The following is a 54,935-nucleotide window of genomic DNA, read 5'->3' on the forward strand; positions in this document are numbered from 1 at the left end:
TCATGTGTTGTCCCCTTTAATTCCCGCTTATTTAAAGATCTGATGCAATTTTACGTTCAACAGCTGGTGAGGTGGTTCCGGTTCCTGGATTAACGCCTTTGGGTTGATAGGCTTCGTTAAAGACGCATAGGACATTTTTTCCCTGTCTTAGGGTGAAGCGTGCGCTAATGGCATGGACAATCACCATGTTGCCTCTTGTGGTTTTGGGAACCAGCGATTCTGTACCGTCATTGTTGACAATATAAATGGCAGGGATTTCTTGGTTGTCGGGAAAAGAAAATGTTGTTGTTTTGCCGTTGTCATAAACAGAGGAGGGTTCAAGAGTGATAGAGCCTTGAGCGGTGTAAGCCCAATTGCGTGGTCCATAGGTTTCAGAAGCGTTGAAGATACCATCAATCTGTTGGGATTGTTTTTTTTCTTGTCGCATAAGGGCTGCAAGTCTTCTTTGTTCTGCTTCCTCTTGTGGGTAGCGGAATTTCACAAGGAAATATGTTTCTTGTCCAGAGGAAATTTCTCCATCTTTAATGATGAGTTCAAATTGATAAGAGCGCTTTGAGCCATCAAGCTTTGTGGTGACGACTTGGAGATTGGTAATGGGTTGGACTTCTCTTGCCTTTAGAAAAAGAATATTCCCTGCTGGTGCAACTTCCCATGCAACGCTGTTGCCAATCGCTACATGAGCAATTTCTTCATTGGCAGAAAATTCTATTTGTACGGATGAGCGTATGGAGCCAATAATTTTTGTGACATTATAAGCATCATAATTAATAAAGCGAATGCGGCTATCGCTTGGCGCGCGGGTGGGAAAAACGCTGGCATGGCTTATATTCATCAAAGAAAAGGCAACAGCCATGTTGAGAATGAGAAAAAGAAATTTTTTTTTCATGATCAGTTGACCACTTCCGGATCGGTTCTATATTCATTAACAATAAACCCTAGAGGATTTATTAAACGGTTTTGGACAGAGATAGGGGCATTGATATATTCAAAGGTAAGTGTTGAGACCCAGTGTGTGATAAATTCTTTGTTGTTCTCGTTATCACGGACGGTTTTGTAATAGCGTACCTGTGCGACATCATCATTGATAAAGGAGATTGATTTTATTGTTATTGTAACGGCGGCATGTTTATAGAGAATTTGAGGGCTTTGGGGGTTTCTTGCTCCATACCAGCTGGCGAATCTTTGCTGTTCTTCAGAAGAAGAGAGAAGAGAGACGGTTTGGAAATTATGCTGTGTTTCTTCTGTGGTGAAACCTTCACGGCAGCGGACGTATTTTGCGGCGAAGTAGCGTGTGATGGCTTCGTCGACGTTTGTGGGACCTTCTTTTAAGGCTTCTACGACTTCAACAATGCCGGTTGAATTGTCGACGCGAATGACAAAGGGTTCCACGGTTTTAAGGGGCGTGAGGGTGATGACCGCGAGAGAAGACATTATTGCAACAGCAACCGCGATGCCGGCAATGGTAAGGGAGACGCGGGTGGTGCGGCGTGAGGCGAGCATGCGGTCTTGATCAAACGAGCGCGCTTCGGCAATGTATTGTTCTACTTCTTTTTCTTTCATGCCTTTTTTCCGCAATCTTTGTAGGATTTTATTTCTTCATCCGTTAATTTTTGTGTGAGCAGCATTTCCAATTTGCCCTCTTTCATGGGGGAGGGTGTGTTGTTACTGATGATGATGGGCGTGGGCGTGGGGTTTTTCCCTTCCCAATTCCACATCGATCTGTTGAGTGGACGTTTAGAATATCCATCACATTTTGGGAGTGACTTCAGTGTGTTTGGTGAAGACATACAGCCACTGAGAAAGAGAAATGGTAAGATAATCCCAATTTTTTTAAATTCCCGCATTTTCATTTTAGCCCTTTTTTAATAGTGATGCTAATTTTTTTACACCCTTCATTATCGTGTTGGCTGCAAATTTAGCAGCGCGAAAAGCTTCTTTCCCAGCGCGTTGCGTTCCCGTTATTGCACTTGTGAGAGAAGCGCCCCCAGAGGCTAAAGCTGATGCTATATCAGGTAATTTTATGAAAAGGTAACAACCACAAAAGCTAACAGCTGAGAAATTAATTAAGGAAAGCATCATATCTTTAAGGCTTTCTGAGAAGATTTGCTTTGCAATATTGACATACATACCGCCAAGCAATACGACTAATACCTGCAAAATGATGAAGTTTGCTGTTTGACCTAACCATGCTTCTGTAAAACGCCTTGTTGGAGAAAACAGACCAAGGCTTATAAAAAGTGGTCCTATTGATAGGACAAGAAATAAACCAAGTTTAGCGAACATTGAGACGATAAAACCAATTGCAGAAACTATAATACCATCCACTAAACAGCAAAAACCAGCAAGCCATGTCACAAGAAACTTACCCGTTTCAGTCCATCCTGTGTACTGATCTGATGCGTCAAAAACGTGTGCACCAGCTTGTCTTAACATGTTATCCCATACATTTTGATCCGAGTGTGCTGCACCTTGTGTGACATTTGCAATGGCATTCGGCAGATCATTGAAAAATATATCCCTGACCCACGCATTATAAAGAGCAGTGTTTGTGGCAAGTGTAACAATGATGCCAAGTTTGAAAGCTGTCGTTATAAATTCCCATAAGGGTGTGGAAGAACGCCCATAGATGATATTGTACCCCATAAATATAATGTAAATTGTACAAGATGCTTTAAGCGGGGCACTTAAACCCAATGAAAGATTACTAATAGTTTTATCCATTACATCTTCAAGAGACTGCGTTACAAAATTATTCATATCAGTAAATATGGTTACATTTTCAAATGCCATTGCATATCCATTCTATCAAATTTTTGAAAATATGATTATTTCTGATTTAATTATTATCTTGTTTTTGTTCAGCTCGTTCTTTTGCTTCTTGTTCGGCTTTAGCTCGTTTTTTAGCTTCAAATTCAGCTTTCCATTTATTATACTCAGCTTTTTGTTTCGCCAGAAGCGCATCCATACCTTTCTTACGCTCTTCTGCCGCTTCACGAGCTCTTTCTTCAGCTTGTGCCTGACGTTCTTTCTCAAGCTCTAAAAATGCTAACCGCATGTTTTCACAATTTTTTGAAGTCCCTGCGAATCCACATTTAGCATCCCACTCTAAGCGTAAATTTTTATCTTTTTTAAATTCTGCTACACTGTGGGTTTTTTCACATCCAGCAGTGATGAGCCCTGTGCAAAGTAGCAATGTTGTTATGAGAACTTTATTCATAGATATTTCCCCTTCTTTCTTTCAGTTTTTAAAGTTTGAGCACAATCTTTAAATTATGCTTGTGTTATCGGTTGTTTTACAACCAGTGATGATAAATCTAGGGCACTGACATATTGTTGCCATAAATATAAGCCTAAAATACACAAGGTTTTTTAAGTTGAGCAGCTAAAGCGCATAAGAGATTCAAGGGTGAATCGCTGTCTATACGAGGATATTTGCTTTTTATTGCCATTGAGATGCTCCGCTCTTCATTATGTCTTAATGGTTATTTTGTTGTTCTTCTGCAGCGCGCTCTTTTGCTTTTTGTTCAGCAAGGAATCTTTGATTCTCTTCTCTCATTTTTTTAATTCTGGCTCTCATTTCAGCTATATCTTTTTCATCTCTTTTGCGATTGTTCTCTTCCGCTTGACGCGCTCTTTCTTCTGCTTGTGCCTGACGTTCCTTATCAAGTTCTAAAAATGCTAACCGCATGTTTTCACAATTTTTTGAAGTTCCTGCAAATCCACATCTAGCATCCCACTCTAAGCGTAATTTTTCATCTTTTTTAAATTCTGCGACGCTGTAGGTTTTTTCACATCCAGCGGTGATGAGCCCTGTGCAAAGTAGCAATGTTGTTATGAGAACTTTATTCATGATTAATGACTGTCCTGTTGTTGTTTTGCTTTAGCGCGCTCTTCTGCTTCTCGTTCGGCTTTTTCTTCAGCTTCAGATAATTTACGGAGATTCTCGTCTATTTCTCGCTGTAGTTTTTCAAGATAAGCGCGTCCTTTAGCTTCATTTTCAGCTCTCCGTTTTTCATATTCAGCTGCCCGTTTTCCAGCTTCGGCTTCCCATTTTTCACGTTCAGCTTTTCTTTTAGCTTCTTCTTCTTTTTGCTTTTTTTCCCATTCTTCTCTACGTTTACGGTTTTCTTCTTCAGCCTTTTTCCTGCGTTCTGCCGCAAGTTCGTGATCGGCTACTCTTACATTTTCACAATTTTTTGAAGTTCCTGACCATCCACATCTCACAGCCCATTCTTCAAATAATTTTTTATCTTTTTTAAATTCTGCGACGCTGTAGGTTTTTTCACATCCAGCGGTGATGAGCCCTGTGCAAAGCAGTAATGTTGTTATGAGAATTTTATTCATGATTAATGACTGTCCTGTTGTTGTTTTGCTTTAGCGCGCTCTTCTGCTTCTCGTTCGGCTTGTTCTCTTGCTTTTTTTTCAGCTTCCCATTCTTCTTCAGCCTTTTTCCTGCGTTCTGCCGCAAGTTCGTGATCGGCTACTCTTACATTTTCACAATTTTTTGAAGTTCCTGACCATCCACATCTCACAGCCCATTCTTCAAATAATTTTTTATCTTTTTTAAATTCTTCTACGCTGTAGGTTTTTTCACATCCAGCCGTGATGAGCCCTGTGCAAAGTAGCAATGTTGTTATGATGATCTTGTTCATATTCAAATCCCTCTTTTTTCTCGTTTATTGACCACGCAGTGTTTTGGCTAAAGCTTTGTATCGTGCTTTAAATTCTTCCATTTCACGTTGTTTTGCAGCTTTTTCTTCTGCTTGTTGAATCATCATGGCGGCTTGCATTTGGAGTATTTTTGCTTGCAGGTCTGCTTGTACCGCTGCTAATTTTGCTTGAATGCCTTGAATTTTACCCGCATCTTTAGTACTTCCAAGTTCATCAAGGAGCTTGTTAATGTTTTTTTGTGTTTCACTGGCTTCTTCGTAGACATCTTGGCCTTTTGCCGCTTGTCCTATCGTGTTCTGTTGCGCTTTTTTCACTTCCTGTGCGTAAAAAGCATCAACTGCCTCTTTTGATCCAGCGCCCCCTGAGGGCTCTTTGTATAAGAGTTCTTCTTGCCACTTTTGCGTGTTTTTGCTGCCACCACCGCCGCCGCCACCGCCACCGCTGCTGCCGCCCATCGATTGTTGAAAGTGGTTAAAGTCAGAAGGGAGGGCGCCACTGTTCCCTTGCTTGTTAAACATGTCTTTTAATCCAGAGATGTCAGGCTTGACATTTAAGGATTTAGCGAGATCTTGCAATTGTTTAAGCTGACCTTTCAATTGATTAAGCTGTTCAAGCCCTTGTTTAAAAGATTGAAGATCGAATGTAGCCAATTGTGCAAATGAATTGGTTGTTAAACCAAAAGAAATTGCGCAAAGGGCTGTTGCCAATAAAAGTTTTTTCATTGTTTTGACCTTTCTTGGAAAAGAGGAAGCCATTTTTCTGGAGATTGTCCAACTTCATCTATAATGGTCTCTAAAAGTTCAATGTTCTTGGTGGTGCCACTTAAAATGGCTATTTCATCATCAAAGCCCCGTAAGTTCAGTTCTGCGACAACTGAACTTTGTCCTTGCTTGATGAGAAAACGCCGTGACTCACGGCTTAATTCTGCTTGTATCAGGTTAAATTCTCTGTCCGATAATTTAAAACCTTCTACATAATCCCCATGGTTCCCCTTCTGGTTGGGAAAATAAATCTGTGTTGGACATTGCTCTATAATGGTGTGTGCAATGGTTGAATTAATCGCATCTTTGGGAGATTGTGTTGCAAACAACATCAAACCATTTTGTTTACGAATAGTCTTCAGCCTGTCTTGCGCAAAGGCTTTAAAGGAATCATCCTCTAGCGCTTTCCAAAACTCATCAATGACAATGATAATACGACGCCCATCAATCAAAGACAAAATCCTATGAAAAAGATACATCATCAAGGGTGGACGAATTTCATTATTGTCTAAAAAATCCGTCATGTCATAACCAATAAATTTTGCATCAATGCCAATGTCATCATCAGGATTGTCAAAAACCCACCCTAAAGCATTGCCTTTACACCATCTCTCTAAACGACCCGCTATCCCCTCTCTATGCGTGGTGTCAAAAAACATTTGTAAGGCCGATATTGTCCGTTGTTCTTTGGGTAGTAAGGCAAGTTGGTCAACAGCAGCAGAAATATCTTGTCTTTCTGATTCACTGATCTTTTGATCTTCAGAAGAAACAAGCTTGATAATCCATTGCCGTAAAAAAACTCTATCTGCTGGATTGTTATAATCTAAACCCTTAAGCGGCGCTATGCCCGTTGGTTTACCATTCTTCAAAGGCATATAAGTGCCACCACCAGCCCTCACAAAAAGTTCTGCTCCGCGATCTTTATCAAAAAAGACCATATTGGGATCATGCTTTTGAAGTTGCGCTAAAAGAAAATTAACAATAACCGTTTTCCCAGAACCAGAGGGACCACAAACAAACGTATTGCCTAAATCTCCAAAGTGAAAGTTAAAATAAAATGGTGAACCAGCAGAGGTCTTCATTAGTGCGACCGCTGGTCCCCATACATTGCCATCTATTTTCCCAACCGGAAAGGAATGAAATGGAGAAAGCGCTGCATAATTGCGGCTTGTTATCGCACCAGAACGCGTGCGATAAGCATAATTGCCAGGCAATTGTGCCCACCAAGCCGCCGCTAACCCTAAATCTTCCCGCGCAATGACAGCCCCACCATCTGTAAGACGAGAACGCGCTTTGGCAAGATTATCCGCTAACTCTTGCGGCGTATCAGCAAAAACTGCCAATGATAAATGATGCTCCCCTAAAACAAAACGATTGGATTCAAGATCATCAAGCGCATCATCCAGTTCCATAATTTGTGAACCTGCTCGATCTCCCGCATTGACCATTTGATTCTGTTTGCGCCCCATAATCTGTTTGGCAGCATTTTTGCTCTTGAAAACAAAAGATTGGGTGAAAATAAATTCAAAGGGAAGGGTGAGCAAACCATCCGCCATGCCTACCCTGGTTTTTGCTGGATATTCTTTCCAGCCAAACATGCCCGCAAATCTCTGTCCTGACTCAGTGCGTATTTCTATGATCTCTTTCCCGAAAATAAGACGGTCTGAGTAAACAGTCGAAGCTATCGTTCCCCATGTGAGAGGGATACGTTCACGACGACCTCCCACCAATTGGTGGATAAACTCACTTTGCTGCGAATAAATATTGCCTTCATGTTCATAAAGACTCAATCTTCTTGCACCATAGCGCTCTAAATTTTGAATAAGATCTGTGGTAATATCTTCAAGTTTGCGAACGGACTCTGCATCAACTTCTGTCTTTTCTTGCTTGGCTTTGCCTAAACGTTTGAAAAACTCCACTAATTTATCCGTTTGATCAACGTGTGGATTCCACAAAATCGAAAGATAAAGATCATTGCGATAAAGCTCCTGAGAAACCATCCTCTCGCGATATTTATCATCTAATTGCTTGGCAAATGCTGATCTAAAAGTACCATCCGGATAAATCGTTTCACGCTTTCTGATAATATGGCTATAAAGCGCTATCCGTTCATCCGCAATGTTTTTAAACAGATTGTTGAGCTGTTCGTGAAGCACATTCAGATCAATAATATCCGCTGTCTCAAAGTTAATCCCTTCAAGTTTAATAACGCTCATGAGAGCGCGTGAATCCAGCGCAATGATATGCTTGTTAACATGGCGCACGTAAGGGATAATCGCCTCTGGCTGCTTTTCACGCTTGCGCTCTGTTGTTTTCATTATAATTCCTCATAATTACGAATTAATCGTAATGGAGAAATACTTCCCCCACCCCATAGACTAGAGTTTCTGGCAAAAATACTTGTCTTTTGCCATGTCAGAAGAATACGAAATTTGTTATGGTCATGCTTTAGGATTTCCTTGAATATGAAATGCAGCATCACACCAAAGGTTAGAAGAAAAATATTGCCTGCCATAATGAACAATATCATCGTTCCTATCCCATTTAATCCCATAGCTTCCACCGTCACGCCTGCAATCATGGCAGGGCGTGTGCAAGCAAGAAATAGCGTATCTTCTGTTAGCTTTTCGTGCTCTTTCATGGCTTTGAAAGGCAAAGTTTAACTGGACAACATTGATACGATTTGCGATGCACCCATAACAATGCCGATGCCAACACAAACAAAAAAAGCTTTACGCATTTCAACATAACCAGCAATCCAGGCAAGCCCAATACCAGCAACCGCAATGGTGGCAATTGATGTTGCAATTTTTCCTGTTAAAGCTTTAATTATTTTATCAAGAGCGCCTTCAATTTTTCCGAAGTCACCAGCGGCAAATGCTGGTTCACTCAGTACAATGAAGGCAATAAACAACATCAATGCTGTTGTTAACCATTTCTTTTGTGTATTGGATAAAAGACCTTTTTCTAAGGTTTGTTCACGACTGAACGAATAATTCATGTTTTTCATGAAAATTCCCCCGCTTTATGTTTAAGTTAATCATAAAATTAATAACTAAAATATTAATCGGGAATCATATAAATGAAAAAAATAAATTTTTCTATCTATAAATTAACAATATTTAATCTTTTCTCAGTTAATGAACAATAAAATATAGTAATATTCAAAATGATACTTTTAAAATGTTTTCGATTAGTGCTTAAATATCTTATCTTAACGTCTATTATTATTTTTGCTGTAATCTTTTATTTGAATCAGCATACTGAAAAATTTATGCAATCTTCTTTTTTTAAAGGACCAGAAAAAACAATAGAAACCACTGTTCAAAATCCAAAGTTAAAATTGACCGATTACAAAAACCAACACGATGTAAACCAACAAGATGCGGCTTTGCACCCAGAACCATTCGCATCACAATTTTATGAAGAAAATGTACCAGTCTATTCAGGTGCTATACAGGTAACGAGTGGTGTTACCTTTAAAATGATCACGCTCGTAGATGAGGGATGGAGAAAAAAGATCGTCCGCAATATTCGACTATATGGTGTGGAATCCTGTGAAACACGACAGTTTGCCTTACGCAATGGAATTAAGTGGCCATGTGGTGCTTTCGTCACCGCGTGGCTTGTCTCAAAAACAATTGATAAAAATGTTACGTGTCGCCAAGCACGTGTCATTCAACAGGTTCATTATGCACAATGTTTTGTGGATGGGGTTGATCTTGCACGGTTGGGGCTGACAGAAGGCTTAATGGTTTTGACAAAAGATCAGCATAATTTCCCATCACCCGCAGACTATAAAAACTTACAATCTGCTGCTCAAAAAGCAAAAAGAGGCTTGTGGTCAAGCAAATTTGAAACACCTGAAGATTGGCGAAGAGATCACGGAAGCTATAATCCCATTGACCATTATTGATAAAGCGTCCTCTTAAGCGCTATTTAATTTTAATGAAGACAATATTCTACTGCGAATCTTAACAGGTAAAAGTTGATCACAATCCATATAGATCTTGATGGACAACGCTCGTTATGGAAAATTGTTGGGTTTAAAGCTTGCTTTTTGCGTATAGGTTGTTTACTACAGCGCTATGTGGGAGTGCGTTTCCTCGGCTTATGTCATTTCGTTTTGCTTTTTAAATGAAAAGCTTTTTGCCTCTCAAACTCTTAATAATCGCCCCCCAAAATCATGACATCAGATCCGCATTTAATGAAAGGGAATTACCAAGCTTTTGGAGGGAGAGACAAGGGCACCCTGTAAAAGCACACCATTAGGCGCACGTGCTCTTAACCAATAACCAAAAGGCTTTTCTTGTCCTTCTCACGCAACTTTGAAATCATGATTAAAGAGAAAGCTTATAGGGGGTATAAATAGCACTTTATAGGTATCATAGGTGTTAATCGAAAAAACTAGAAAGAAAATTGCAAACCCTAGTTTTATCGTGTTGAATATTTTTGTATTGCTTTTACCTTGACATGCTTTTTTCAAAGCTACGAGTTGTTTCCAAGAGAGGGAGACACAATGGCAAAAAAATAAAAAACCAACTGCGTTAACAGAAGGGGTTCTAAAATACTTATACGGTGAATTAAATTCTTCGTACTTCCTAATTTAATTTATCCTATTATGCCGTAAATACCGTTGTGTAAAGCGATGATAGAAGGCATGAAAAGCTTTATATATTGAATGTTTTTAGATATCGTGATCAGTATTTAGGGCAGGGTTTGTCTGACGCGCTTATGGAGTAACAAGCCTACACCATCACCCGCTTTGCCTGCTCATGGGTGTTGCGACAGACCTTGGCACTAGAGAGGGTTCATAAGAGCTATGTTTAGTCCTTTCTTATACAAATTTTATCCACACACTCATCCCGCTTGTAACGTGCAAGCGAATAGTTTTGATTGATTTAAGATAAACAGGTTTGAAATGAAAGAAGCTTACGATATTCGGGGCTCTTATTCAATATACAAAACAGTTAATTATCATTATAAATCAATATATTGCATGCTTATGAAGTAAATCGCATGTGTGATCAGCTGGAGAAACACGCCCGTGAGAAACTGGACTGTTGACAGCCCGATGGCTGGTAGGACTCCCCATCCTTTGAGGTGTGGGGAGGAAAAGGTCAACGGATGTAATCTGCAAGAGAGATTTTGTGGAAAAGGGATGTCTTTTACATTTTTTTGCCTCCAGTAGAGAGGTTTTAAGCAAAAAAACATTAAAAACAACCTATGTGTATGTCACGGGTGACATACACATAGAACATAAAATCCTTAAACATAGCTGTAGTTGTAACAAAATAAATGTTCAGATTATTTTGAACACACTCAAATTTTAAACGTGATTTCCAGTTACAATAAAAAAGCTTATGAAAAAAAAGAGACGAGCAAAATATCAATCGAAATAACATTTGCTTCAAAAGGGTGTACATTGCTTCAAATTAAGCCGGAACTGTTCGCTAAGGCATTGCCAAATATCACCCATATTTCTCAAATAGGCGCTTCAATCTGAAAATAATTTAATTGGGGCTATGGGCTTTTTACCTAAAATGACCGGAATGTTCCCTCGCGTTGTAGAAGAGAAAAAAACGATGGGGCTTTCAAAAAGCCACTTACGCTATTGGAATTATTGTCGAAAAATATTACCGGCAACGCATCCAATTACTAAGGCAGATATCTGTATCAACATATTGGCTTATAATGATAATTTAGCATTGTTCAACTTGAATTAGAACCCCAAATAACATGAGGATTTTCTCATTTAAAATCTATTCTATGTTAAATCAATTAAAATTACTTGGTTTGCACGTCACAAGTGGGTAGGTCATGTGGGTAAAAACTATACAAGAAAAAACTCAAAATGCCTCGGATGAATTGTTTTAAGTGCTAAGAGCTGTCTGCCAACACCCACGAGCTGGAAAAGTGGGTGGGGGGCTGGCTTTGCGTCGTGGCATGATTGCTAAAAAATCGCGGGGAATTATATCTGGAAAGATTATTTTTTGTTTTGATGAATGTGGAGGGAACTCATGATATAAGGGCCAAAGAAAATATAATCCACCTATTGAGAGGTGATTAATGAGGCTCTCATGATGTATACACTGAAATATATGCAGATCTTCTTTAATTTTTAAGGGAAGAAAGAGGTTATTAGGAATCCCTGAGGGCATATACCACCTCTTTTTCCGAAAGAAAAATATATGACGACTTATTGTTTGTGAAGAGAATACTTAAAATCTTTCACTTAACTTATTAAGCGATTTATTAGAATATACGATTCCTTTAAAGTTCATATCACCAATTTTATTAAAGGCTGAGTAACTTTAAGCGTAGAAAAGTTTAATATCGGATGGTTGATATGAATTTATTTTTAAAAAAGAGTCCGTTATCTCTTTTTTTTTCCCTCTTTATTTCTAAAGTTGGCGATTATGCTTATGAAGTTGTTTTTATTTTACTTGTCTTAGAATTAACAGATAACTTCTTTTTTACAGGTCTTGTGTATTTTTTTCGATTTATCCCTTTTCTCTTTTTTGGACCTATAGGCGGTTGGTTAGCGGATAATTTTTCTTTGAAGAAAAATATGATCTTAAGTGAACTGGTGAGATTATTCGCCTCATTATTCGTTCTTATAACCACTATAACAGGGACCGCACATATTATTGTACTTATTTTGGCAGCAATATGTACAACAATAGGAAGAAGTATTTTCCAACCAAGTTTTCAAGCGGCTATCCCGAAAATGTTTCCAATCAATGATCTGACAAAGGCAAATAGCATTGCACAAATTATAGACGAAACGGCATCTGTAATCGGCCCTTTAGTTTGTTCCCTATTGCTTCTTTTCGCCAATAAATCGGCAGTTCTCATTTTTGATTTTTTTACCTATCTTATATCTATTATCGTGTTATTTAATCTCGTGAATTTAGATTCAAGCGAAAATAAACCATTCAATTTTATAAAAATTTATCGAGAAACCGCTTCCTATCTTCAATATATTTCTACTGAAAATAAACATTTATTCATTACGCTTGTTGGTTCAGCGGTTGCTATTCTCTTTACGGGTGCAATTTTAAGATTTTTAATTCCAGCTTTTATTCTTTCTGTAGGTGGAGAGGAAAGATTTGTGAGTTATATTTTTTCTCTCATGGCTGTTGGAACGATTATCGGTGGATTGTTCTATAGTAAAATTATATTAAATGTTACATCGTTGAAGCTCATGATATTTTGGCTTCTTTATGGGATTATTCTGTTTGTTATGCCTTTCGTTGTAATGCTTTCTTTAAAACTAATTTTAGGACTAGCCTTTATTTTAGGATTTACTGGTGCATTTGTAGACATTAGTTTAGTCTCAGCTATTCAATTATATTCTCGTCGTGAAGATTTTGGTAAGAGTTTTGGAACCTTTTCAACGTTAGCAAACTCTGCTGAAGCGGTTTCTGGGTTTATTGCTGGACTTTTTGCACTCGTGGGAGTTGTGAGTTCTTTTTTAGCGATGTCTGCATTCGTTATTTCCACTGGAATGATTGGTGTTATAAAAATTAAGATAAATAAAGATTATAATACGCCGACCGTAGATGATGATCATTGATATATCTCTATGCTGTTTCTTTTTTCTAAGATGGTTTATTCATTATATTTGAAACAAAAGTATTTATATTTATAACTGCTTTTTGATGCGTTTACGTAAAGTGGTGTTAATTTGCCAGATTTTACAACAGTTGCTTTGTCTCTAAAAGAAGAGGTTAAAACAATAATGATTAATACAATATCTGGAAGGAGGATAGAGACATAGAATATAGAAAATGAGCAAAAAGCGCTTAAATTGGTTCTGTAAGTCGTGGGCAATTGATTGGATTAGTTAATCAATGAGAATGCGTTTATTTTATCCTATTATGCCGTAAAACACTGTTGTGTAAAGCGGTGATAGAAGGCATGAAAAGCTTTGCATATTAAGTATTTTTAGATATCGTGATCAGTATTTAGGGCAGGGTTTGCCTGACGCGCTTATGGAGTAACAAGCCGACATCATCACCCGCTTTGCCTGCTCGTGGGTGTTGCGACAGACCTTGGCACTAGAGAGGGTTCATAAGAGCTATGTTTAGTCCTTTCTTATACAAATTTTATCCACACACTCATCCCGCTTGTAACGTGCAAGCGAATAGTTTTGATTGATTCAAGATAAATAGGTTTGAAATGAAAGAATCTTACGATATTCGGGGCTCTCATTCAATATACAAAACAGTTCATTATCATTATAAATCAAAACCTTGCACGCTTATGAAGTAAATCGCATGTGTGATCAGCTGGTCGAACTTGCTCCGTGAGAAACTGGACTGTTGACAGCCCGATGGCTGGTAGGATCCCCCATCCTTTGAGGTGTGGGGAGGAGGTCAATTCCAAAAAACAACAAGTTGCTTCAACTTATTAAATGAGAACTTTTAACGCAAGCTTTGCTTAACGTTGCGATGTTCATGAAACATGGGGTGCAATCTGAAAGGGATTTAATCAAATCTATGGAATTTTTAGCTACAATGAAGGGAATTCTCCCTCATGTTATCGAAAAAACTAAAAAGACTATAAGAAAGAGTGCTTTCTTTTTTATATAAGAAAGCACTCTTGGGGGGGGGATTAAGGGGCAGCTTTACATATTTTAATTTGAAAAGCTGTCCTTTTTATCTTTTTTCCACAGGAAATAAGTTGCAAGTCCGAGAATGGGAACACTCAATTTGGCAAAAGGGAGATGTTGACTGAGAGCTGCAAGGCTGGAAACAGTCGCATCTGTCATCAGTTTGTGGCGTTGTTCTTCTGTCTTTTTTTGTTGGTCATAGCGTTGATAAGCCTTGAGTACACGGCTCATAATAAGACCTAATCCTGCAAGAGAAAGACAAATTAAAAACATGATACTAGCGGCAGCAAGAGGCTTCATAACAGAACATAACGCAATAAAACCGATGGTACATAAAAAAAGCAAAGACATGAAGAATGAAATGCCAATAAACCCATAGAAAATTGCTTGAAGGCGTACTTGCTTGACTGTGCTTTTAAGCCCTCCACCGACAAGATGGTTTAAAAGAGGAGCGATAAACTTGTGCATTGCTTAACGACGCAGTAATTGAGAAAGAATAAAACCAACGCCTGCTGCAAAAAGAACGCTTTTGCCAGGATTTTTGCGAACGCATTGGTTCAGAGTTTGTTCAAGATCACTGATTTTGTCTTTTGCTTGAGACATCATGTCTTCACCACTTTCTTTCGCTGAGTGATATAGTTTTTCTGCTTTGTCTTTGGCGGCGTTGAATTTGTTTGTCCCCAGATCTGTCAGGGTTGAGGTAATCCCTGAAATTTCATTGCGTAATTTTTCTAACTGTCCTTGTAGATCTTTTTCTGAAGCTGTTTTATTGTGCGGCGTTGTTTTATTCATGGCCATGATATTTTTTCCCTCTCTTGATTCATTATATTTGTATTGGTGTGTTCATAGTGATCATTTGCATTGGAGTGAAAATTTTCACTGCTGGGGTAACGCAAAAAGTTTTTTTTGGTTCCTTTCATTTTGTCGAATTTAAAATTGTTTTTGATAAAATAAATCTCGTCTATAAAATATGCTTTGTCCGTAAAGGGGCTCGTCTGTTGAAAACTGTCTTATATGCTTTTGCAGGAATTTAGCACCATTCTTCAGTTTCTCGTGGCGCAGTTTTTTTATAAAAGTTTTTTAAAAAAAGCAATGTATTGATTTATAATGATAATTTAGCGTAATTCATATTGAATTGAGACGCTCAAATAACGTAAAATTCTCTCATTTCAAATCTGTTTATCTTGCATCAATCAAAACCACTCATTTGCACATAACAAGTGGGATGAGTGGTGTGGATCAAATTTGTATAAGAAAGGATTAAATATGGCTCTTATGAACCGTTTTAAGTGCCAAGGTTTGTCGCAAACATCCACGAGCTGGCAAAGTGTGTGATGGTGCCAGCTTGCTCCTTCATAAGCGTAAAGATGGAGGTGCTCAATAGATTTACCGTTATACCATTCACGGGCGTCGTCGCGAAATGGGATTGGGTGCTCTTTGAGAGATGTTTCTTTAAAAGGCGCAGTAAGACTTGTTTTTTTACTTGGGACAGGAAAAATACATGGTGGTTGCGATTTTGCGGCAGAAGTAATGTCATTTTTATGCTTTTGAAGCAAAGAATATTGCGGCTTTTTGCTCTCTGTGTATTTGGGGGCAACACGCGTTCCCCATGATACTTTTTGTCAGTTTAAGATATTGCGATAGTTCTTTTTTTAAAACGTAAGGTATATTTTTATTTTAGGATAGGAGAGGGATTTCAGTGCACGGGTTGTTAGAGATGTGCATACCCTTTTCTTCAAGAGTTTTATGATATTTTTGCTGCTTGTTTCATGGAAGCAAATATTTTGTTGGCTTTAAAAGAGTTGCTGAAATGAGAGAAGCTTTGCGATATGAGAGATTTATTTAACAGGAATGATGATGAATTGTTTTTATAAATTAAAATATTATATGCGATACTTCTTGTAAGTTTATCATTTTGCCTAATTTATGCAATAAATTGATTGGGTAAGATAAACTTGTTGAATTGTTAGAGAAAAATTTCTTTAGAATTAAGAGGGAGCTTGTGGAATAAAACTATACTTGATTTATCAAGTTTTCTTTCTTAAGAGGAATACATAAGTGACGTTAAAAGGGTAGTGGCATTGTGGAACAGTGATGCTATGCGGGGTGACGATCCAGCTCATAAATAAAGATAAGAGCACAAGAATGTGAGATAAAAATGGAATCTGAAACAGTCCCTTTAGATAAAACAGTCCCTTTAGATAATACGTCTGCTGTATTGACAGTGCATGATTTTTCTCCTTTTTCTATGTTTATGGCTGCTGATTGGGTGGTGAAAGCTGTTATCATTATTTTGTTACTTGCTTCTCTTATGTCGTGGACAATTGCTTTTGTGAAAATTATTGAGATCACTTTGGCAAAACGAAGAGTTCGTCATGAACTCCAATTGGTTCTTAACGCTCAGACTCTTACACGTTTGGCAGCGAGTTTGAAAGAAAGCAAAGGTGCAGGCGTGTTTTTTCTCAAAGAAGTCCTTAAAGAGGTGTATCTTTCTACACAACAGGTTCATTTTTCTGCTCCTGAAGGGATAAATGAAAGCTCTGGTGAGAGAACTAGTTCAAAGGAAAGTGCACAAACGATTGAAGATATTCTCTTTTATGAGAAGAGCGGTCAATATGAAAATGTTTCCCGCGATATTAATGCGCGTGATGTTCATGAAGGTTTAAAAGAAAGGGTTCACTCGCTTTTGTCGCGTTGCTTGCTGGCTGCTACACGCCGTGTGGCATGTGGAAGCACCGTTCTTGCAACCATTGGTGCAATTGCTCCCTTTGTTGGTCTCTTTGCAACTGTTTGGGGAATTATGAATTCTTTTATTGGAATTGCTCAGTCTCAAACAACGCGATTGGATGTGGTGGCTCCTGGAATTGCCGAAGCTTTATTTGCAACAGCTATTGGGCTTTTTGTAGCTATTCCCGCCGTTGTTATGTATAATAGCCTTATGCGTGCTTTGAATGGTTATCGTAGTGATTTAGGCGATATCGCGGCTGCTCTTGAAAGGCTCTTGAGCCGTGAACTTGATAGACAAAGACAACAGAAAAGTCATAAAAAATGAAAGCAAGCCTTAATAATGATTGGGATATAGACGAGAGTGGGTTGCAAAGCGAAATCAATGTGACCCCTTTTATTGATGTTGTATTGGTGTTGCTTATTGTTTTTATGGTTGCAGCGCCTTTGGCAACGTCTGTCATTTCCGTTCAGCTTCCTTCTATCACTCAAGCGCCTTCAGTAGAGCAACCTGATGAGCCTGTTTATGTTACTTTACAAAAAGATCGTTCTCTTTACATTGGTGATCGTCTTGTAGAACAAGGAGCCTTGAGGGAAGCTTTGTTGGGGGAAACTAAGCAAAATTTAGAGACAAAAATTTTAATTAAAGCGGATAGCGAAATTGATTATGGTTTTGTCGTCGATTTACTCAATCAAATACGCATGGCTGGATATCGCAAAATCGGTCTTGTAGGATTGCAAAATTCTCCTCATCTTTCCTCAAGTGGTGTGGTAAATAATAAAAAAACAGGAGTGACAGACAGTGCTGTAGATGGAGAGGGTGGCCATGGGGTGGATCATATGGATGCTCCAATAACAAGTCCTGCGGTAAACGCTAACATTTCTACGATAGAAACTGTTACTGCCCCATGATAACAAAACTGTACAGCTTCTGTTGAAGGAAACAAAGTATTTTCATCAAAGGTGGAGAGCCGATATAGAGTGAAATTGATTGTGGTTTTGTCGTCGATTTACGCAATCAAATACGCATGGCTGGATATCGTAAAATCGGTCTTGTAGGATTGCAAAATTCTTCTCATCTTTCCTCAAGTGATGCGGTAAATAATAAAAACAGGAGTGATTATTGCTTGTAGATGATTTAGGTTGGTGCCATCATACTCTTTGCATCTTTATCGCCCCTTTAATTTCGATGCAACTTTTTGATTTATAATAATAATTCATTGTTTGTATGTTGAGTGAGAGTTGCGATTATCGTAGGATTCTCTTATTCCGAACCTGTTTCATGTTGAATCAATCAAAACCATATCTGTTGCTTTACAAGCGGGGAGAGCCCGTGTGGAGTGAAACTGTATAAGACAAGGACTAAAAATGGCTTTTATGAATTGTCTCAAGTGCCAAGGGCTGTCGCAAATATCCACGAGCTGGCAAATGTAATGATGGTGCCGGTTTGCTTCTTCATAAGTAACAAGTTTCGTACGCTGTGTTCATAAGAAGCATTTTTAATCTTTTCTTTCGTTTTTCCCACTCCATTAGCTGTGCTTGTAATTTGCAACAGATATGGTTTTGATTGATTCAATATAAATAGATTTGGAATGAGAGAAACTTGTCGTATTTGGATTTTTCATTAAAGGTGTAAAAAATAAATTTTCCACTTATGCCATAAAAACATCGTTGTTTAGAGCGGTGATATAAGGCATGAAAAGCTTTAGATATTTAAGTGTTTTTAGATATCGTGATCAAGTATTCAGGGCAGGGTTTATCTCTCGCGCCTTATGAAGTGAACCGCGTAAATGGTCAGCAGATGAAGCTTGCCAAGAGAGGCTGGACTGTTGATTGTCCGGTGACTGGTAGGAATCTTCCTCCTTTGAGGTGTAGGGAGGAGGTCAATCTGATAAATCACTGTGATGTGGAGATTGTATCCATTATAAGCGGTGTGTGAGCTCGAGTTAATGCCAATGTTTTTGTTATGAGAGCGGATGGAAGCATATCAGGTGATAATAAAGTTTTGTATAATGCAAGGAACAACGGTATGGTGGAGAGAGGCTGTTTGTGTGTGATGAGAGGCCAAACAATGGCGCAGACATTGACTTGAATGACCGGTGAGATGACTGTTTGCGCCAGGCGCATTCCCCGTTTTATGCAAGAAGTTTTCTTGGCTACAATTGATGAGAAGACCTTTGACTTTGCCGCGGTCATTACTGTCAATTGTTTTAGGGGGCATGTGATGCACTGTTTTAAAGTTCAAGTCAGAGCGTGGAGGGATGCGTGGCTTTAAAAGCCCAAGGGGTCAATGAAAGAAGGGATCAATGAAAGATGAGATCTGTTGGAATAAGGGCATGCTCTTCAGGTGTAAGAGTGAGCGTTTCTTCTTTTCCAATGGCGGCGTGTAGATTGCGGCGCGTAGATTAAGGCTAGCAGAACCAGTTGTTGTATAATGAGAAAGTTTCCTTGTCTCAACTGCAAGACGCTGAACGGATAACATCATGGGGTATGAAGGCTGAGAAGAGACAAAAGAGAAGAAAGCATGCTTGTTTAGAAGCGCATTTCATGAAAAAGTCTTGGGAGTAAATATATGCTTTCTTGGGCTTTTAAAGCCCAAGGTAATCTAGATGCAGACTGTACGGTGTGTTGCTTTAAGAGAAGTGGTTTTTAAGCTTCTTAAGTGTGCCCCGTTGAACCAAAACCTCCTGTTCCACGGCTTTCCATATGGCTTTGAGGACTGTCTTTTTGTTCTGGTTCAATGGCGCAAACATTGACTTGAATAACCGGTGAGATGACTGTTTGCGCAATGCGCATTCCCCGTTGGATAGAAAAGTCTTCTTGGCCCAAATTGATAAGAAGAACTTTGACTTCACCACGGTAGTCACTATCAATCGTTCCTGGAGTGTTGAGGCATGTGATGCCGTGTTTTAAGGCTAAGCCAGAGCGTGGACGTATTTGTGCTTCAAACCCAAGGGATAAATGAAAAATGAGACCTGTTGGAATAAGAGCACGCTGCCCAGGTGCAAGAGTGAGCGTTTCTTCTTCTCCAATGGCGGCGCGTAGATCAAGGCCAGCAGAACCCGCTGTCGCATAATGAGGAAGTTCTAAATCTTGTCCATGTGCAAGACGTTCAACGAATAAAGTTACAGGGTGTGAAGGTTGAGAAGAAACAGGATTTTCTTGGTTGTTGAGAGGTGCGTTGGTTTTAGTGTGCGGCATGATCAAGGCATTTCCAAAATATGAGGTCTAGAAGAAAATGATACTTTAACAAAAGATACCCATAAAACAAGTCGATGAAGGTTTGTTTATGGAGGTTGTCCCCAGAGCTTGGTTATCATCTCTTGCTAATCCAGAATACTCTACAGCATTATCCAAAAATACTATCAATAGAATTCCCAAGAATGCTAATATATTGATTAATAATGATAATTCACTATTTTTGTATGTTGAATGAGAGTCCCTAATGGTATAAATTTTTCTCTTTTTTGAAGCAATCAGAACCATGTCGCTTGCGCGTTACACGCCGAGAGAGCCTGTGTGGAGTGAATTTATATGAGATAAGGACTAAAAGTGCTTCTCATGAATCGTCTCAAGGGTCAAAAGCTTTTGTCCGTAATATTCAGGGTTAGCAAAGTGTGTGATGGTGCTGGTATATCTCTTCAACCTATTGCTGGAAAGTTTTGCGTTTTATGGCGTTGTTTGCCTAAAAGAACGCGTGCTTTTGTTGTTGCCTGTAAATCAACATCCAACTCTAAGACAGCCGTATGTTTGAGACAAAGATTAAGAGTTATATAAATCAATGTGTTGTTACTAAAAGGAACGATACGTTAGAGATCTAAATCATGGGTTGTGGATAAGGTTTCTTAGATACTGCCAATAAGAATACCCGTGGCAAAAACCAAGGCACCTCCAATGATGACCTGTAAAGAAGCGCGCCAAAAGGGAGTTGACATGAATTTGTTCTGAATCCAGACGATGGCGCCTAGTTCGAAAAAAACAATGATAAAAGCAATAATTGTCGCTACATAAAAAGAGTTGATTAAATAGGGAAGCGTATGGCCTAATCCTCCTAATGTGGTCATAATGCCGCTGGCAAGGCCTCTTTTTAATGGCGAACCACGTCCTGATAATTTGCCGTCATCATGGGCTGCTTCTGTGAAACCCATCGAAAGTCCTGCACCAATTGAAGCTGAGAGTCCTATCAAAAAAGTTTGATGCGTGTCTCCCGTGGCAAAAGCTGCGGCAAAAATGGGGGCAAGGGTGGAAACAGAGCCATCCATTAACCCTGCTAGACCTGGTTGAATCCAAGTCAAAAGTGTTTGTCTTTGCGTTTTCGAAGGTTTTTTTATGGTGTGATTTGCCGCTGTTGTTTTTTGGGAGGGATGGCGGCTCTTGTCTTTCACAAGAGAAGTTCGGCCACATAATGAACCGATAGTGTTTGCACGATTATGGCAAGAAAGGCACAAAAGTTGCTTATAATTTTTAAGCTCTTGAAGCCCCATGGCGGTAAAAACCGCGGCTTCCCTAGAGGAATAAGGTTCTAGAGCTTTTGCATATTTTAAATAGAGCGCCGCATGTTGCTCTTTTATTTTGAGTGCGCGAAGCATCATTGTTTGTGCTGAACGAAAGGACAGAGCTTTACGTTGTACAAATGAAAAAAACGATCTCAACATTTTCTGTTCCTCTGCACTTTAGAATAATTCTAAAACATAAGAAAAATAAACCGAAAGTCAATCTAAAAGTTCAAAACTGAAAAATTGCAAAAAGGTTGCAGTAAAAAAATGCTGGGGTGCTATGAAAGTAAAGCTGGCAAATAAATTCAAGTACAGGAAGATTTATTAAGTGGGAGATTTATTAAGTGGGGTCGAGAGGGGGGCGTGAAAGCATTGAGAGAAAATATGCTTTATTATGCTAAAGGGACGTTTTCAATGGAGCATTCTAATGTATTTTGAATATATGGAAATAAGCGGGCACGATCATTCATTTGACGGGTTCAAAAGACGATAATAATCTTTGGAATTTGAAATAATTCTTTAAAAGAGACTTTTTTCAAGGGACAAATGCCTATTTCATGAGGGCGTCCGTGAAGAGTATAAAAGAGTAAAACAGTAAAGCCTTCATACAATAATATACACTAAATAATATAAACTCCATTGAGTCTTTCCATCTTTACGCTGCATAAAAGATATTGATTTATAATGATAATCTAGCGTTATTCATATTGAATTAGCCTCCCGAATAACGTGGGATTCTCTCATTTCAAATCTGTTTATCTTGAATCAATCAAAATCACTTGCTTGCACACTACAAGCGGGGTTGGTGTGTGGGTAAAAACTATAGAAGAAAGAACTAAAAATGGCTCTTATGAACCGTCTTAAGAGCCAAGGGCTGTCACAACATTGGGGGCTGGCAAATAGATAGTGCTGGCTTGTTACTTCATAAAGAGCAAGCCGGCATCATCATACACCTTAGCCCCCAATGTTGCGACAGCTTTTAGCTCGGTTCATTATAGGCATGGCATTTTATTGTACAGTTTTACGCCAATCATCCCGCTTGTGGAGGTGTAAGTCAGTATTCTTATGATATTTACGCGCATTGAGCGTTGTTACAGCTTTTGCATTTAGAGGTGGATTTGATGTAACGAATTATCTTTTGTGCTGTAATTGCAGGGGCAGGTAAAGGTGGGAGTGCATAAATGAAAGAGATATTATCATATCCAATTGTTTGATCACGCATGAAAATTGATACTTTATGAAGGGGCATTTATCGCCTTGTAACTGGCCTGATATTTTGCATGAAAGCCCAAAATTCAGTAGGATTCCTCTCACTTTAAAACTTCTTATCTTAAATCAATTCAAATCATTTGCTTGTGTATCACAAGGAAGGGTGTGGTTGTGAGGCACTTAAAAAGTGTGGTAAGTTGCAGTGTGAGGGGAGTATAATCTCTGTGTAGTGAAGGAGATTGCTCTTAGCGTTTTGAAAAATATGTTAAGTTGTGCAGAACAAGGCGGGGAATATATGGAAATTGATGAAAGTTTAGAATGGCTTTTACGTTCTCAAAAACTAACAATACTGCAGGCAGCGTTATTGATAGCGGGCTTGAATCCACTTATATGTGAATTTACCAACGAACACAGACCTGAAGACAGTGGTATTTACGAAGGAGGGAATCAAGTACCGCTCGCTAAAATTGCTTTGTTCCGAGCTGTTTATAGTGAGATAGTAAGAGAAGCAAAAGAGGGAAAATTAAGGGTAGAAGGGTACTATCATCGTGATTTTTGGGGGGGGCGTTGGGACGAGAATCCTATTTTTCAAGATTCTTCTGTTGTTTCCTTAGATAATTTAAAAGAATGGCTTTTATTGTGTGGTAAGAGACCTAAAGTTTTTTTCCCTGAGGATGATTCTCGTGACGTTAAGGATCAAAAATATTATACGTTTCAAGATCCAACGCATCCACGCTATGCCCCAAAGCTTGCTGCTATTGTTGCGGCTTGGGAAGCGGTGAGTGAGGCTGAGGGTGGTAAAACTGTTAAAGGAACGCTTATAAAGTGGCTGCAACAGAATGCTGATCAATATGATTTACGCAATAAGAAAAATGGTAAGTTAAAAGAGGATGTTATTGAGCAGCTTGCAAGTATTGCCAATTGGGAACCTACCGGAGGGGCGCCTAAGACACCTGCCAATTAATTTTATCAAAAGAAAAAAAATAAAAAGATCACTAAAATTGTGCTGTTTTTTTTGATAATTTTGAAGATAATCTACTTTTCTGGGAGAAGTTTTTACCTTTCTTCCCCTAGATTATAAGTAGTTGTTTTTTAATGAAAATAATTTTTATAGTGTTCCTCTGACTGTTCAGGCGGGGAAAAATAGACATTTTGGGGCAGTAAAATTTACCCTGTAGTTTTCGTAACTTACCTCTCTATTTTTGTTTGATTTTTTTGGGCACTTTTAAAATCCAAATCAACTGAAATGGATTTAAATATGAAAAAAAGAAAGTCTTTTTTTACGGTGCGTGGAAGTGCAAAAAATTCTCAAGTCAATGCACCGATATTGGAGCAGCCTGTTGCTGATGAGGTGGTGCGTAAATCGTTTAGAATAGGTCTATTATCGCATTGGTTAAAGTTTGAATTTACCCTTGTTATGGAAAAGGTCAAAGCTGAGCGTCATGTGCGCTCTCCATAAAGAAATCTTGCTATCTATAGACCTAGTGAGAGTTTTTCTTAAGAAATTTGCACAATAGTAAAACTAGTTAGCAAAACCTGTTCTTTGGCACAACAAAAAGGATGTCATAAATGATTATCTCATCATAAATATGCTCTAAGAATAACCCTTGCGTGGCGAAAGTCTATGGCGTAGTCGCTATAGATTTTTGCTCCGTGTGTGATGATCAATGCTCTTGTTTATCTCTTGTCAATGCAAGTGCCAATGAAAGTGATGGGTGTAGTTTGACACTAGGCTTTATACTCAGTGGGATTAGATGGTAATTTGTTGTTTTTATGTATAAAATTTAGCATTCAATGCGCGTTTTGTCAAAATAGATTTTGACATTTAAAATTGTAAAAAAGAGCTAAAAAGAGTGAAAATCAGAAAAAAGTGCATTTTCATGCTAAAAATGAGAGAAGGCTTTGAGAGGTCTTTGACCCCCCTTTGAGAGCCTTTTAAAAACTCTTTGAAAAAAAATTAATTGGTACAAAACCTAGTGTCAAAATATACAAAACTTGATGACAAGCTACAATGGATGTCTATTGTTCCATTGTGATGCTTGGTTGTTCATGTTTAGAAACGACAAGTGTATTAAATGCGATAGGGCTGATAGAAAGGAGAACGTATCCTGTAAAAAATAGGTATGTCTTTAAAATAAAGCTGATAAACGAAATTATTTTTTTATCTACCTTTTATATGGTGAGAAAAAAGGCTTTAAAAGCGCAAGCATACGCAATTTAGCAGTAAATCCCAAAATAGCTTAACATAGATCGTTTCTCGGAAAAGGGGAAGAAAATCTATCTGCAAAAGCTATGTTAGGTCATGTGACCGGTGAAATAATGTGGTTAGGGCGACAAACAATTATTATTGGTGAAGAGATAGAAATCGATTGGGGGTTGATTTCTAGTTTATTAGAGAATTTTCTTTGTTCTCTCGTAAAATACGATCGTTTGAGGTGTGGTCATATAAAGCGAAGCTTTTTTCAATCTTGGAAAGATATTCCCATTGCGGTAAATCATATAAAGTTTAAGAAACGCCAGCACGATTTTTTGTGCAATGAAATGATAAGTATGTACAACATCTCGGTAATCTCCATGGGAAACTTTACCGGATCAACAGTACGGATATTGTCTTCTGCTTATCCCCAAATCGCAAATATTTCAAAACAACAACGGTGGAGAATGAATGTGGATATGTTTTAGGGAAGGTTGCAAAAAATGGCTAAAAAGTTCTCAAAAAAAATACCAAAAATGACGAAAGGAGCGGTTTCCCACTCCTTCGTTCCTATCTCCCCTTGCGGGGAAGCGGCCACCATTACTGATGCCGTGTATGGCGGTATATGTACGCTTATTTTTTTCAAAAGTCAATAGTGTAAATGCGGTAAATATTTGAGCATTAGAGCTACAACTTTATGAAAATCTTCGCAGGATAATCTTGGAACGGTACGTGAGCAACTTAAACGACTTACAGAAACTGTTGTGACATAATTGCAGATAATCCATGCTTTTTTATTCTCTATGGGAGATTGTATTGGATACGCAGCGGGATTATTGGGTTGTGATTTCGTTGAAAAAGGCAAAACTGTCACATTTCCATATAATTTTGCATTCTTAGAAAGCACTAAAACAGGCCGCTTTTTCCAAAATTCAGGGAGTATCGAATCATGAGGAAAATCGCACCAAAAAACTTGCCTGATGCGTGGTGCCGATTTGATTCGTGGTTTTATATGAGGTGGTTTTTCGTAAGGAGCATTTAAATCCCTGTCTTTTATATGCTCACGCCATGCATTATGATCATGTTCCATCATAACACATGGTTCTTCAAGTTTGGTTATATCTAAGGAAATAGGTGACAGGGTAGAAGGCGCTGTGTTCTTATCTTCAGCCATAGCAGACCATTTATATTTATTGGTCCCCTCACTTATTATTTTACGGCTTTTCTATCACGAGTTTTTATCAAAATGTTGCCCATAAGTACAGAGAGGTGAAACCATAAAATGGATGTCTCTGCTTATTTTTGTCTTTTGAGTACAACGCTAGAGGAGGGATGTTGGTGACTCGTTGGTGTTGGTGGGTTGGTTTGGGTGGGGATTGGTGACTGGAGGGTTGTTGGTTAGGGGGGAGAAGTGATTGGAGAGAACGAGTGCACGCGGTTTCGTTTCTATTTTATGGTTAGAGTTTTTTATGGACTGAAAGAATTCCTTTTGAAGCGATATAGAGGCTTATAAGGGAGAAAAATAGGCTTGAGACGACATTCCAACCGGCAAATGAGAGAAAAAGAAAGCGTACGGATGCTTCAGAACAAGAAGGAGGATGAATGTTGTTTAATTGGTTAAGAAGCTGGTTAACGTTTGAGGTTTTTCTGACTGCGCTTAAACCACAGCTGAGGGGAGCTTCCCAAAAGCCATATTCAACACCCGCATGATAAACGGCTAAAACAAGGCTGATGCACATTAAGACAAAAACACACAAAAATAAAAGTTGTATCCAAGCCGTTGTGCGAAAAAAACATGCCCCAAAACCTGCTAAGAGCAAAAATGGTATGGCACCATAATAGGGAAAACGCTCTATGAGACATAAATCGCAAGGAAGATAGCCGCCAAGATATTCAAAACTAAGGGCGAGACCTATTATGGTGGACAAGCAAAGAGTGAGAAAAAAAGCCCAGAAACATTGTTCTTTTCTGCTGGGTTCAACATGAAGGTGCTTGTGTAAAAGTGGGTGAGAAGACAAAACGCATGCCATTGAGTCTATTCCTTATAAAATCTGCTTGTTTAAAAAAGCGATGAAAACCCCATAAATTAAAAGGAGACTAACAAAACCAATGAGAATAATCCATTTGAAATGCTGTGCTAAAAAATTCATTGCTTTTTGTCCAAAATGTTTCATAAGCCACGCGAGAAGATAAAATCGAGCGCCTCTGGAAAAAATACAAATAAGAATGAAAAATTCAAGACGCACACTCATAACACCAGCCAAAATTGTGACAATCTTGATGGGGGGAAGATGTAAAAAACCTGATGTTATCAGTAAAATGATGAGAAATTGTAGGGTTGCGTTGTTTTTTAGAGATTCAAAACTTTCAACTTTACCGTAAAATTCTAAAATAGGTTTGGCAAGGGTGTCATAGGCAAAATGTCCTATAAACCAACCGGCAATTCCTCCTAAAACAGAACAGATCGTCGCAAGAAAAGCATAGCGATAAACCCGCTTGGGATGGATAAGCAGCATCGGAATATATAAAACATCTATGGGAATTGGAAAAACAGAACTTTCAATAAAAGCAATGAAACCAAGCCAGTGTGGTGCTGTACGCCGATTTGCTAAAGAAATCGTCCAAAGCTTTAATTTGTTTAATATCATGTGTTTTTTATAAAATTAAGAGGTAAAGACTTTACAAATGAGGTTTCTATAAATCCGGTAGAGACAATATTTCATAAAACAAATAAAAAATGATATGAATTCTAAAAAATGAGAAGTCTTCTGTTGACGAATCTGTTCTTCTTCATATAGTGCAAAAGGGTAATCGACAAGTCTGTCTTTTATAGTAATGTGCGGGTGTGGTGGAACTGGTAGACGCGCCAGACTCAAAATCTGGTTCCGAAAGGAGTGTCGGTTCGAGTCCGACCACCCGCACCACTTATAGATTTTCTACACTATCACTTGATATCGTTGTTTATCTTATTTTATTTAAGTTGTCTTTTATGGACGACCTTGATATCTGATGAATCTGTCACAAGCGTAATTCAAAAGGTGGTTTAAAAAGTGATTAGGAAAACAAGAATACGTAATAGATTTGCTGCTTTCTCTGTAAAAAAATTTGCCTAAAGGTAAATATGCGGATGGAGCTGGACTGTGTGGCTTATCTCGACCGCATGAATACTTTCCTTTATCTGTTATGACATTTGAAATTGTATGAGAGTAACCTCATCTTTGGATTTGTTTTTTTTCGCTCTAAAGGATGAAAATTCTAAAACCTACGTTTGTTTTTAAATGATATAGCTCTTTTCAGTGGGGCACATCTGCTGGACGTTGCAGGTGTAGAGACTCTATGGTACTTATATCATCAAATGACGGTATTCTATTATGCTGTAAAACAGCGTTGTTGAGAGCATTGATATAAGGCATGAAAATTTTTCCATATTGTAAGTGTTTTTAAATATCGTGATCCGTATTCAGGGCAGGGCTTGTTTGTTGCACTTATGAAGTGGACCGCATGAGGGGTCAGCAGGTGGAACCTACCCGTGAGAAGCTGGATTGTTGACAGACCAGTGGCTGGTAGGAATCTTCCTCCTTTGAGGTGTGGGGAAGAGGGTAAGATGTAAAACGATAAGGTTATTTTTAAAATAATTATATATGAATCTGCTTGGTGCTATCGATGAGTGAGAACTTTTAATAGAACTACAGCTTATGGGAAAATGGAATAGAGCTGTTTGTTCTTGAAGGATGCTTTGCTGGTTGCTGTTGTCATTTCTATGATTGTTTACAATGATGTTTGTGTTATTCTTTTGATGCGCTGCATAAAGACACTTCATTTGAAGTATTATAATACAACCTCCTTAAAACGTTAAAGCGTTTTTTTAAGAGGCGTTGGATATTTCGGGAAAGGGTTTGCTCATAGCGCTTGATGCATGTTCATCACATGAATAGCAAGCCAAGAGAAACTAGACTCTATTAAGAATACGATCTGTTTACAGATTGGTGTGGGTTTTGGATTTTTTATCCTTTGAAGAGGGAGGCAAGTGAATTCTCATGACCCTATATAAAGTGAATCCTATAAGCAGAAAGTTGATGAATTTACACCGAAAAAATCGGATTATTTATAGGTTAGTGAGGGAAGCTTTCAGATGTGAAGAGGAGATTAGGTCCCTTATTTGTGCTATTCAAAGGACTGTCATCTTTTTTTTACTGAGTGGTTGTCTTTGACAACAGAGTTTTTTCTTACAAGAGTGTACAAATTGCAAAGTGTGAAGATATAAGTGGAAAGCGGATTGGATAAAATCTCCAAGGATAGATTTGTTATCTTGTTTGGTTATCTTATGAAGTCAAGTGCGAGAAGTGGTTAGGGACGTTACTTTTCAGAAAAAACTGGATTGTTTATGGATTAATGAGGGAAGCTTTCTTTTAGATGTGAAGAGGAAGTTGAAAAATTAACTGATGATTTTCTATTTTATGCTGTTGTCATGTTATCATCATATGAAGTTGTCATTGAAGCGCGGTATCCGTATTTATTTTAAAGAAATATCTCTTAATAAGTGCTCTTATTAATTTTACGATGGCACCCAATCGTATGATGTCAAAATGCTTGTGAAGTGTATAAAAGCTTTATGAATAAGCAAACCGGCGCTATTACACAATTTGCTAATTCTCAATGTTGCTAAAGCCCTTGGTATTTGATAAAATTCATAAGAAGCATTTTTGGTCCTTGTCTTATACAATTTACCCACATTCCAGCCCCGCTTGTGACGTACAAGCGAATGGTTTTTATTGATTCAACATGAACAGATTTGAAATGAGAGAATCTTATGTTATTCGGAACTCTCATTCAAACTGAATAAAACTAAATTATCTTTATAAGTCAATATGTTGTAGTTATTATATTCCAAACGTATACCATGAAATGATCAAAGGATAGGACCTTGCTTTAAGAAAAGCTGGATTGTTTCGTAACCATTTGTTTAAAGTTTAGCACTGGTTTCGAGAATCTTCGTCTTTCTAAGGGAAAGGGAGCTATAAAAAAACCCTGTTTTTAACAGGGTTTTTTAACAGTTCAATTTTTACAAGATATTAGAATTTATAAGCAATGCCGAGGCGAAAATCATGCGTTTTTGAGGCGATTTTAAGTTTATCGTCGGCAAATTTCTGTTTAAAAAAATCTGAATAGCGATATTCTGTACGCATGACGATGTTATCTGTCATTGCAAGATCAAAACCACCACCAATAGTGTAACCAACCATGATTTTTGTCTCATCTAATACATTGCCAGAAGCAAATACTGTCGAATCTTCTTGCGATTTTGTTAACAGTGACATGATATATTGCATCTGTGTGTAGGCGATACCCCCTGCAATATAAGGCATAAGACGATGGGAAGCAAAACCAATACGCGCGCGTGCGGCGCCAGCCCATTTTTCTTTCAACGTTACACTGCTTACAACAATGTCACCATAGTTGGGTATCGTTTCATCTTGGGCTGCAGGTTTTATAATAGGAATCCCAGCCTCTTTAAAAGCTGCGTTAATTGTGTCTAATTCATCTAGAATTTTCTTTCCATTGTCTGTTTGGGTGTTTTTTCTCCCAGACCAGACCATGTCCGTATCAAAACTGAAAATAAGGTTATCTCCCAGATCAATATTAGCGCCTGCATACAAACCTGCTCTCAATCCTGATGGTTTGGGAGATAAGCCTCTATCAACCCAAGCCCATTTCCCCTCTCTGGCTTCTTGTGCGTAATTTAGAGTGTTTTGACTGGAAAAATATCCAGTTTGTCCTCCAAAATAAAAACCAGACCAAGAAAAAGGCGCAGAGACAGTAACCGGTGAGATACGTGGCGATAAAATGTTTGGCGATGAAACATTCAGTTGTGGTTGCTTAAAGATTACTGTATCTGCTGCTTGCGCTGTTGAAGCAGTAATGAAAGTGAAAATAGATAGTGTAATTAAACATTTTGTGTTCATAAAACGTCCCCAATTTATTTTAAATACATAATATATTGTATATGAATTGGTTAAAAAAATCTATAGTTAATATCATTATGAAAAAATAAAATCCTCTAAAAATTTATGCTTACGTAACTTTGAAAGTTTTTTTAACTTGTTTTTCATGCGGTTTTCATTATGGAAACGTTGATTTGCAAGCTTTTTAATATAGTCCTTCACTGTACTCTGTGTTTAGAAAACATTATGCTATAAGAAAATAAGCTTTTAGTTTATTAAAAAACCATTATCTTATATATAAAATACTTTTTATTATTTATTCTATAGATGCAATATTCATTATGGGTGATATCAAATTGATATTTAAAAATGCATGTTAGCACTGTTATATTCTTTGCCAGTTTCCAATATTGCGATAGCTCTTGGTGTTTGAGAAATGCGTGACGTTATTTTTTTCAATCGTTTTTTATTTATATGACGCTCTCGCTTATGATGCTCAAGTGAATAATTTTGGCGAATAATTTTGATTGATTCAATACAATAGGAAGAACAAGTAAGGGGCAATACCAAGAATAAAAAGGGGAGAAGTGCGAGAATCTCAAGTTTCATGAAGTTTCTTATGCACCATGTAAAACGATAAATTATCTTCCTTCTTGTTCGCTTAAGTCAGAATGTAGATCAGAGCCTAAAACCGAATGTCATTGGCAATTTTAAAGAGATTAGCGTACATCCATTCAGACTTTTGTGGAAATGCGAGGGCTCCCATGAGGCGTGAGGGATTCCATGAGGAGCAGGGGGCTTTAAATTTATTGCGAGTAGTCTTAAAGGAGACCTCCGAGAGTAGGCGGATTGTTTCGGCAAAGGCAATGTCGAAACCGTTTGGTGCATTAAGTACTGTTCAAAGAGCTGTTCTTCTTTTGGCAATATCCTGATTTATCAATGATAATTTAGTGCTCTTCAACGTGAATGAAACCCTTAAACACCCTAGGGTTTTCTCGTTTCAAGTTTGTTGCTTGTTGGATCAAACAAAATCATGTTTTTTTGTGCGTTACAAGCGGGGAGAGCCCTGTGTGGAGTGAAACTGTATAAAAGACAAATGCTCCTCATGCATTGTTCCAAGTGTCAAGGGGCGTCACGCAATAAGGGATTTCACGCAATCGTGGGCAAGAGTCGCAAACGGCGATGAGAGTCTAATGAGACCCTAAAATGAATGTTGTGGAGTCATCATAATCGGGGTGTTTGCCTCCCGATTTTTTAACAGAGAGGCTTAAGAAGTTTTCATCTTCTTTATAGGGGGCTTTGGGGGAGAATGGACTGATTTATAAGTGGATAATTGAGTGCTCTTCAACGTGAATGGGACCCTTAAACACCCTAAGTTTTCTCGTTTCAAGTTTGTTGCTTGTTGTATCAAACAAAATCCATGTCTCTTGCACGTTACAAGCGGGGAGAGCCCTGTGTGGAGTGAAACTGTATAAGATAAGGACAAAATCCCCTCATGACTCCAATACTAAGGGATGTCACGCAATCGTGGACGTTGGTAGAAGTTGTGTTGATGGTGCTGGTTTGCTCTAAGCGTAAAGATGGGGGCGTTCAATGGTGTTTAGGTTATATCATTTACGGACACTGTTGCGAAATGGGTTTGAGAACATAGAGATATGTTTCTTTAAAAAACGTGTAAATTAGCTACGCAAGTATATTTGATTTGGGGTGTTCTATTTTACATGAAGGACGTGATTCCATTAAAGAACGTGAAAAATAAAAGCGTGAGGCAATGCGTTCTCTCTATTCGTTAAAAGATATTGCTCTTGACGTTTTTGAAAGTTGTAAGGCTAAATTAAAGGATGCAAAGCTGGAGATTGATTTTACTTTACGGCTTTATATTCTCTGTAAATGAGGCTGTATTTCCATTATAGAGACGATCCAAACAGAGATATGCAATACCCTCATCCTCTTTGGCATATAAACTGCAACAGCAGAGAAAGCCCTCAAACCACTTTAATCTTTGTTTCAAAGCTGCATAAAGGATGCAAGATTGGAGATTGTGGTTTTACTTTACGGCTTTATATTCTCTGCAAATGAGGCTGTATTTCCATTATAGAGACGATCCAAACAGGGATATGCAATACACTCATCCTCTTTGGTATATAAGCTGCAACAGCAGAGAAAGCCCTTAAACCACTTTAATCTTTGTTTCAAAGCTGCATAAAGGATGCAAGATTGGAGATTGTGGTTTTACTTTACGGCTTTATATTCTCTGCAAATGAGGCTGTATTTCCATTATAGAGACGATCCAAACAGGGATATGCAATACACTCATCCTCTTTGGTATATAAGCTGCAACAGCAGAGAAAGCCTTCAAACCACTTTAATCTTGCTGCTGCAGTAAGTTTGGATGTTGATTGACAAGCAATAACAAAAGCATGTGCCCTCTTTATTGGGGCGCAATCATTTTTTTGGGATCAACCAGCCGATCATAGTCATCGCCAGAAACCCCGGCTTTTAGTGCTTCTGTGCGCAAAGTTGTATCATTTTTATGCGCTGCTTTGGCAATCTCAGCAGCTTTTTCATAGCCAATTTCTGGTGCAAGAGCTGTGACTAACATGAGAGAGCGCTCCATGAGAGAGTGAATATGAATGCGATTGGCCCGTAGTCCTTGAATGCAATGCAGATCAAAAGAGCGCATGCAATCACCAAGAAGTGTAATCGATTGTAAAACGTTATAGCCAATGACAGGTTTATAGACGTTGAGTTCAAAATGTCCTTGGCTGGCGGCAAATGTTACGCTGGTATGGTTCCCGAAGACCTGGCAAGAAACCATTGTCATGGCTTCACACTGAGTGGGGTTGACTTTGCCGGGCATAATAGAAGAGCCAGGTTCATTTTCAGGCAAGTTTAGTTCGCCTAAGCCAGAACGTGGACCAGAGCCTAAAAAACGAATGTCATTGGCAATTTTAAAGAGATCTGCGGCTAATGCATTCAGGCTTCCATGGAAATGGGCAAGCGCCCCATGATGGGCGAGAGCTTCAAACTTATTGCGTGCTGTCTTAAAGGAGATCCCTGTGAGGGAGCTAATTGTTTCAGCAAAGGCGACGTCGAAACCTTTCGGGGCATTGAGCCCTGTTCCGACAGCCGTCCCTCCTTGGGCGAGCATTTGAACATCGGTAAGGGCGGTTTCAATACGCTGAAGATTGGCTTCTAGTGCTACGCGATAGCCTGAAAATTCTTGTGCAAGTGTTAAGGGGGTTGCATCTTGCGTATGGGTTCGTCCGATTTTGATGATATCGGCAAATTCTTCTTCTTTTTTTCTTAAAGTGGTAATGAGAGCTTCAAGAATGGGAAAAAGATGTTGGCGCGTTTGCAGCGTGGTGGCAATGTGAAGCGCTGTGGGAAAGGAATCATTCGATGATTGACTCATATTGACATGGTCATTGGGATGAACAGGCTTTTTGCTTCCCAGTTTGCCACCCAAAAGCATGCTGGCATGGTTGGCGATAACTTCGTTAACATTCATATTGCTTTGTGTCCCTGAGCCTGTTTGCCAAACAGAAAGAGGAAAATGCGTGTCGAATGCGCCAGAGAGAACTTCATCTGCGGCAGTGACAATGGCTTTTCCAATCTTTGGGGAAAGTTTGCCTTTGTCCATATTTACAAGTGCAGCGGCTTTTTTTACAAGGCTTAAGGCGTAAATAATGGTAAGAGGCTGCTTTTCACTGCCAATATTAAAATTATGCAGAGAACGTTCAGTTTGTGCGCCCCAATAACGATCTTGACGTACCGAAATCGTTCCAAAGCTATCCGTTTCCTGACGTGTTTCAACCATGATAAGATCCTTTTTTGTTCACGGGTTCTTAAAGGAGCTAAATAACGCGAAAGTGGAATAAGAGGCAAGACTTTGAATCTGCTTTAGAGAAATTTTTTATGACTATTTTTTTATGGTTATTCTTGACATTGAGAAATACCGATTTTATATTTCAGATAGTGTTAGCACTCACATGAAGAGAGTGCTAGCAAGAATTTTAAGATTAATCCAATTATGTTCAGTTTTAAGGATTTAAAACATGGCTAATATACAATTCCGCCCACTTCACGACCGTGTCGTTGTCCGTCGGGTTGAATCTGAAAATAAAACGGCTGGTGGGATCATCATCCCTGATACAGCGAAAGAAAAACCCCAAGAAGGCGAAGTGATTGCTGTTGGCAATGGCGCTCTGGATGATAACGGAAAGCGTGTGCCTTTGGAAGTAAAAACAGGAGACCGTATTTTATTTGGAAAATGGTCTGGAACTGAAGTCAAGATTAATGGGGAAGACCTCCTCATCATGAAAGAATCTGACATTATGGGAATTATGGGCTAATTGAAGCACTTAATTTTTCATTGTGTACTATTTTGAAAAAAACTCCAAGGAGAAATTAAATGGCTGCTAAAGAAGTCAAATTTGGCCGTGATGCGCGTGAGCGTTTGTTGCGCGGTGTCGACATTCTTGCTAATGCTGTGAAGGTGACACTCGGCCCTAAAGGTCGCAATGTGGTGATTGATAAATCATTCGGTGCGCCTCGCATCACAAAAGATGGTGTATCCGTTGCAAAAGAAATCGAACTGGAAGATAAGTTCGAGAATATGGGTGCACAAATGTTGCGCGAAGTTGCTTCTAAAACCAATGATGTTGCGGGTGATGGAACAACAACAGCAACTGTTTTGGGACAAGCTATTGTGCAAGAAGGTGTTAAAGCTGTTGCTGCCGGCATGAACCCAATGGATTTGAAGCGTGGAATTGATGCTGCTGTTGAAGAAGTGGTGGCAAACCTCTTCAAAAAAGCTAAAAAAATCCAAACGTCAGCAGAAATTGCACAAGTGGGAACAATTTCCGCTAATGGTGCTGCTGAAATCGGTAAAATGATCGCTGATGCTATGGAAAAAGTTGGCAATGAAGGCGTCATTACCGTGGAAGAAGCTAAAACTGCTGAAACGGAATTAGAAGTCGTGGAAGGAATGCAATTTGACCGTGGGTATCTTTCCCCTTATTTTGTCACAAATGCTGAGAAAATGGTCGCTGATCTCGATGATCCTTACATTCTCATTCACGAAAAGAAATTGTCTAATTTGCAGTCTCTTCTTCCTGTGCTTGAAGCTGTTGTTCAGTCTGGAAAACCCCTTCTTATCATTGCTGAAGATGTGGAAGGTGAAGCTTTGGCAACGCTCGTGGTCAACAAGCTGCGTGGTGGTTTGAAAATTGCTGCTGTAAAAGCACCTGGATTTGGTGACCGTCGTAAAGCAATGCTTGAAGATATCGCAATCTTGACATCCGGACAGGTTATTTCTGAAGATGTGGGCATTAAACTTGAAAATGTCACTTTGGATATGCTTGGACGTGCAAAGAAAGTGAATATTTCTAAGGAAAATACCACTATTATTGATGGTGCTGGACAAAAGAGCGAAATTACTGCTCGCGTTAATCAAATCAAGGCTCAGATCGAAGAAACAACTTCTGACTATGATCGCGAAAAATTGCAAGAAAGACTTGCTAAACTCGCTGGTGGTGTTGCTGTTATCCGTGTGGGTGGTGCAACAGAAGTTGAAGTGAAAGAAAAGAAAGACCGCGTTGATGATGCTTTGAATGCAACACGTGCTGCTGTTGAAGAAGGTATTGTTGCTGGTGGTGGTACCGCATTGTTGCGTGCAGCAAGTGCGTTGACCATTAAGGGAAGTAATCCTGACCAAGAAGCAGGTATTAATATTGTTCGTCGTGCACTACAGGCACCAGCGCGCCAAATCGCAACCAATGCCGGTGAAGAAGCCGCTATTATTGTGGGCAAAGTGCTGGAAAACAATGCGGATACTTATGGTTACAATACCGCAACCGGTGAATTTGGTGATTTGATTGCTTTGGGAATTGTTGATCCTGTGAAAGTTGTGCGTTCTGCTCTTCAGAATGCGGCTTCAATTGCTAGCCTTCTTATCACAACAGAAGCAATGGTTGCTGAAGTTCCAAAGAAAGATACTCCAATGCCTCCAATGCCTGGTGGTGGAATGGGTGGAATGGGCGGAATGGATTTCTAAGCCCTTTTATAGAAGTTATAAAGAAACGGGCCTTCTGGCCCGTTTTTTATATATTTCATATGAGTTTTTGCTTTTTTGACAGTTTCTTTATCTTAGAGGATTATTCTCTTTTCCACGGTTTGATTTATCGTGTGTCTGAATAGATTTCACGCTTGGTTCTTGGCTCTTTTCTCGCATTTATGAAATATTTTTATCGTGGAGGGATTGGCTTTGAAGATATTTTGCGGATAAAAATACAATGCTTTGATTGATAATAACTTTCTTCTCATACGGTTTTCTTTTTTCATTTCAAGCTTACGCATTTACCATTAAAAAATTCTGTGTTTGTGCTTCATAAGGGGGAGGTCACTATGGTTTTTATCAACCAGCGTAATCATTTAAGAGTCAGTCCCCATGGAGCGTTGGAAAGAGAGCGTTGGAAAAAGCATGGTCGGGCTTGTTGTTTTTTTATGAATAAGATGCTGGTATTTCAAGCTTTTGCATGAAAACAAAATTTAAGTGTTTGCTCTGTTAAATGTTTTTTGCACCCTGAAATATGTGTCTTTTTGTTTGGGTAATACTTTGATTTATAATAATATAGTGTTATTCAACTTGAATGAGAGATCCGAATATCGTAAAATTCTCTCATTTCAAATCTTATTCCATGTTGAATCAATCAAAATCATATCTCTTGCACGTTAAAAGCGGGATGAGTAAGGGAATAAGGTTTGTATAAGAAAGGAAAAATGGCTCTTATGAACCGTCTTAAGTGGCAAGGGCGATCGCAACATTAGGTAATCTCTTAAAATAGGGAGATGGTTTCATTTGAGAAGCTTAAAGAGAAAAATCCATGCTGACAGATATCAAACTTGTTTGTTACATATATTGTGGAATGTAATTTTCCAGCCAAGGGAACAACGACAGGTAGCCGAAAAAAGAAATTATTACGAACAAGAAGATATATTATTACACGAAAACTAATAAAACCAATAGTTTGAGTGCAACTGTTTGATATAAATCCACACTTTTATACGTGATTCATTTGACCACTTTTATATAAGATTGCCCTCTATGAATAGACCATAAAAAGCAAATCATAAAGAATTTTAAGAAGCAAAAACAACTTCAAAATGTCCTTCAAGCGTTTTAACTTCTTTCGGATTAACAATAATCTTGATATCGTTTCCCAATTTTGCCAAACACTCAAGCATTTTCATTTTACTCATTCCTCGAAATTCTCCATTTAAAAGTTTAGACAGTTTTGGTTGAGTCATTTTCAAAAGTTGACGAGCTTGTTTTTGTGTTAAGTTTTTTTCTTTCAGAATTTGACTAATCTTATGAGCAAGTTGTGCTTTGATAAGCATCTCTCTGGAATCTGAAACACCAAGATCCGCATAAACATTGGAACTACCCTGAGAAACATTGATCATTTTCATTCCCTTCTAATTGTTCTGCTAACTTGAGACGTTCTTTAATCAGATTAATGTCTGGTTTTGGTGTTGCAATGCCATGGGTCGATTTTTTCTGAAAACAATGCAACACATAAAGAGATTTTTATATTGTACCGTATAAACAGCGCGATAAGTTCTTTTGATATCGTGTTCAATAATTTCTAGGATATTGGCAGATCCACCCCCCTTGAGTTCTCCCTTATCTCCTCCCTGAGCAAGATACAGAGCATAACCAATCCTTTGTTGAATAAGATCAGGAAGACTTTTTATATCTTTGAGTGAAGAACCAAGCCATATGATACGTTTTATTTTACTCATGATGATTAATATACCAAATAATTTCAAGTGGTTATTTTAATTTTGTGATTTTATTAATAACTATTATTAATAAAATTGGGCACAAAGGATTGGACACTATCAAGGCGAAGCAAACGCAGAGCCAATTGTGTTATGATTGTTGTTTTACAGCATGCCCATCTCAGTCTTTTTTGTTATGTTAAAAAGTCAACGCATCTCTCTCATCCATAGTTGTTATATTTTTAATTTGATGGCGTTGTTTTTCTAAGAGCATGTGTGCTTTTTCTGCTGCTTGTCAATCAACATCAAATTCTAATGCAACAGAATGTTTGAGAAAAAATTGAGAGGGGGAAGAGCCCTACGAACATTTCCAGCTGTCGTACACTCGATGGGAGAGAGCGTCTTGCTTCTTTCTGTTTGGGCAATTTCTGAAATAGGAAGACAGTTTCATTGAGAAAGAATGTAAAGGTGTAAATTACTCGCCATCATCTTTCTGCTTTATACCTTTCGAAAGGATCTATGGTAATATTTTTTAAATAATGAAAATTATACATTGCTTTATGCTTTTATTTTTTGCGTTCTTTCATGAGAGGATGCTCCTTATGTACAACAAAATACTTCCAATAGACTGGTCTTGCATATTTACGTGTTTTTTAAGAGTCATCTCGCTTTCACAGGGCTTTTCGTAATGGCGTTTGTAAATAGCATAAAGGTAAAGTTCCTATGAATCATATAAAACTATAGGGCACCATCATCTTTTACGCTTGCGAAAAAGCACGCTGGCATTATCACACTTTTCCAGCCTACAATGTTGTGATAACCCTATTTATAAACACCTTAACTATTTGAGAATATTCATAAAAAACATTTTTGTTTTCTTTCTTATACAGTTTTTGACTCTGTTCTCTCTCTACTTGTAATGTGCAAGCAACATGGGTTTGGTTCTTTCAACATGGAATAGGTTTGGAAATAAGAGAATCCTACGGTATTCAGGGGTCTAATTCAAGTTGAATAACGCTCCATTATCATCACAAATCAATGTAATATGGCTTTTCAAAAGCATTCATTCTTGCAGATAATAACAACAATCGGTGCTGCTTCACATTTTTTAATGGAGAAACGCTTTTTTAGAATAATCGTTCATTGTTTTGTACATTAAATAAAAAGCCTCATAGCAGAGGATTTTTTCATTTTAAATCTCTCTCTCATGTTGAAACAAACACAATCATTTTCTTTGTATCTTACAAGTAGAGAGAGTCAGAGTAAAATCCTTAAAGAAAACAAAAATGCTTTTTATGAATATTCTCAAATAGTTAAGGTGTTTATAAATAGGGTTATCACAACATTGTAGGCTGGAAAAGTGTGATAATGCCAGCGTGCTTTTTCGCAAGCGTAAAAGATGATGGTGCCCTATAGTTTTATATGATTCATAGGGGGGCTTTACCTTTATGCTATTTACAAACGCCATTACGAAAAGCCCTGTGAGAGCGAGACGACTCTTTTCTAAGGCTTATTGCTAATATTGGGCGGTAAATGTGTAATGGTGCCAGCTTGCTTCTTTACGAGTCTAAAAATGGGGCTTTATAGTAGACAATACCATTCCGTTGCTTACTTATGCGCTTATTAAAAAAATCTTTTTAATGCACTTAAATTCATTTCGTAATGGTGTTTGTGAAGAGTATGAAAATTTTTCGTGAGACGTGAAAATCATCAATAAAAGCTCTCTGTTTAAAAAAAATTATGAACCGATGGCTTTTTATAGTAAGAGTTAGCACGTCTCACCTTTCATTTTTTATTTTAGAGCTGAATATTCGATTTTTGTGTAAAAATACTTGTCAATGCATCTATGATACGTGAAAAATCAAGCGCTAATAAAAAAATGATGAAGATAATCCACTTCGTATAGCGTGACATCATTTTTATACTTTTGTAAGTCATGATGATTTCTTGTAGCATTTCTTTTTCCTTGTCCGTAAGTTCCATTTGCTTTTCTGTTTTTTTTCTAGCCATGTTTCCACCCACACAAGCCTTCCCCTTGTTTGTTATGCTTTAAAATATCTCTTGCCAGATTTGAGCTGATGATATTGAGGTCTTTTTTGTCTAAATAAATGGGCATCCAACCAACACAAGGAGAAGGCTCATTGATTGTTTTTATCGCGCAACCAGTGAGTAAGAGCAGCGCGTACATCAGGATCACTTTTTTGATTAATTTCATTTTCTACCTCTAGCCGTGTTGTTGATGACTTTAGCGTTTTTTCTGTTTGCTTTTGCTGTTCAATTTTCTTTCCAAGAGTGAAAATTTTTGCGAAAGCGATAAAAAAAGCGGTCAGAGCCGCTCCTGTTATCATCAGATTTTTTTTCATCCACCACATCATAAACGTTGCTCCCGAAACCGTTTTGCTACAAAGAAAATGCCAACACAGGCGGCTAAAACCATAATGGTTGCCAATGCCCATTGGATGGGTCCATTGCCTGCCAATAAACCTCCAAGTCCAGAAAAAGAACCAATAATCGGTGTAAGCGCTTCTGCTTTGAAAAATCCCATTGGTTCTTTCGTTTCCACGGTTTGGTAGTTGGGAGAAACATAAGCTCCTTTTGCCCATAAGCCTGCTTCGGCTGCACGACGGTGCACTAAACCGTGAAGACGTTTTCCGCCTGCTTTGGTCCATTTTTGTAATTCAGCAGGGATGGCTTCATATTCGCCGTTATTGAGCTTTTTTAGAAGGGTCGAATTGCAAAAAGCAGCTGTTCCTACATTATAGCAAAACGATACGAGCGCGGCGAATTGTTCATTCGTTAAGGAAACCGTCACATTTTTTTCAACGGTATTTTCAAATTGTCTTAAGTCTTGGCAAAGAAGTTCTTCTGCTTGTTTTTCAGTGATGGTCATGCCCTTGTGAACAAACGGTTTACCAGAAGTGCTGGTATGTCCATAGCCTATTGTCCATACGCCTATGGAATCTTTATAGGCATTTAAACGCAATCCTTCCCATTGTTTAATAAGTGCAAGCCCTGCGGATGATATTTTTCTCATTTGCTTCTCCATAAAATAAAGCCTCATTTTGATGTGAGGCTGGTTGATATAGTAAAAATGGTTTTTTTGCTCTTCAAAAAGAGAATAGACGAAAAAACCAATGAAATCAAAATGTTATTTGTAGAATCCTAGGGTGGGGCATGGTTGGATGTGGTCATATTTTCCGTTGGGAGAGCGTTGTTGTTGGTTTTAAGACCCATTCCCATGGGGTGGTTTGTTGATGACGTCTTATTGGTGTGGGCGCGGTGTTGGTGTGATGCACACGGGGGCATTGCCATTGTGTTCGTGGGGGTGTTGGCTGTGGCGTTGGTGGGGGTGTTCGTGTTGGCGTGGTGGGGCAAGGATGATGCCTCCGGTTCAGCTGGTGGTGAGGGAGGGTGTTATAAAAATTTCCCTGTGTATTCCAGTTCCATACTTCTTTTCCCTTTCTTGAGAAAGGTTTTTTGCACGAGGAAAGGGTTTGTTTGTGGGGTTGGAGAGGTTGGTTTTGAGACCCATTCCCATGGGGGGGTGATAGCCTTTTGTTGGTGCGGGGCGGTGTTGATGTGGTGCACACGGGGGCATTGCCATTGTGTTCGTGGGGGTGTTGGCTGTGGCGTTGGTGGGGGTGTTCGTGTTGGCGTGGCGGGGCAAGGATGATGCCTCCGGTTCAGCTGGTGGTGAGGGAGGGTGTTATAAAAATTTCCCTGTGTATTCCAGTTCTATACTTCTTTTCCCCTTCTTGAGAAAGGGTTTTTGCACGAGGAAAGGGTTTGTTTGTGGGGGTGGAGAGGTTGGTTTTGAGACCCATTCCCATGGGGGTGATAGCCTTTTGTTGGTGCGGGGCGGTGTTGGTGTGGCGCACGCGAGATCACTGCCATTGTGTTCGTGGTGGTGTTGGCACTGGTTTGAGAGCATGGTATTGATGTGGAGGCGCTTTGAGAGAACTCTTAGAAAAATTCTATAGGAGGAGACCTATGCTTTCACTTAAATCTCTAAAACCATAAAATATTTCACGTATCCAGCATTCTGTCTCTTCAAGGAGGGATTATAGCTTAAGAAGAGCTTTGGATTTTTGATTATAGTTTTAAGAGGACCTCCTTCTTTATGAATATGGAATGTCTTTATGGCTATGGAATGTGGCGATGAAAAAAGTCTCAATTACATCATTATAGATTTGTATTCATGAATCCTTTTTTTATGTTGTGAAACAGAAACAGCTTTTCCATCTGCTGTCTCTAAATTTTTTTCAAATCTCTCGGTTAAAGTTTCACCTTTTTTGTTGACTTTTTCATGTTCAGCATCTGGATTAGATTTTATATATTGTTCAAGACGTCTTCTCCCTTGTGCATGTTTATAAAAAGAGGTTGGAAGATATGTATCCAACTTTTCAGGAGATAAAGATGCGTTGGGTTCACATAAGACACCCTTAACGTTATCCTTGTGCAGTCTTTCTAATTTTTCAGATTCAAGATGAAGCTTTTTGGCAAGGTTTAAGCTGAACATCCCACATTCAGAAAAGCTTCGCTGAATATCCATTTCAGCCATGGTAAAAGAATAGGGAGGCAGTTGAAGACATTCAAGAGTTTGATTGATTTTTATCCCTAGTTTGCAAGCAGCGATATTTTGAAATGTTGTCGGTTCAAGCATAATCAAAGAGATTTTCTCATCAACTTTTTGATAATCAAGGACGGCAAAGTGGATTTTGCTTCCAGAATTGACTATAAATTGGGCAGATTTTGCGTCGCTTTCAACGATTTCTTTTAGTGCGTGAGAAAACTCTTCTGCTGTAAGAGCTAATTTGAGATTCATACCTGGATATTTGCTGTTTGCTTTTTCTACGAGAGATGGCATCAATCTAATATCTGTGTCTTCATAATAAGAGTTAATCCAACGGCCGGTGACGAGATCATCTTCTAAGCCTGTAATAATATCTTTTAATTCTTCAGAATTCGGTGCAACATGTTCTTCTTCTGTTTGGACCGAACTTTGCATTAAACGTGCAATAAGATCTTCTAAGGATTCATCCGCGCTGGCTCCTTTGGCTGTGCTTGCTCCTTCTTGTGTTGGTGATGAACGTGAGGGGATGTCTTTTGAATCTTGTGGTTTCATAAATACTAGCCTCCATATTGATAATCGATAAATGTTTATTTTCTTCAATTGTGGCTAAATAATGTTTTGAAAGAGAGAAAAGCAAAAGGGCTGAGAGCCTATTCTGGGGCTTAAACAATTACATAAAAAACGGGGCGGACCCATCTCTGAGATGCAACAAAGTCCGAGAGTGTTTTCTATCTTCAAGGTTTTAAAATACGAGCTGTAAGTATGTTCCTTTTGATAGAATATACCGTTTTGACTGTTATCTTTAAGAGTTTCCGTTACTTGCGGTCTGCATCTTTCTCTCTTTCGAAGGGAAAAGCCTACAAAGTCCATTCCTCACCGTAAAGCCGCATCGCTTCATTCTTTATGGATATGGAATAGGGCTAAAATCTTCATTATATCATCAGAGATTTGTATTCTGTTGCTCTTTTTCTATGTTGTGAAACTGAGACCGTTTTTCCCTCTGCTTCTTTTAAGTTTTTTTCAAATCTCTCGGTTAAAGTTTCACCTTTTTTGTTGACTTTTTCATGTTCAGCATCCGGATTAGATTTTATATATTGTTCAAGACGTCTTCTCCCCTGTGCATGTTTATAAAAAGAGGTTGGAAGATATGTATCTAACTTTTCAGGAGATAGAGGGGTGTCCCCTTCACATAAGACACCCTTAACATTATCCTTATGCAGTCTTTCTAATTTTTGAGATTCGGCATGAAGCTTTTTAGCAAGGGCTAAGCTGAACATTCCACATTCAGAAGAGCTTCGTTGAATATCCATTTCTGCTATGGCAAAAGAACAGTTGGGCAACTCATGCGCTTTAAGGGCCAATTGTGTTCTTAATGCCAATACTGCTGGTTTCATACTGTTAAGTGTTGTAGGTTCAAAAAATACCACGGATGTTTTGTCATCAACGGTTTGATGATCAATCACTGAAAAATGGATTCCTCTATCCTTTGTGTAAATGATAAATTTGGAAGATTGAACGCCATTTTCGATGTTTTCCTTAAGTGCAAGAGCAAACTCATGAGATGATCCTGCCAATTTAAGACGCATGTCAGGATATTTATGATTTGCTTGTTCTATCAAAGCTGGCATCAGTTTAAGATCTGTACTTGCATAATCAGCTCTAAACCAGCGGCCCGTTGAGATGTCCTCCTCTAAACCGGCAATAATATTTTGCAATTCTTCACGAGTAAATGGAATATTTTGCCCTTTTTCACTGCTGGATTGTTCTAAATTTACAGCAAGATTTTCTGTAGAATCACTTGCGCTTGCGGGTGTTTGGGATGAATGAGGGAGGGGTGAAACTTGTGGCTTCATACTATGAACTTTCATATTGATAATTTGATAATCGATAAGTGCTTATTTTCTTTAATTGTGGCTAAAAAATGTTTTAAAAGAGAGAAAAGCAAAAGGGGTGAGAGCCATTCTAGGGCTTAAACAATTACATAAAAAAACGGGGCGGCCCCATCTCTGAGATGCAACAAAGCCCGAGAGTGTTTTCTATCTTCAAGGTTTTAAAATACGAGCTGTAAGTATGTTCATTTTGATAGAATATACCGTTTTGACTGTTATCTTTAAGAGTTTCCGTTACTTGCGGTCTGCATCTTTCTCTCTTTCGAAGGGAAAAGCCCACAAAGCCCATTCCTCACCATAAAGCAGTATCGCTTCATTCTTTATGGATATGGAATACGGCGATGGAAAAAATCTTCATTACAGCATCAGAGATTTGTATTCCGTTGCTCTTTTTCTATGTTGTGAAACAGAAACAGTTTTTGTCTCTGTTGTCACTAAACTTCTCTCAAATCTTTCGGTTAGGGTTTCACCTTTTTTGTTTACTTTTTCATGTTCAGCATCCGGATTGGCTTGTAAATATTCCCTAAGACGTCTTCTTCCTTGTAAGTGTTTGTATAAACGAGGTGGAATATACGGATCTAATTTTTCAGCTGGTAAAGGCGTGTTTGGTTCACATAATATGCCCTTAATATTATCTTTGTGCAGTCTTTCTAATTTTTGAGATTCAAGATAAAGTTTTTTGGCAAGGCTTAAGCTGAACATCCCACATTCAGAGGAGCTTCGTTGAATATCCATTTCTACCATGGCAAAATGAATATTCGGAAATTGGTAATGTTCAAGGGATTGTCGCGTCCTTAATGCAAGTAATGCGGGAAGCGTGTCACGCAGTAAGGTTGGTTCAAAAAAGATCAAAGATGTTTTATTATCAATGGTTTGATGATCGACAACCGCAAAATGGATGCCCCTATCTTGCGCATTAACAATAAATCTGGAAGATGTTATACCGCGCTCGAAAGTGTCTTTGAGTGCAAGGGCAAAGCCGTCAGGGGGGCTTGTAAGTTTGAGATTCATCTCTGGATATTTACGATTTGCTTGATCGACCAAGGCTGGCATCATGTACAGATCTAAAATATCATAATAATTTTTGATCCAACTGCCATCGGCATTATGCTTTTCTAAACCGGCAATAATGTCTTTTAATTCCGCACGATTAAAAGGGGTGTTTTTTATTTTTTCGATGTGGAGTCGTTCTAAATCTGCAGTAAGATTTTCGAATGATGCATCTGCACGCGTATCTTCTGGTGCGCGTGCGCCTTCAGGTGTTGGGGGTGTTTGGGATGAATCAGGGAGGGGTGAATCTTGTGGCTTCATACTATGAACCTCCATATTGATAATCAATGATTATTTTCTTCAATTGTGGCTAAAAAATGTTTGGCTGGCTATGTTTGGGAGAGAGACTTTGTCCCTTGAAAGTTGCGGGCGATGAGAGCATATTGTCGACTTTTTCATAAAAAGGCTTAATTGAGAGATTTTTTAGTTTCAAAAATCTGTGTGTTTTTTCTTCCTTTAAAAGCTGTAAAAACGGTAAGACGTTTGGATGCATTGGCAACGTTATCTTGATATTTTAAGTTACTTTTATTGCGTGTATTGCTCTTGCATGCCTCATCTCAATGAAAAGACAACAGCCTATTTTCAACAGTTTTCCACGTGAAAAATTAAAACGCTTCCCCTATAACAGGTGCTTGTTGTGCAAATACCTATTTTTAGAATAGCTCTTTTTAGGAAGCGTTTTTTGAGTTTTTTCTTAAAGAGAAATATGATTCATCATCTGTTGTAAAATTATCCTACCATGTCTTTTATCCGTCATGAATAAAACTGTATGGATAAAACGGCCCCAAAAAGAACTAAAAATGTTTCTCATGCCCCTTTTCAAGTAGAAGGGGTGGTGCAACATTGGGGGTAAAGTGTATGATGGGGGCGATTTGTTCCAACCAAGGGAGGATAGAGGAACGTTGGGGGCATGAAGAGGGGCAATATTTATCCCGCCCATGCCGTGAAATAGTGTTCTTTTATGGGGCGTGTTATAAGGCAAGCTTCTTAAGTTTAAGTGTTTTTTATGCGGGGTGGATATGGTTAGCCTTGTTTGGGACACTTTAAGCTTTTGGTCAATAACATGCACTGGAATGCTAAGTGATTCTCAAGTGCACTCTGACAAGAACAGTTTTTTTACAAACTGATGGGGGTAAAATCTTCATCCTTTAAGGTGTGGAAAGCAGGAAAAAATGTGCCATGTGTCAACAAAAACAGTTGTATTCATCTTATTTTTGTTCGTGTATTGCTCATCCCTTTTGTGATGTGTTGCATAGGTGTTTTATTTGGGAAGCGTTTTATGCATACTGTTTGGCTTGAATATCTCAAAATCATTTGGTTAATTGGTGATGCAAAAGAAAGATAGTCAGAAAAAGACGAAATACATTTTCAAACAATACACTTTGAAATAGTGTTGCAAAATACAACTCTATTACCCCCACATAGATATTTCACCACCCTAAAGATTTGATAATGAAATCTAGACACAAAAAAACCCATACCGCGCCCGTTATTAAATACGATTTTTCATATTCTGTCAACAGAAAAACGATTATTTTCCCTTTTTATCGCGGAAATAAATCTACAGGAAAATGCTCATTTATTGGTTGTGCAGCAAGATATGTTGTCTTCATTGGCCTTTTTTTATGTGGCAAAGAACATGTTTTCTCGTGAGAAAGGGGGGGATGGTGAAAGCTTGTTGATGGCGATGTTTGTGGGGGAGGGATGGTTGATGATGTCTTTTGGGCACGGGTGGTGGGGGGGCACGGTTATTGCTATTGTGTTGGCGATGTGATGAGAGAAAGACTTGTGTAGTTGGTTTTGGGGGCGGTGGTTAGGAGCGAGGTTACTCTTAGAGTGGGTTCTTGTGTGGTTGTCCATGGGGATAAAGATCGGTTTTTGCGCGTAAGGTATTATGTTTGTAATTTTGTAAAAAAAACAGCGTCTTGTTTTTAATAACAAAATATTGATTTATAATCATAAATCTATCATTATCATCCGGAATGACAGGTTAAATGATAGCCCCAATTATCGTAGGATATTATCATTTAAAACCTATGGAGAATCACCTCATGCCATGTCTCTTTTTTGCTATGAATCAAGAAGAGCTATCTGGATAAAACGGACCAAGAAAAAACTAAAAATGCTACTCATGCTCCTCTCAAGTGTTAAGGGTTGTCGCAACTTTGGGGGCAAAGTTGCATGATGGGGTTGGGTTGTTCCAACAGAGGGCGATAGGGGAATGTTGAGAGCGGAAGAGGGGCAATATTTATCTCGCCCATGCTGTGAAATAGTATCTTTTGAGGCAGGGTGACGTAAGTGAGGAGGGTATAATATAAGAGAAGTCTTCTATGACACGTGTAAGTGTTTTTTTATACGGGGTGGCTGTTTTAAAAGTTGTTTGTCGCGCGCATTACATCATTGAAATCCATGAAGAGGCAAGCCTTGTGGATATCAAGTGTTCCCTGCCAAGAGGTGGATTTACAGTTCCACGTTTTTACGCTTTTACAAATATACAGAAAACAGCAGACTTTCGATAACAACACCGTAAAAGCCTATTGCGTGATATCAACCTTAACACCAACGTAATTTGCTCCCTCTTTACTCAATCATCCCTTTCACACCCCTGCTTTTCTTGAAAAAGAACACAGCCTTTGCGTGTTATTTTTACAAAGGAACATGTTTACAAAGGGATGTGGATTTTAGAATCCTTATTCTGTGAGGGGGACGTCAACGATACGTGTTTTTAGCGAATGCTCTTTGGGGTAGAACAGTCAAAATGTTTATAAAGAGCATCAAGAATAATGCGCAAGGAACCAATAAGGGAAGAGAGTGGTTGATCTTCTATAACGAGATATTGTAATGCCGCATGAAAATTGTGTTGACGATGCTGATATTGTGCTTCTTTAATCGCTTCTTGCATATCTTCATAGTGTTCTGTTGCTTTTTGAATCCATTGCTTTTTTGCTTTCTCATCTGATGCGCTATGCGTAAAACCATCATAATAGCCGTTTGGTAAACCTTTTGCACATAAATAGTCGTTTCTGATTTGCAAGTATCGTTGTGCCGTGTCATATTGTTCTTTACTAATGCCTGATGAATCTTCTTTATAGCCAAGCAAACAAAGACGCCCAATATAGGTTCCTACAAGCGGATTTTTCGCTTCTTCGAGGCTTAAACCAAAGTGTTTTGCACGCATTTCAATCGCAGATTGAGGCGGAGATTTGCTGGGGCTTTGGACACGTGAAATATGTCCATTGGGCTCTTTTCGTTTGCCTGTTATTGTCGATCTAGCGCCTTTTTTACGTATTTTCATGAACTTACCATTTGAATGAAAAAGAAACTGTCTGTGGATGGGGGACAGGGATGTAAAAAGCACTTGAAGCAAATATTGTGGGGATATGAGCGCCGTTGCAGATCAAAAAATAAACGATACTAAAAGCCTCTTTAAGTGCAAAGAAAAGAAACGTGGTAGGAAAAAATCATCTTTGTTGAAAGGTATTTCTTATCATTTTTATCTTGTCCTTATCAGTCTTATTTTTCATTCATAGCCGATTATGCGCTTTCTAAAGACTTCTCATCTTCTCTTGAAAAATTGAAGAGAATTTTTGTCAAATGTGAATGAAAAAATAAGAAGGATGTTCCATGGCTATGCTATCATTTTTTCTAATGGGTGTTTTTTCTAATGAGATTACGTCTTTCTTTTCTCACAAGCGCTTTGCGGAAAATTTTAATTCTATCTTTAGAACAATCATTCTTTTGTTATTGGGTGCTGTTGCAAGATGTTTGATATACATCACCCTGTTATGCATATCTTTATCCCCTATAAAAGACGTTTATCTTCTATTGAGTGGTAGAGAGCTGTAAGAACAAGCTTCCCCACCCTATTATAATAGCATAAGATACCCGATATTTTCAAATAAAATATCGTTTGTTAGCGCAAAATAAACTGTGAACGGTTAAGCAATTTGTTTTGGTGTTCCTTTTATTTATCCTTTATAGAGGATAAATTTTGTTTTGCTGTTTTAATGATTTTCATCATGAGATGGGGGAATGTTATTTAAAGGGTGGGATGCACTATCGAAAGAAGCTACTTTGATTAATGGAAGATGCCTTTATAGGAGGGGTCTTTATAAATGTGGGCGCTTTTATAAAGGTGAGGGGCTGTGAGATATTTCTTTGTTAAGAAAGAATTTTTAAAATGGGTCCTTTTTGATTAAGAAGCTTTCAAATGAGGATTGAAAAACTTTAAGGTTGTTTGTTACGGGCTTTTCATGCTGGATAATTGGTTGCTTATTTGACTTTGTTTTGTGTTGCTTTTTAAAGAGGCATGTCTTAGGGCTTAGAAGCCCATTTCGTGACGGTGCCCGTGAAGGGGGACAACGATATCACCTCCCAGTGAAATAATATAAAATTTGAATAATATAAAGTCTATTGAGCGCTTCCATCTGAGCGCCCCCATCTTTACGTTTGTGAAGAAGCAAGCCGGCATCATCACACATTTCACCAGCTTCCATTGTTGCGATACGCCCTTGGCATGCGAGACAGTTTATTAAGAGATGTTTTTAGTTCTTTCTTTCCTGTTTCACTCCATACGGCTCTTTCTCTTTGTAACGTGCAGGGGACATTATTTGGGGTGATTGCAAGTTGGTTTCAACATGGAACAGATTTGAAATGAAATAATCTTACGATATTCAAGGTTCTCATTCATCATGCAAAAACAATGAATTATTATTATAAATTAATCCCTTAAATGTATATTGCGAGAATGTAGAGTATGTATCTTATTCAAATTTTGTAGTACATTTTAGTAGGCTTCCTTTAAAAGTCTATGGTGTGCTGTGAGATTATAAAATAATCTTTTGCATCTCTATTGCTTTGTTGTTTTTATGGACTTTCCCCATAGTGCATTTGTTAATGTGATTGCACAATCTGTTTGCTGCCATAATGGATGATAGGGGGAGACATGATGACTTTATACTCTAATCCTGCTAAATTTTATTTGGTCATTTTCTGTCATATTCTTCTCTATCGTTTTGGTTTACTTCTCCTATGGGATTATCATTTTAAAAAAGAATGTAAAAATGAGAAGAAATCCTTAGAAACAGCAGAAAAAATTCTTTTGAGCTTCAATCAAATAGAAAAAAATATGATTGTTTTTACAACTTTATTTCTACAATATTGTTTTTTTGCTTTTTTCGATCTTATCCTCTTATGCTGTAAATATTGTCATTTAAGGCGGGGATATACGGCACATAAGGCATACAACGCTCGATCCATTAAATATAAAACAGTAAAAATGTTTAGGCGAGGTTTTGCCTATAGGGCCTTATGCACATGCAGCACATCAGTGCTCAGCAGGCGGAGTGCACTGAGAGCAATTGGATTGTTTACAAACGGATATGGGGTTTAGAATCTTTAACCTCTAAAGAGGTGGGGAGAAATATCGTTATCCTTTGTATCCTATGGGCTCGACTTCATTTTAAGCAATGGTAAACGCTGTCGTTTATGGTGGGCATGTCAGTTTTCCACATGAGATGTTTTTTTAGATTGAGTATTCTTGCTTGTTGCGTTGTGTAAAACATTATCCTTTGAGGTGTGGGTGATGATAGATAAGGGGAAGACAGTGGCGGTTGTGCTTATAAGCCTTTAGAGATTGTAGGGTGTCACGTATAAAGAATTAAAAAATAGATTTACAGGGTCTTATTAGTGCTTGTTTCATGGTGAAAAGAGTGCTAAACGGATTAGCCGCGCTGGTCGCGTGTTATTAAATTATTAAAGAGTGCGTGGGCATTTTAGACGTGGGGGAATATCAACATGATCAAAGATAAATCACAACACCAATCTGCCCATAAGGGAAATATGGCTTCTGTATTACAGCCAGGGTTAGATCAATCGGCTGTTTTCAAAAAATGCATGACTCTCTCAACGAAAGAGTATGTCATCATTTGTTGTTTGGCTATCCTCTTGTTGGTGCTTTTTGTCGCGACTGTCTATATGAAGCCTCTGGAATTTTTTCACATTATATCTAAAGAACAGTTGCAAGCAATGGCGCAAATGAAACAAGAAGATCTTCAAAAAATGTTTTGGGAGATATGGAGACAGCCTGTTAAAAACAATCCTATAATCACGTCTTTGCGGGACGCAGGATGGAATAGTGTTTGGGCTTTTTTATGTCTCTTGCCGCAGAACATTTTTGGCGTTCTTTTAGGATTCTTTCCACTCTTTTTTATCTTTAATGCCATATTGAAACGGGATGTTAAGGAAATGATACTGCTGGGGGAAACATTGCCAGAGAAGCAACAGCAAGATAACTAATCTCGCAACAGAACACAAGAGGGGAACACGTGACTGCTTTTTTTATAAATGCTTTTGTAATCTTGATTATGGTAGGGATGGCTATCTTTATTTGTTGTGCGTTGAGTATGGTTTTGTTTTCTACTGTGAAGCTTATCTTAGAACTTTATTATTCTTTGATAAAACGGACAATATTGTTGTTTGGAATGCGACGGAGATTAAAAAAGGCAACAGTGCAAAGTTTGTGGCATTATAAGACAGAGGGGCGAGGACAGAACGGGGGGCTTGCAACAGAGTTTAGCGCCCTTTCTTTTAAACAATCTTTGAAACTTTCAAGAAAAGATACTTTGATAATCTTTTCTATAGTCTGCGTTGTGAGTGTGTTTTTCGTATGTGGCTTGGTTATTGCATCTGTTTTTACAAAATTTGCGCTTGTTGCACCTCAAGTTGCTTCTGGATTGTTTTTTATTGGTGCGCTGCCGTTGTTGTGGATATTGGTGTTGAGTACTTTCACATTGCCTGTCATTTTAATTCTTCATAGTTTCCTTCATTATGGCGTGAAAAAAACAGTGAAGAGATTAGAAACATTTGCTTGAGCAGAGAATAAAAATGGTGATTTTACATCAATGCGATAGGGGGAAAAAGTGACTTTTGTTATAGGATTTTTGGCTGTTTTAGGGGTCATCATCATTGCCATTTTAATGGTTATGGTTATGATCAGGCTTCCTTACCTGATGATCAAGCATTTAAGAGTGTCTTGTAAACTATCCCAAGAATTGAAAAAGAGTACGGCACAACAAAAGCAAGCCATACAACAATTGCGCAATGATCGGGGAGAGATGAAAAGACAGAATCACGTGCTTGAGACCCTTGATGCAAAAATGCGTTTTCTTAACTTCAAAGAATCTCTGCCTCTTTATCCTAAAGAATGTAAAATAATTCTTTTTGTTTTTATGCTTGTTTTGTTTCTACAAGCTACTTTTTCTATCGCAAATTTTGGATGGTGGCAGAGTGATATGGTTGGCTTTATCTTGCTGCTGTGTAACCTTATATGGTTAGGGTTTATCTTCTTTGTTCCGATCATCGGGCTCATGGGTATAAAATTAACAAAAAAATTGAGAGAAACGCTTCAACAATTGGAAGAAGCGATACAACAACGCGATCAGGCAATCCGTATGCTGAATGTGGAAGGGGGACAAAATGACGAGTAGCCTTATAACATTTATAGTCTGTTCTTTCCTAGTCTTTATGCTCTTAAATGTTTTAATATGCTGGACAATGGGGGTCATTTATTACTTGTTTATTAAGCGTGCGCGGCTCTATTGCAAAGTAAAAAAAGAACTGAAATGCGTACTGAATGAACGCGATAGAGCATTAGAACAGATCTCACAAAAATTAAAAGAAGCAGAATTGAGAGTATGATAAAAAACAGCCTTCTCTTGAAAAGAGGATGGCCTTTGCTTGAAGAAAAAGCCTAATTGTGACGCAAAATTGTAATGATTGTGTCCAAAGTGGCGCGGTTTAAAAATCTTTGTGGTTTCATGATGTGAGCAGAAGGGAAAAGAGTGTGTTTGGGGGCGGGTGATAAGGGGTAAAACTTTTGCATATACGGTGTTTTGTGTAATGGATCGGGCTGCTTCATGGAGGCTTGGAAGTGACGTGTATGCAGTTGTCTATAGGGAAACTTGCTTGAAAAGAGAGGAATTTACTAGAAAAACAGCGAGAATTTTAGATCATCATTGACTAAAGCAGTATGGGGTGTGAGAACTGGGGGTAGAGCCTTCGTCGTTTAAGATGTGAGGAAGATTAAAAAATATTATTATTAAAAGCAGTAATATTTTGTCAATAAAAATAAAATACAATTAAATTTAAACTATAAAAGGCCCTTTTAAAAAGGGCCTTTTATATTAGTTTACAATATACACAAAATGTTTTTACAAACTTTTTGTATATTATACTTTATTATAAACCAATTTTCATGAAATATATAATAATTACTAATAAAAAACTAGCTATTGCATTCAATAAGTCTTTTCCTTTTTCATATATATCGTTTATTGATGCTTGTTCTGATGCTGTTCTATTATTTGTTCTCAGTATATTCAATGTATCCGATATGTTACTTACTGGTTTAAAAAACTGTAAATGCGTTTTCTCAACAGTATAAGGTGCAACAATAGGAGAGGGTTGTTGATTGACTATACGATCAGATTTTTGAATCGCAAGAGCTAAACCACTTGTAATTGCCCCCGCTATGAAAAAATATCTGATATTCATAGTTTTTCTCCTATATTTATTTCTATAAATAAATATCAATATGTATCATATATAAATTCACTTTAAATAACTATAGTAAAAATACAACATTCATAAAAAAGAATAAACTTTGTCTACAAATTGACAAAATTTACCCTTAATTGCCTTAATCAATTCTTTCTGATTTGATTTTATGGATGTTTAAAAAATTTTGAAAATTCTGTACGGAAATGGAATTGCATAAGATGGGTAATAAAATAGCTACGAATAAACTTTTTTGTGTCCTTGGTTAAGGGTTCATAAGAATGAGATGCGATGAAAGTTGAGTAAAACCCTTGAGGGGAAGGATGCACTCTTTTTGAGGGCTAGAGTGCATCCTCATAGATTGGATGCCTCCTTTGAGGGTCGGAGGTATCCCTTGAGGGGAAGGATGCACTCTTTTTGAGGGCTAGAGTGCATCCTCATAGATTGGATGCCTCCTTTGAGGGTCGG

Annotated in this window: 50 protein-coding genes, 1 tRNA gene and 4 pseudogenes; 20 read left to right on the forward strand and 35 right to left on the reverse strand. The window is 38.3% G+C overall.

The window, feature by feature from the left end; genetic code table 11:
- Positions 1–31: 31 nt before the first annotated feature.
- The 12 genes and pseudogenes from virB9 to ACFIM1_RS03985 form a co-directional block, all read right to left on the reverse strand.
- The gene (gene virB9 / locus ACFIM1_RS03930) at positions 32–886 is read right to left on the reverse strand and encodes a P-type conjugative transfer protein VirB9 (protein WP_375609305.1); all 855 of its coding nucleotides are present in this window, start codon (positions 884–886) and stop codon (positions 32–34) included.
- Positions 887–888: 2 nt separating this feature from the next.
- The gene (locus ACFIM1_RS03935) at positions 889–1,560 is read right to left on the reverse strand and encodes a virB8 family protein (RefSeq protein ID WP_375609306.1); all 672 of its coding nucleotides are present in this window, start codon (positions 1,558–1,560) and stop codon (positions 889–891) included.
- Positions 1,557–1,844, reverse strand: a complete 288-nt coding sequence (locus ACFIM1_RS03940; protein ID WP_375609354.1) for a type IV secretion protein VblB7 — start codon at positions 1,842–1,844, stop codon at positions 1,557–1,559. Before ACFIM1_RS03940 ends, ACFIM1_RS03935 begins: the two co-directional genes overlap by 4 nt.
- Before the next feature lie 7 nt (positions 1,845–1,851).
- The gene (locus tag ACFIM1_RS03945; protein WP_375609307.1) at positions 1,852–2,790 is read right to left on the reverse strand and encodes a type IV secretion system protein; all 939 of its coding nucleotides are present in this window, start codon (positions 2,788–2,790) and stop codon (positions 1,852–1,854) included.
- 46 nt (positions 2,791–2,836) lie between these two features.
- On the reverse strand, positions 2,837–3,217 hold the full coding sequence (locus tag ACFIM1_RS03950) for an EexN family lipoprotein (protein WP_375609308.1): 381 nt from the start codon (positions 3,215–3,217) through the stop codon (positions 2,837–2,839).
- A gap of 258 nt (positions 3,218–3,475) precedes the next feature.
- Positions 3,476–3,850: an EexN family lipoprotein gene (locus tag ACFIM1_RS03955; protein ID WP_375609309.1), complete on the reverse strand. Its 375-nt coding sequence runs from the start codon at positions 3,848–3,850 to the stop codon at positions 3,476–3,478.
- Between the two features lie 188 nt (positions 3,851–4,038).
- A pseudogene (locus tag ACFIM1_RS03960) lies at positions 4,039–4,344 on the reverse strand (EexN family lipoprotein); the annotation flags it as partial.
- A gap of 2 nt (positions 4,345–4,346) precedes the next feature.
- Complete coding sequence (locus ACFIM1_RS03965) at positions 4,347–4,652, reverse strand: EexN family lipoprotein (RefSeq protein WP_375606514.1); 306 nt, start codon at positions 4,650–4,652, stop codon at positions 4,347–4,349.
- 24 nt (positions 4,653–4,676) lie between these two features.
- On the reverse strand, positions 4,677–5,393 hold the full coding sequence (locus ACFIM1_RS03970; RefSeq protein WP_375609310.1) for a type IV secretion system protein: 717 nt from the start codon (positions 5,391–5,393) through the stop codon (positions 4,677–4,679).
- Positions 5,390–7,750 carry a VirB4 family type IV secretion/conjugal transfer ATPase gene (locus ACFIM1_RS03975; protein ID WP_375609311.1) on the reverse strand — a complete coding sequence of 787 codons (2,361 nt, stop codon included), beginning with the start codon at positions 7,748–7,750 and terminating at the stop codon, positions 5,390–5,392. The genes ACFIM1_RS03970 and ACFIM1_RS03975 overlap by 4 nt, the downstream gene beginning before the upstream one ends.
- Complete coding sequence (locus ACFIM1_RS03980) at positions 7,750–8,073, reverse strand: type IV secretion system protein VirB3 (protein ID WP_375606511.1); 324 nt, start codon at positions 8,071–8,073, stop codon at positions 7,750–7,752. The genes ACFIM1_RS03975 and ACFIM1_RS03980 overlap by 1 nt, the downstream gene beginning before the upstream one ends.
- Before the next feature lie 18 nt (positions 8,074–8,091).
- Positions 8,092–8,442 carry a TrbC/VirB2 family protein gene (locus ACFIM1_RS03985; RefSeq protein WP_375608119.1) on the reverse strand — a complete coding sequence of 117 codons (351 nt, stop codon included), beginning with the start codon at positions 8,440–8,442 and terminating at the stop codon, positions 8,092–8,094.
- 159 nt (positions 8,443–8,601) lie between these two features.
- Between ACFIM1_RS03985 and ACFIM1_RS03990 the strand changes: the two genes are divergently transcribed.
- From ACFIM1_RS03990 to ACFIM1_RS04000, 3 genes are all read left to right on the forward strand, one after another.
- The gene (locus ACFIM1_RS03990; RefSeq protein ID WP_375608120.1) at positions 8,602–9,348 is read left to right on the forward strand and encodes a nuclease; all 747 of its coding nucleotides are present in this window, start codon (positions 8,602–8,604) and stop codon (positions 9,346–9,348) included.
- A gap of 1,961 nt (positions 9,349–11,309) precedes the next feature.
- Entirely contained in the window at positions 11,310–11,456 is a 147-nt protein-coding gene (locus ACFIM1_RS03995; protein WP_375615863.1) for a hypothetical protein, read from the forward strand.
- Between the two features lie 325 nt (positions 11,457–11,781).
- Positions 11,782–13,011, forward strand: coding sequence for an MFS transporter (locus tag ACFIM1_RS04000; RefSeq protein ID WP_375609312.1), 1,230 nt, complete (start codon positions 11,782–11,784; stop codon positions 13,009–13,011).
- Positions 13,012–14,073: 1,062 nt separating this feature from the next.
- On the opposite strand, the gene ACFIM1_RS04005 is transcribed toward ACFIM1_RS04000, so the two are convergent.
- Complete coding sequence (locus tag ACFIM1_RS04005) at positions 14,074–14,517, reverse strand: hypothetical protein (protein WP_375608121.1); 444 nt, start codon at positions 14,515–14,517, stop codon at positions 14,074–14,076.
- A 3-nt stretch (positions 14,518–14,520) separates the two neighbouring features.
- Positions 14,521–14,847 (reverse strand): YqjD family protein, encoded by a 327-nt coding sequence (locus ACFIM1_RS04010; RefSeq protein ID WP_375608122.1) that lies wholly within the window; start codon positions 14,845–14,847, stop codon positions 14,521–14,523.
- A 468-nt stretch (positions 14,848–15,315) separates the two neighbouring features.
- Between ACFIM1_RS04010 and ACFIM1_RS04015 the strand changes: the two are divergent.
- The 3 genes and pseudogenes from ACFIM1_RS04015 to ACFIM1_RS04025 all read left to right on the forward strand — a co-directional run.
- Positions 15,316–15,522, forward strand: a pseudogene (locus ACFIM1_RS04015) (integrase); the annotation flags it as partial.
- A 685-nt stretch (positions 15,523–16,207) separates the two neighbouring features.
- On the forward strand, positions 16,208–17,101 hold the full coding sequence (locus tag ACFIM1_RS04020; protein ID WP_375609313.1) for a MotA/TolQ/ExbB proton channel family protein: 894 nt from the start codon (positions 16,208–16,210) through the stop codon (positions 17,099–17,101).
- On the forward strand, positions 17,098–17,685 hold the full coding sequence (locus ACFIM1_RS04025) for a biopolymer transporter ExbD (protein WP_375609314.1): 588 nt from the start codon (positions 17,098–17,100) through the stop codon (positions 17,683–17,685). Before ACFIM1_RS04020 ends, ACFIM1_RS04025 begins: the two co-directional genes overlap by 4 nt.
- A gap of 1,075 nt (positions 17,686–18,760) precedes the next feature.
- Here ACFIM1_RS04025 and ACFIM1_RS04030 read toward each other — a convergent pair.
- The 4 genes and pseudogenes from ACFIM1_RS04030 to ACFIM1_RS04045 form a co-directional block, all read right to left on the reverse strand.
- The gene (locus ACFIM1_RS04030) at positions 18,761–18,994 is read right to left on the reverse strand and encodes a hypothetical protein (RefSeq protein ID WP_375608125.1); all 234 of its coding nucleotides are present in this window, start codon (positions 18,992–18,994) and stop codon (positions 18,761–18,763) included.
- Positions 18,995–19,431: 437 nt separating this feature from the next.
- Positions 19,432–19,974, reverse strand: a complete 543-nt coding sequence (gene dut, locus ACFIM1_RS04035; protein ID WP_375609315.1) for a dUTP diphosphatase — start codon at positions 19,972–19,974, stop codon at positions 19,432–19,434.
- A 446-nt stretch (positions 19,975–20,420) separates the two neighbouring features.
- Positions 20,421–20,546: pseudogene (locus ACFIM1_RS04040) on the reverse strand (integrase); the annotation flags it as partial.
- Positions 20,547–20,618: 72 nt separating this feature from the next.
- Positions 20,619–21,428, reverse strand: coding sequence for a VIT1/CCC1 transporter family protein (locus ACFIM1_RS04045; protein ID WP_375609316.1), 810 nt, complete (start codon positions 21,426–21,428; stop codon positions 20,619–20,621).
- Between the two features lie 1,345 nt (positions 21,429–22,773).
- Here ACFIM1_RS04045 and ACFIM1_RS04050 point away from each other — a divergent pair.
- Both ACFIM1_RS04050 and ACFIM1_RS04055 read left to right on the forward strand, forming a co-directional pair.
- Complete coding sequence (locus ACFIM1_RS04050; RefSeq protein WP_375609317.1) at positions 22,774–23,442, forward strand: hypothetical protein; 669 nt, start codon at positions 22,774–22,776, stop codon at positions 23,440–23,442.
- A gap of 294 nt (positions 23,443–23,736) precedes the next feature.
- Complete coding sequence (locus ACFIM1_RS04055) at positions 23,737–23,937, forward strand: hypothetical protein (RefSeq protein WP_375609318.1); 201 nt, start codon at positions 23,737–23,739, stop codon at positions 23,935–23,937.
- A gap of 1,384 nt (positions 23,938–25,321) precedes the next feature.
- Here ACFIM1_RS04055 and ACFIM1_RS04060 read toward each other — a convergent pair.
- From ACFIM1_RS04060 to ACFIM1_RS04070, 3 genes are all read right to left on the reverse strand, one after another.
- Positions 25,322–25,846, reverse strand: coding sequence for a type II toxin-antitoxin system PemK/MazF family toxin (locus ACFIM1_RS04060; RefSeq protein ID WP_375606499.1), 525 nt, complete (start codon positions 25,844–25,846; stop codon positions 25,322–25,324).
- A gap of 283 nt (positions 25,847–26,129) precedes the next feature.
- On the reverse strand, positions 26,130–26,702 hold the full coding sequence (locus ACFIM1_RS04065; RefSeq protein ID WP_375609320.1) for a disulfide bond formation protein B: 573 nt from the start codon (positions 26,700–26,702) through the stop codon (positions 26,130–26,132).
- A gap of 12 nt (positions 26,703–26,714) precedes the next feature.
- Complete coding sequence (locus ACFIM1_RS04070) at positions 26,715–27,320, reverse strand: YqaA family protein (RefSeq protein WP_375608133.1); 606 nt, start codon at positions 27,318–27,320, stop codon at positions 26,715–26,717.
- 191 nt (positions 27,321–27,511) lie between these two features.
- Here ACFIM1_RS04070 and ACFIM1_RS04075 point away from each other — a divergent pair.
- A tRNA-Leu gene (locus ACFIM1_RS04075) sits at positions 27,512–27,596 on the forward strand.
- Between the two features lie 2,148 nt (positions 27,597–29,744).
- Here the strand turns inward: ACFIM1_RS04075 and ACFIM1_RS04080 are convergent.
- Positions 29,745–30,635, reverse strand: a complete 891-nt coding sequence (locus tag ACFIM1_RS04080; protein WP_375608134.1) for an outer membrane protein — start codon at positions 30,633–30,635, stop codon at positions 29,745–29,747.
- 667 nt (positions 30,636–31,302) lie between these two features.
- A pseudogene (fumC, locus tag ACFIM1_RS04085) lies at positions 31,303–31,512 on the reverse strand (class II fumarate hydratase); the annotation flags it as partial.
- A 597-nt stretch (positions 31,513–32,109) separates the two neighbouring features.
- Here fumC (ACFIM1_RS04085) and ACFIM1_RS04090 point away from each other — a divergent pair.
- On the forward strand, positions 32,110–32,265 hold the full coding sequence (locus ACFIM1_RS04090; protein ID WP_375694484.1) for a hypothetical protein: 156 nt from the start codon (positions 32,110–32,112) through the stop codon (positions 32,263–32,265).
- A gap of 780 nt (positions 32,266–33,045) precedes the next feature.
- Here ACFIM1_RS04090 and fumC (ACFIM1_RS04095) read toward each other — a convergent pair.
- A complete protein-coding gene (gene fumC / locus ACFIM1_RS04095; protein ID WP_375608135.1) occupies positions 33,046–34,434 on the reverse strand; it encodes a class II fumarate hydratase in 1,389 nt (462 codons plus the stop codon).
- A 238-nt stretch (positions 34,435–34,672) separates the two neighbouring features.
- Between fumC (ACFIM1_RS04095) and groES the strand changes: the two genes are divergently transcribed.
- From groES to ACFIM1_RS04110, 3 genes are all read left to right on the forward strand, one after another.
- The gene (gene groES / locus ACFIM1_RS04100; RefSeq protein WP_005774667.1) at positions 34,673–34,969 is read left to right on the forward strand and encodes a co-chaperone GroES; all 297 of its coding nucleotides are present in this window, start codon (positions 34,673–34,675) and stop codon (positions 34,967–34,969) included.
- 59 nt (positions 34,970–35,028) lie between these two features.
- Positions 35,029–36,672 carry a chaperonin GroEL gene (groL, locus tag ACFIM1_RS04105; protein ID WP_375608136.1) on the forward strand — a complete coding sequence of 548 codons (1,644 nt, stop codon included), beginning with the start codon at positions 35,029–35,031 and terminating at the stop codon, positions 36,670–36,672.
- A gap of 350 nt (positions 36,673–37,022) precedes the next feature.
- Positions 37,023–37,157 carry a hypothetical protein gene (locus ACFIM1_RS04110; protein ID WP_375609321.1) on the forward strand — a complete coding sequence of 45 codons (135 nt, stop codon included), beginning with the start codon at positions 37,023–37,025 and terminating at the stop codon, positions 37,155–37,157.
- 600 nt (positions 37,158–37,757) lie between these two features.
- Here the strand turns inward: ACFIM1_RS04110 and ACFIM1_RS04115 are convergent.
- From ACFIM1_RS04115 to ACFIM1_RS04140, 6 genes are all read right to left on the reverse strand, one after another.
- On the reverse strand, positions 37,758–38,081 hold the full coding sequence (locus ACFIM1_RS04115) for a helix-turn-helix domain-containing protein (protein ID WP_375609322.1): 324 nt from the start codon (positions 38,079–38,081) through the stop codon (positions 37,758–37,760).
- A gap of 45 nt (positions 38,082–38,126) precedes the next feature.
- A complete protein-coding gene (locus tag ACFIM1_RS04120) occupies positions 38,127–38,420 on the reverse strand; it encodes a type II toxin-antitoxin system RelE/ParE family toxin (protein WP_375609323.1) in 294 nt (97 codons plus the stop codon).
- A 1,776-nt stretch (positions 38,421–40,196) separates the two neighbouring features.
- A complete protein-coding gene (locus tag ACFIM1_RS04125; RefSeq protein WP_375608138.1) occupies positions 40,197–40,409 on the reverse strand; it encodes a hypothetical protein in 213 nt (70 codons plus the stop codon).
- A complete protein-coding gene (locus ACFIM1_RS04130) occupies positions 40,402–40,614 on the reverse strand; it encodes a hypothetical protein (RefSeq protein ID WP_375608139.1) in 213 nt (70 codons plus the stop codon). The genes ACFIM1_RS04125 and ACFIM1_RS04130 overlap by 8 nt, the downstream gene beginning before the upstream one ends.
- Positions 40,538–40,774 (reverse strand): hypothetical protein, encoded by a 237-nt coding sequence (locus ACFIM1_RS04135; RefSeq protein WP_375608140.1) that lies wholly within the window; start codon positions 40,772–40,774, stop codon positions 40,538–40,540. Before ACFIM1_RS04135 ends, ACFIM1_RS04130 begins: the two co-directional genes overlap by 77 nt.
- Complete coding sequence (locus ACFIM1_RS04140) at positions 40,771–41,433, reverse strand: lysozyme (protein WP_375608141.1); 663 nt, start codon at positions 41,431–41,433, stop codon at positions 40,771–40,773. Before ACFIM1_RS04140 ends, ACFIM1_RS04135 begins: the two co-directional genes overlap by 4 nt.
- Positions 41,434–41,583: 150 nt before the next feature.
- On the opposite strand from ACFIM1_RS04140, the gene ACFIM1_RS04145 reads away from it, so the two are divergent.
- Together ACFIM1_RS04145 and ACFIM1_RS04150 are read left to right on the forward strand one after the other, a co-directional pair.
- The gene (locus ACFIM1_RS04145) at positions 41,584–42,072 is read left to right on the forward strand and encodes a hypothetical protein (RefSeq protein WP_375694485.1); all 489 of its coding nucleotides are present in this window, start codon (positions 41,584–41,586) and stop codon (positions 42,070–42,072) included.
- 134 nt (positions 42,073–42,206) lie between these two features.
- Positions 42,207–42,338, forward strand: coding sequence for a hypothetical protein (locus tag ACFIM1_RS04150; RefSeq protein WP_375608143.1), 132 nt, complete (start codon positions 42,207–42,209; stop codon positions 42,336–42,338).
- A gap of 235 nt (positions 42,339–42,573) precedes the next feature.
- On the opposite strand, the gene ACFIM1_RS04155 is transcribed toward ACFIM1_RS04150, so the two are convergent.
- From ACFIM1_RS04155 to ACFIM1_RS04165, 3 genes are all read right to left on the reverse strand, one after another.
- Positions 42,574–43,524 (reverse strand): YopJ/AvrA family T3SS effector serine/threonine acetyltransferase, encoded by a 951-nt coding sequence (locus ACFIM1_RS04155; RefSeq protein WP_375608144.1) that lies wholly within the window; start codon positions 43,522–43,524, stop codon positions 42,574–42,576.
- A gap of 380 nt (positions 43,525–43,904) precedes the next feature.
- A complete protein-coding gene (locus ACFIM1_RS04160; RefSeq protein WP_375608145.1) occupies positions 43,905–44,825 on the reverse strand; it encodes a YopJ/AvrA family T3SS effector serine/threonine acetyltransferase in 921 nt (306 codons plus the stop codon).
- Between the two features lie 393 nt (positions 44,826–45,218).
- Positions 45,219–46,172 (reverse strand): YopJ/AvrA family T3SS effector serine/threonine acetyltransferase, encoded by a 954-nt coding sequence (locus ACFIM1_RS04165; RefSeq protein WP_375608146.1) that lies wholly within the window; start codon positions 46,170–46,172, stop codon positions 45,219–45,221.
- Positions 46,173–47,550: 1,378 nt separating this feature from the next.
- Between ACFIM1_RS04165 and ACFIM1_RS04170 the strand changes: the two genes are divergently transcribed.
- Positions 47,551–47,685 (forward strand): hypothetical protein, encoded by a 135-nt coding sequence (locus ACFIM1_RS04170; RefSeq protein WP_375608147.1) that lies wholly within the window; start codon positions 47,551–47,553, stop codon positions 47,683–47,685.
- A gap of 556 nt (positions 47,686–48,241) precedes the next feature.
- Complete coding sequence (locus tag ACFIM1_RS04175; RefSeq protein WP_375608148.1) at positions 48,242–48,430, forward strand: hypothetical protein; 189 nt, start codon at positions 48,242–48,244, stop codon at positions 48,428–48,430.
- Positions 48,431–48,636: 206 nt separating this feature from the next.
- On the opposite strand, the gene ACFIM1_RS04180 is transcribed toward ACFIM1_RS04175, so the two are convergent.
- Positions 48,637–49,206, reverse strand: coding sequence for a hypothetical protein (locus tag ACFIM1_RS04180; RefSeq protein ID WP_375608149.1), 570 nt, complete (start codon positions 49,204–49,206; stop codon positions 48,637–48,639).
- A gap of 2,501 nt (positions 49,207–51,707) precedes the next feature.
- On the opposite strand from ACFIM1_RS04180, the gene ACFIM1_RS04185 reads away from it, so the two are divergent.
- The 3 genes from ACFIM1_RS04185 to ACFIM1_RS04195 are packed head-to-tail and all read left to right on the forward strand — an operon-like array spanning position 51,708 to position 53,398.
- Positions 51,708–52,208 carry a hypothetical protein gene (locus tag ACFIM1_RS04185; RefSeq protein WP_375608151.1) on the forward strand — a complete coding sequence of 167 codons (501 nt, stop codon included), beginning with the start codon at positions 51,708–51,710 and terminating at the stop codon, positions 52,206–52,208.
- 29 nt (positions 52,209–52,237) lie between these two features.
- Positions 52,238–52,783, forward strand: a complete 546-nt coding sequence (locus tag ACFIM1_RS04190; RefSeq protein WP_375609325.1) for a hypothetical protein — start codon at positions 52,238–52,240, stop codon at positions 52,781–52,783.
- A gap of 48 nt (positions 52,784–52,831) precedes the next feature.
- Positions 52,832–53,398: a hypothetical protein gene (locus tag ACFIM1_RS04195; protein ID WP_375609326.1), complete on the forward strand. Its 567-nt coding sequence runs from the start codon at positions 52,832–52,834 to the stop codon at positions 53,396–53,398.
- 751 nt (positions 53,399–54,149) lie between these two features.
- On the opposite strand, the gene ACFIM1_RS04200 is transcribed toward ACFIM1_RS04195, so the two are convergent.
- A complete protein-coding gene (locus ACFIM1_RS04200) occupies positions 54,150–54,464 on the reverse strand; it encodes a hypothetical protein (protein ID WP_375608154.1) in 315 nt (104 codons plus the stop codon).
- Between the last annotated feature and the right edge of the window lie 471 nt (positions 54,465–54,935).

It is taken from the genome of Bartonella sp. AC158YNML (assembly GCF_042196725.1).
In the GTDB taxonomy this organism is placed as follows: Bacteria; Pseudomonadota; Alphaproteobacteria; order Rhizobiales; family Rhizobiaceae; genus Bartonella.

What these genes read in the sequence shown, in the direction of transcription:
- virB9 (WP_375609305.1), bottom strand. Translation starts at nt 886, where the DNA reads ATGAAAAAAAAATTTCTTTTTCTCATTCTCAACATGGCTGTTGCCTTT.
- ACFIM1_RS03935 (WP_375609306.1), bottom strand. Translation starts at nt 1,560, where the DNA reads ATGAAAGAAAAAGAAGTAGAACAATACATTGCCGAAGCGCGCTCGTTT.
- ACFIM1_RS03940 (WP_375609354.1), bottom strand. Translation starts at nt 1,844, where the DNA reads ATGCGGGAATTTAAAAAAATTGGGATTATCTTACCATTTCTCTTTCTC.
- ACFIM1_RS03945 (WP_375609307.1), bottom strand. Translation starts at nt 2,790, where the DNA reads ATGGCATTTGAAAATGTAACCATATTTACTGATATGAATAATTTTGTA.
- ACFIM1_RS03950 (WP_375609308.1), bottom strand. Translation starts at nt 3,217, where the DNA reads ATGAATAAAGTTCTCATAACAACATTGCTACTTTGCACAGGGCTCATC.
- ACFIM1_RS03955 (WP_375609309.1), bottom strand. Translation starts at nt 3,850, where the DNA reads ATGAATAAAGTTCTCATAACAACATTGCTACTTTGCACAGGGCTCATC.
- ACFIM1_RS03965 (WP_375606514.1), bottom strand. Translation starts at nt 4,652, where the DNA reads ATGAACAAGATCATCATAACAACATTGCTACTTTGCACAGGGCTCATC.
- ACFIM1_RS03970 (WP_375609310.1), bottom strand. Translation starts at nt 5,393, where the DNA reads ATGAAAAAACTTTTATTGGCAACAGCCCTTTGCGCAATTTCTTTTGGT.
- ACFIM1_RS03975 (WP_375609311.1), bottom strand. Translation starts at nt 7,750, where the DNA reads ATGAAAACAACAGAGCGCAAGCGTGAAAAGCAGCCAGAGGCGATTATC.
- ACFIM1_RS03980 (WP_375606511.1), bottom strand. Translation starts at nt 8,073, where the DNA reads ATGAAAGAGCACGAAAAGCTAACAGAAGATACGCTATTTCTTGCTTGC.
- ACFIM1_RS03985 (WP_375608119.1), bottom strand. Translation starts at nt 8,442, where the DNA reads ATGAAAAACATGAATTATTCGTTCAGTCGTGAACAAACCTTAGAAAAA.
- ACFIM1_RS03990 (WP_375608120.1), top strand. Translation starts at nt 8,602, where the DNA reads ATGATACTTTTAAAATGTTTTCGATTAGTGCTTAAATATCTTATCTTA.
- ACFIM1_RS04000 (WP_375609312.1), top strand. Translation starts at nt 11,782, where the DNA reads ATGAATTTATTTTTAAAAAAGAGTCCGTTATCTCTTTTTTTTTCCCTC.
- ACFIM1_RS04005 (WP_375608121.1), bottom strand. Translation starts at nt 14,517, where the DNA reads ATGCACAAGTTTATCGCTCCTCTTTTAAACCATCTTGTCGGTGGAGGG.
- ACFIM1_RS04010 (WP_375608122.1), bottom strand. Translation starts at nt 14,847, where the DNA reads ATGGCCATGAATAAAACAACGCCGCACAATAAAACAGCTTCAGAAAAA.
- ACFIM1_RS04020 (WP_375609313.1), top strand. Translation starts at nt 16,208, where the DNA reads ATGGAATCTGAAACAGTCCCTTTAGATAAAACAGTCCCTTTAGATAAT.
- ACFIM1_RS04025 (WP_375609314.1), top strand. Translation starts at nt 17,098, where the DNA reads ATGAAAGCAAGCCTTAATAATGATTGGGATATAGACGAGAGTGGGTTG.
- ACFIM1_RS04030 (WP_375608125.1), bottom strand. Translation starts at nt 18,994, where the DNA reads ATGCCCCCTAAAACAATTGACAGTAATGACCGCGGCAAAGTCAAAGGT.
- dut (WP_375609315.1), bottom strand. Translation starts at nt 19,974, where the DNA reads ATGCCGCACACTAAAACCAACGCACCTCTCAACAACCAAGAAAATCCT.
- ACFIM1_RS04045 (WP_375609316.1), bottom strand. Translation starts at nt 21,428, where the DNA reads ATGTTGAGATCGTTTTTTTCATTTGTACAACGTAAAGCTCTGTCCTTT.
- ACFIM1_RS04050 (WP_375609317.1), top strand. Translation starts at nt 22,774, where the DNA reads ATGGAAATTGATGAAAGTTTAGAATGGCTTTTACGTTCTCAAAAACTA.
- ACFIM1_RS04055 (WP_375609318.1), top strand. Translation starts at nt 23,737, where the DNA reads ATGAAAAAAAGAAAGTCTTTTTTTACGGTGCGTGGAAGTGCAAAAAAT.
- ACFIM1_RS04060 (WP_375606499.1), bottom strand. Translation starts at nt 25,846, where the DNA reads ATGGCTGAAGATAAGAACACAGCGCCTTCTACCCTGTCACCTATTTCC.
- ACFIM1_RS04065 (WP_375609320.1), bottom strand. Translation starts at nt 26,702, where the DNA reads ATGGCATGCGTTTTGTCTTCTCACCCACTTTTACACAAGCACCTTCAT.
- ACFIM1_RS04070 (WP_375608133.1), bottom strand. Translation starts at nt 27,320, where the DNA reads ATGATATTAAACAAATTAAAGCTTTGGACGATTTCTTTAGCAAATCGG.
- ACFIM1_RS04080 (WP_375608134.1), bottom strand. Translation starts at nt 30,635, where the DNA reads ATGAACACAAAATGTTTAATTACACTATCTATTTTCACTTTCATTACT.
- ACFIM1_RS04090 (WP_375694484.1), top strand. Translation starts at nt 32,110, where the DNA reads ATGACTCCAATACTAAGGGATGTCACGCAATCGTGGACGTTGGTAGAA.
- fumC (WP_375608135.1), bottom strand. Translation starts at nt 34,434, where the DNA reads ATGGTTGAAACACGTCAGGAAACGGATAGCTTTGGAACGATTTCGGTA.
- groES (WP_005774667.1), top strand. Translation starts at nt 34,673, where the DNA reads ATGGCTAATATACAATTCCGCCCACTTCACGACCGTGTCGTTGTCCGT.
- groL (WP_375608136.1), top strand. Translation starts at nt 35,029, where the DNA reads ATGGCTGCTAAAGAAGTCAAATTTGGCCGTGATGCGCGTGAGCGTTTG.
- ACFIM1_RS04110 (WP_375609321.1), top strand. Translation starts at nt 37,023, where the DNA reads ATGGTTTTTATCAACCAGCGTAATCATTTAAGAGTCAGTCCCCATGGA.
- ACFIM1_RS04115 (WP_375609322.1), bottom strand. Translation starts at nt 38,081, where the DNA reads ATGATCAATGTTTCTCAGGGTAGTTCCAATGTTTATGCGGATCTTGGT.
- ACFIM1_RS04120 (WP_375609323.1), bottom strand. Translation starts at nt 38,420, where the DNA reads ATGAGTAAAATAAAACGTATCATATGGCTTGGTTCTTCACTCAAAGAT.
- ACFIM1_RS04125 (WP_375608138.1), bottom strand. Translation starts at nt 40,409, where the DNA reads ATGGCTAGAAAAAAAACAGAAAAGCAAATGGAACTTACGGACAAGGAA.
- ACFIM1_RS04130 (WP_375608139.1), bottom strand. Translation starts at nt 40,614, where the DNA reads ATGAAATTAATCAAAAAAGTGATCCTGATGTACGCGCTGCTCTTACTC.
- ACFIM1_RS04135 (WP_375608140.1), bottom strand. Translation starts at nt 40,774, where the DNA reads ATGATGTGGTGGATGAAAAAAAATCTGATGATAACAGGAGCGGCTCTG.
- ACFIM1_RS04140 (WP_375608141.1), bottom strand. Translation starts at nt 41,433, where the DNA reads ATGAGAAAAATATCATCCGCAGGGCTTGCACTTATTAAACAATGGGAA.
- ACFIM1_RS04155 (WP_375608144.1), bottom strand. Translation starts at nt 43,524, where the DNA reads ATGAAACCACAAGATTCAAAAGACATCCCCTCACGTTCATCACCAACA.
- ACFIM1_RS04160 (WP_375608145.1), bottom strand. Translation starts at nt 44,825, where the DNA reads ATGAAGCCACAAGTTTCACCCCTCCCTCATTCATCCCAAACACCCGCA.
- ACFIM1_RS04165 (WP_375608146.1), bottom strand. Translation starts at nt 46,172, where the DNA reads ATGAAGCCACAAGATTCACCCCTCCCTGATTCATCCCAAACACCCCCA.
- ACFIM1_RS04170 (WP_375608147.1), top strand. Translation starts at nt 47,551, where the DNA reads ATGTTTTCTCGTGAGAAAGGGGGGGATGGTGAAAGCTTGTTGATGGCG.
- ACFIM1_RS04175 (WP_375608148.1), top strand. Translation starts at nt 48,242, where the DNA reads ATGACACGTGTAAGTGTTTTTTTATACGGGGTGGCTGTTTTAAAAGTT.
- ACFIM1_RS04180 (WP_375608149.1), bottom strand. Translation starts at nt 49,206, where the DNA reads ATGAAAATACGTAAAAAAGGCGCTAGATCGACAATAACAGGCAAACGA.
- ACFIM1_RS04185 (WP_375608151.1), top strand. Translation starts at nt 51,708, where the DNA reads ATGATCAAAGATAAATCACAACACCAATCTGCCCATAAGGGAAATATG.
- ACFIM1_RS04200 (WP_375608154.1), bottom strand. Translation starts at nt 54,464, where the DNA reads ATGAATATCAGATATTTTTTCATAGCGGGGGCAATTACAAGTGGTTTA.